Consider the following 56,719-nt stretch of genomic DNA (forward strand, 5'->3'; position numbering starts at 1 on the left):
GCGCCTGGCTTTTGTCTGATGGCAACCAGGATCGTGCCATATTTCTTTATGCCAAGGGCTTTTACCCCGAGGCCAAAGCGCGCGGATTGTTGGTGGAAACTGGGCTGAAACCCGCCAACTGACGGTGATTAGCGTCAGAAAGCCGCGTGAAATTAGCACTTTTTGCCGAATAGTGACAAAAATGTTCTATTGAATGTCTCATTATTTGGAATTGCGCAGACAATTAGTACCTCGCCTTGTCATGTTTAGGAAAGTATGGTGTTCTGGCTCGGTGAGGTAAACGGGTTCCACTCTGTGTTATATGCATGCTCGACGACACCATCGGGCTGTAAGATGGGCCGCAGCTGGTAGGCACCACATGGAAATTGTCGATCTGAGCACTCTGCCGGATTCAGAAGTTCGATACACCGAATTTCTAAGGCAAATCTGTGAGAAGCATGATATGGATCATGCTGCTTATGCTGGCATGAACCCTGCTGCCGGCACGGTTGCCGGCTTTGTTACCTATGACGACGCATGGAATGAGCACTACCAAAACCAGGGTCTGATCATGATTGATCCGACCATCCATATGGCCCGCCGCAGCATCGCGCCAGTGGATTGGAGCCGACTTGAGCGCAGCCCCGACTTCCAACGTGTATTCCGGGATGCCCATGATTTTGGATTGCCAAACCAAGGCGTTACAATTCCCGTGCGGGGTCCATACGGAGATATCGGCCTGCTGAGCGCAACGCGCAATTGCAGCAAAGAGGAATGGCGCAAGCTATACACGCATGTCATCAGTGACTTGCAATCGATGGCAGTGCACATCCATGACAATGTGGTTTCCTCAGACGAATTGACCAGCGCGCTGTATCATCCAACACTTTCCAGACGTGAGACAGAGATCTTGCAGTGGGTTGCGGCAGGGAAATCGCAGCAGGACATCGGCGATATTTTGTCCATTTCGCACCGAACCGTAGAAGTGCACTTGCGTTCCAGTCGAGAAAAGCTTAGTGCGCTGACCACCCCTCAGGCCGTTGGCCGGGCGATTGCAATTGGGCTTATTACCCCAAGTTAAACAAAAAAAACGCAAAATTTCGCCAAAATACGGGAAACCCCCAATAGAAAAATCCCCTGTGTCCGGTAACGTCTAAGTTACCGAACAACCACTCGAAGGGGGAAGAAATGATCATCGTGGTAGATGGCCTGAACAGACATATGTTCAGCGAAGTTCTTGATGAAATGTTCGAGTTGAGAGCAAGAGTTTTTGGCGAACGCCTGGGATGGGACGTCAACATTGAAGATGGCAAAGAGATCGACGAGTTCGATCACCTGGACCCGGCATATGTGATCGGACTCGACGATGAGGGGAATGTCGTCGCAGCCGTGCGTGCCCTCCAGACCACCGGACCACACATGTTGTCGGATGTCTTTTCGGCGATCCTTTGCGGCGAAGCACCACTTCGCAGTGCGACCATGTGGGAATCGACCCGGTTCTGCGTCGACACGCAACGGCTCACGCGTGGCAAAGAAAAGAACTCGGTCTCCTACGCGACTTGCGAGTTGATGATCGGATCTTTGGAATATGCGAAGAATGCAGGTATTCAGGACATCATCACCGTGATTGATCCGGTTATGGATAGGGTGTTGAAGCGTTCGAATTGCGCGCCTTACGACTATGTCGGTAAGACAGTTCCAATGGGTAAGGTTCACGCATTGGCCGCTCTGCTGGACTGCACCGAAGAACGCATCGCCGGCCTGCGTGAATTTGCGGGCATTCACAACGACGTCTTTATGGACGAAGAAGAAGCGTTAGCTCTGTTTGCCGCGAAGAAAGCCGCAGCACAGAACCCCGCGAACCAGGATCACAAACCACTCACCGATCTCGAGAAATATTTTGTGGAACAGATGAGCGCCGCAAAAACAGAAGCTGAACGGCAGGATGTCCTCAAGCTGATCGAAGCGCTCACGGATACGTTCACGCCAGAGCAAAGAACCGCTCTTTTGGAAACCCCCCGTGCTTTTGCTCATGAGGCCTGACCCCCTCACCTCATAGATACAAAAGCCACCCATGCGGAGCCGTCTGATTGCAGGCGGCTCCGTTTTTTGTCCCTTCTTTTGACGAAGGGAAGGAAGAGGATTACTCCTCTTCCAATGCGTCAACGGCTTTCTTAAGGTCATCTTTGCTGACTTCCTTGTCAGTGACCTGAGCCAGCTCCAACACGTAGTCCACAACCTTGTCTTCAAAGATCGGGGCACGCAGCTGCTGTTGCATCTGTGCGTTCTGTTGAACGAACTCGAAGAATTGACGTTCCTGACCCGGGTACTGACGTGCCTGGTTCATGATCGCCTGTGTCATCTCAGCGTCGGTAACTTCAACTTCGGCCTTCTGGCCCAGTTCAGCCAGCAACAGGCCCAGACGCACGCGACGCTCGGCCAGCTTGGTGTGCTCGTCCGTGGGCTCGATCGGGTCATGGTCGTGGCCTTCGACTTCTGGGTTTTCTTCGTGCCACAGTTGATGCGCAATCTGCTTGGCTTCGGCTTCAACCAGCGACGACGGCAGATCGAACGACACCTTCTCGTCCAGCGCATCCAGCAAAGCGCGCTTGATCACGGCGCGCGATGCACCTGCATATTCAGCTTCCAGGCGCTCTGCGATCTGGCTTTTCAGGGCTTCAAGATCTTCGGCACCGAATTTTTTAGCCAGTTCGTCGTTCACTTCCGCAGCAACCGGTTCTTTGACTTCCTTGATGGTGCAGGTGAAAATAGCGTCTTTGCCCGCCAGATGCTCGGCGCCGTACTCTTCAGGGAACGTGACGTTGACGTCTTTTACTTCTGCGGCTTTCACGCCAACCAGCTGCTCTTCAAAGCCGGGGATGAAGCTGTTCGAGCCCAGAACCAGCGGGTAATCCTCTGCCGAACCACCTTCGAATTCCTCGCCGTCAACCTTACCGACGAAATCGAACACGATCTGGTCGCCGTCCTTGGCTTTTGACCCCTTGCGGCGCGCTTTGAAATCCTGAGCGGTTTCCGCCAGATTGTTCAGCGCTTCCTCGACGGCTGCTTCATCAGCCTTGACGATCAGCTTTTCCAACTCGACCGATTTCAGATCAACTTCCGGGATCGCTGGCAGCGCCTCGTAAGACATGGCGACTTCTACGTCATCGCCTTCTTTCCAGTCCTCATTGGTCATCTTGACCTCGGGCTGAAGCGCGGGGCGATCACCACTGTCTTCGAAATGCTTGTTCATGGCGCCGTCGATGGTTTCCTGCATCGCCTCGCCCAACAGGCGCTGGCCGAACTGCTTTTTCAGCAGCGCCATCGGCACCTTGCCTTTGCGGAAACCTTTCATTTCGATTTCCGGCTGCGCTTCGGTCAGCTTTTCATTGACCTTCTCGTCCAGCTCGGCTGCTGACACAACGATGTTGTAGCCACGTTTCAGACCTTCGTTCAGCGTCTCGGTAACCTGCATTATGGTAGTCCCCATAGGATTCGGGGCGCGCAAAAAGGGCGCGCCGGGCAAATTTGAAGCCTTCTATTTGCCCTGCCGCCCGCGTGCAAGGGGCAAAGGCTGAATCCAGTGGTATTTGATCGCCAAAACCGCAAAAAAGAACGCCCCGGAAACCGGGGCGTTCGCGCTTGTTCCAGCCAGACAATCAGAACTTCCAGCGTGCGCCCAGAACCCATGCTTCGTTGTTGTCGAATGAAGAGCCGTCATCGAAATCGTGGTTGCGGTATTTCAGATAAACATCCGTGTTGATCGGCTCGACTTTCTGCACGACCGCGATACCCCAGGCTTTGGTGTCAGAACCGTTGCTCTGGAAATCCGAGCCATCATAATAGTCGATACCGACGCCGGTCTTGCCCCAGGACACCCAGTTGCCTTCGTACGAGATCTTACCGTACCAATAGTTCGGATCCGTGGCACCGGCCTGATCATCGTCGCGCGTACCGCCCGCAATCGTAAAGCCCAACCCGCTGGGAAGCAGGACGGAAGCGGAACCGATCGTATCTTTGCGATCCCCCGAATTGTCATCCCGGTCTCTTACCGAATAGGCCACGGCTGCTGCGAATTCCACACCACCGGCAAAGGTGTTTTCATAAAACAGACCGACATCGTAGTAATCGTCATCGTCGCTGCTGGACAAAATGTTCTGACCATAAGCGAAACCGGCGGAAAACCCGTTGAACGACGGCGTATCATACCGCACACGACCACGCCGCGCGCCGTCAAAGTTGCTGGAACTGTCACCAACCGTAATACCGCTCAGCATACCGGTCGTGTCCCGATAGAAGAACCCTGCATTTTCATCGTTGGTAAACGAATACAGCGCGGTTCCGACATATGACAGATCAACTTCTGCGGCGCCATCAGCGACCATGCTGCCCTGACCTGCCGAAAACTTGCCGTAGCCACCTTTCAGCGAAAAATCCACATGGCGAATGTCTTCGCGATTCCAACCATCTGCGTTGGTTCCGAATTGATCGGCAGACGCCGAACCCGGCAGGCCAAGGCCTGATTCAAACCAAAATTGGAATTCGTTGCTTCCATATGGCTGCACAAGACGCAGGCCAACACGGCTGTTCGACAGATCGTTGTCGAGAACACGGGTCTCGGTATCCTGTCCGTCATCCACCGAGATCAAGGCGGGGTGCAGTTGTCCATACAGCAGCACATATCCGCCACTATTGTTTTCGTATTTCATTTCCGCCACAGCCGGGATGGCGGTCGTCGCAGTCAGAACAGCGGCTACTGATATCGGTTTGATGTTAAGGGTCATTTCACTCACCATGAAAGGTTCGGGGTTCAGGTACTGTCCATTTGTTTACGAACTGCGAGCGTTCCAGTGGCCCGCATTCACTCCCTCGCAAGAATTGCAAATTCGCAACATGGCATATCGAAAAATTGGTTATTTTTTATTTTATTTCATACAGTTACGAATCCATTCGAAGATCCAAAGCACAGTGTGCAAATAAATTGTGACGTCCAGCCATGCATCTGGCAAACATTCGGTCTGCACTGATGTGAACCTTGACGGCGGATTTCCGCCGACTCGCCGTGAATTGAGCCGTTCCACGCCCAACAAACTCAAATATTCAACTTTCTGAAAACTGCCGGCACCTGTTCCGGCAAATCTTCCGCGATCAAACCCGGCCCGAACTGGCGCGCACACTCCACATGCAGCCACGCCGCAGTTTCCGCCGCTTGCATCGGTGCCAAACCTCGCGCCAACAAACCTGCGATGAACCCTGTCAGCACATCGCCAGACCCGGCCGTCGCCAACCAAGGGGCCGCTCTTTCGTATACGGCCAAGTTGACCACGCACCGTCCATTCGGCGCAGCGATCACCGTGTCCGGGCCCTTGAACAGAACCACGCACCCAGCCCGCTTTGCGGCAGTACGCGTCGCATCCACCTTGGAAAACGCCGGGCCGTTGGCCGGTTGCACGTTCATTTGCGCGGCAATGTCAGGGAACAACCTTGCAAATTCCCCGCCATGCGGTGTCAGTACGCATTTGTCGTGCAATCGCGCGATCAGGGCGCCGGGATCCTCGGCAAAAGCTGACAAAGCATCCGCATCCAACACGGTCGCCCGCCGTGCAGCTAGGACAATCGGCACCAGCGCCCGCGCCCGCTCGAATTCCAGCGCAGGCCCAAGGCAGAGTGCATTCAGGCGCGTATCCTCAAGAATTTCAGGCAATCCATTAGCCCCATCAACCCGCTGCAACATGAGAGCCGTGATCTGGCTGGCCACCTCCATCTGCGCAGACGGCGGCACGCCCAGCGTCACCAGCCCCGCTCCAACCCGCAAAGCCCCCCGCGCCGCCAAACGCGCGGCCCCTGTTTTGCCCGCCCCCCCAGACAGGATCAAAGCATGACCATGTGAGTATTTGTGGCCAACCGAAACTTTCGAAAGCTTCACCCCGTCAGCCTCGGTCGTGTGAACGATCTGACCGTCTTCCAGTGTTTCAAGCCCGATCGATTTGGTTCGTACCGTCCCGCAGGTCACCGGACCATCACCCAGTACATGCCCAAGCTTTTTGCTGTGAAACGTCACCGTCATGTCCGCAACAATCGCCTGACCAAGAATGCGACCACTGTCGGCGCACAAGCCGCTTGGCGCGTCAATTGAAACGACCTTTACGCCTCGCTCTCGCAGCAGGTCTCTGACCGGCGCATTGGCCAGCATGGAGAACGCCCCTGCAAATGGCCGGGTGAGACCCGTGCCAAAAACCCCGTCGACAACCAGATCAATGCTCTTTGGAAACCCAAGAACATCATCCGCCAACGGGGCGGAGTCGAAAGCGAAGACGCGAACCTCGTTCTTTGCCCCCCATTTCTCATAATTCACCCGCGCATCCGGAGGCAGCTTTTCCGGGTCTCCATAAAGGAACACCTCAACCGCCCACCCCTGCTTCTGCAAAAGCCGCGCCACGACAAACCCGTCACCCCCATTGTTGCCCGGTCCGCACAGCACCACTGCGCGCAGCGGGCCCTCTTCATCTGGCCCTAAATATCCCGGGGAGCGCGAGGGGCTGGCCCCTCGCCTGTCCAACACGGGCCATTCTTCGAAAATCGCGTCAACAACACCCCGCCCGGCCCGCTCCATCAGCTCCAGACCGGTCACGTCACCAGACTTGATGGCGGCCTGCTCAATGGCCCGCATCTGTGCCGCTGTCAGCAATTCCATCCTTTCACCCCTTGCTCGATTCAATTTTGATTACTTTTTATGCAAGTCGCTCAAAAAATAGCATACAGCCGTTTTTCAAAGCACCCCGACCCGCACGATATCGCAATCACATTGCCGCCCGATCTTAGACGTGATCACTGCCCCTGAGACAACCATTCAAGGTGAGCCGGGATGAAAAAGATCGAAGCGATCATCAAGCCGTTCAAACTGGACGAAGTGAAAGAGGCATTGCAGGATGTGGGCGTCCAGGGCCTCAGCGTCATCGAGGTCAAGGGTTTCGGTCGCCAGAAAGGCCATACCGAATTGTATCGCGGCGCGGAATATGTCGTCGATTTTCTGCCCAAGGTAAAGGTCGAGGTCGTATTGGACGACGACCAGGTCGACGCCGCGATCGAAGCCATCGTATCGGCCGCCAAAACCGACAAGATCGGAGACGGCAAGATTTTCGTCTCGCCCGTCGACCAAGCCATTCGCATCCGGACCGGCGAGACCGGCTCGGAAGCACTCTAACTCACAACATTACTGACACATCTATCAGAAGGACCAAGGGAATGAGCGCAGACGCAGTTCTCAATACAATCCGCGAAGAAGACGTCGCATATGTCGACATCCGCTTCACCGACGTGCGCGGCAAACTACAGCACGTCACGGTGGACGTCGATCTGGTCGACGAAGACTTCCTGGAAGAAGGCTTCATGTTTGACGGCTCGTCCATTGCAGGCTGGAAATCGATCGAAAACTCGGACATGAAACTGATCGCCGACACGACTTCGGCTTACATCGACCCGTTCTATGCGGAGAAGACACTGTGTCTGCACTGCTCGATCGTTGAGCCCGACACCGGTGAAGCCTATGGTCGCGACCCGCGCGGAACCGCGCAGAAAGCCGAAGCCTACCTGAAGTCCAGCGGTATCGGTGACGTTGCCTATATGGGTCCCGAAGCTGAATTCTTCCTGTTCGATGACGTTCGTTTTTCCAACAGCATCAATAAAGTATCTTTCGAAGTTGATGCAACGGATGCGTCGTGGAACACCGACACCGAATACGAGATGGGCAACATGGGCCACCGTCCGGGCGTCAAGGGCGGCTACTTCCCGGTCAACCCCATCGACGAAGCGCAGGACCTGCGTTCGGAAATGCTGTCGACCATGAAACGTCTGGGCATGAAGGTCGACAAGCACCACCACGAAGTGGCCTCGTGCCAGCACGAGCTGGGTCTTGTCTTTGACAGCCTGACCAAGCAGGCCGATGAGCTGCAAAAGTACAAGTACGTCATCCACAACGTGGCACACGCCTACGGCAAATCGGCCACTTTCATGCCCAAGCCTGTCGCAGGTGACAACGGCACCGGCATGCACGTGAACATGTCGATCTGGAAAGATGGCAAGCCGCTGTTCGCTGGCGACAAATATGCCGACCTGTCGGACGAGGCGCTGTACTTCATCGGCGGCATCCTGAAACACGCCAAGACCCTGAACGCTTTCACCAACCCGTCGACCAACAGCTACAAGCGCTTGATCCCCGGGTTTGAAGCCCCCGTTCTGCGGGCCTATTCGGCACGTAACCGTTCGGGTTGTGTGCGTATCCCATGGACTGAAAGCCCCAAAGCCAAACGTGTCGAGGCGCGGTTCCCCGATCCGTCATCCAACCCCTATCTGGCGTTTGCCGCCCTGCTTATGGCTGGCCTGGACGGTATCAAGAACAAGATCAACCCCGGCGAGGCGATGGACAAGAACCTGTACGACTTGCCCGCCGAGGAACTGGCCGACATCCCGACCGTCTGCGGCAGCCTGCGTGAGGCTCTGGAAGCTCTGGCATCCGATCACGACTTCCTGCTTCAGGGCGATGTGTTCACCAAAGACCAGATCGACGGTTACATCGCACTTAAGATGGAAGAGGTGGAAACCTACGAGCACACTCCGCACCCGGTGGAGTACGGCATGTACTACAGCTGCTAAGCTGAGTACGGAAACGAATTGCCAGGGCGCCCCTTCGGGCGCCCTTGTCATGTCTGCCCACACGGTTTGACGCGCCGCCGTTGATCCAACAGACTGGTGAAAACACGCCCGGCCGGAGATGACAGCATGCCTTGCGATACCTCACCTTTCTCGAAATTCACAAACCTTGTGACATCCGAACAGGAGCTGAGGAGGATCTCTGGCCATCCGCTGCCACAGATCACTGCCAAGGAGGTGTCCTCCCTCGATCAGATGTGTCGCGATTTCATAGCGACCTCGCCCTTTTGCCTTATCGCTTCGGCCAACACGGATGGGCATCTTGATGTTTCACCCCGTGGTGACCCGCCCGGCTTTGTTCAGGTGCTGTCCGATACCCTGATCGCGATCCCGGATCGGCCGGGAAACAAACGCGTGGATACGTTTCACAATGTTCTCAAGGATCCGCGCGTCAGCGTCCTGTTCTTTGTTCCGGGCAAGATGGAAACGCTCCGCATTCGCGGCACCGCCCGCATCTGTGCTGACCCCCGTTTGCTTGAAACCATGGCCATTGACGGGCACCCACCCAAACTGGCGCTGCTCATCCATGTCGAGACAGCATTTGCACACTGTCCCAAATGTGTAATCCGCGCACATCTGTGGCAACCCGAAGACTGGCCGGATTCGACCCATCTGCCAAATATGAATGCGATGATGGTGAAACACGCCCGCATCAATGCCACGCCTGAGGAATGGTTCGAAACGCTCAGGAAAAAGGGCGAGCTGGACCTTTATTAACCGCTTTGCCCAAGACGCAGCCCACGCTAGGCTAACCGCAGATTTCAATTCCATCGGATTACGCCCATGTTTCGCCTTGCCACCATTCTTGCCCTTTCCCTGACGTCCCCGGTTCTGGCCGCACCCTGTGGCAACACCAGCGCTGGATTTGAGGCGTGGAAGGCCGATTTTGCCAAACAGGCACGCAAGGCGGGAGTGAAAAAGAAAGGTCTGCAAGCGCTGTCTCAGACCCAATATGCCACGCGCACCATCGCCGCGGACCGCAATCAAAAAAGCTTCAAATACTCGCTGGACAAATTCATGCGTGTTCGAGGGGCCGATACAATCGTCGCACAGGGGCGCAAACGCAAAGCCGCCAACCCGAACTATTATGCCGCGCTTGAGCGGCAATATGGTGTTCCTGCGGGTGTTCTGATCGCCATTCACGGCATGGAAACCGGCTTTGGCAATTTCATGGGCGACAGTCAGGTTGTTTCCGCAATCACAACACTGGCCTATGATTGTCGCCGGTCAGAGTTCTTTATTCCCCACGCAATTGGGGCACTGAAACTGGTCGACATGGGCAGTATCACGATGGCGACAAAAGGGGCAAAACATGGCGAACTGGGCCACACGCAATTCCTGCCCGGCAACGCCCTGACCTATGGTGTCGATGCTACGGGCGACCGGCGCGTGGACTTCTACAACATGACGGATGCATTGGCCTCAACCGCCAATTTCCTTCGCCAGAAAGGGTGGAAACCGGGACGCGGCTATCAACCCGGAGAACCAAATTTTCGCGTCTTGCAGCAGTGGAATGCTGCCTCGGTCTATCAGCAATCCATCGCAATAATGGCTGCCCGAATCGACAATTAGCCCCGCCGCACCGTCAACACGCGCCGCACCTGATTTCGCCACATTTCCGCCACAGTGACAAACAAAAGCCTTTAGTTGCTTGGTTTCCAAAGCGTAACCAATCGCTGGGAAATTTCACTTTTTTGCATTTTTCGCCAAATTCTCTCCAAGATGGGGTGCTAGTCTTTGAATAACAGAACGCAGAAAAGGACGGGGCAGTGGCTCGGAAGCACAGCTACCATGGCGGCCTGCAATTTGATGGCGACGCAACCGGCGCAATAGAGCGCTTTGGATCCATCGTTGCCACGACGCTGGAAGACTACGGTCATCTGGTCGAGCGCAAGGCCCTGCTCAGCGCGACCGAGGCCAGCATCGTCTCGAGCCAGTATCTTGTGCGGATGACTCTGGATACAGGCGCCTCCGGGCAGCAGGACCGCTACGAGCGCATGGATCGCGCCGCAGGGTTGAAAACCATAACAAAGCCCCGCGTGTCGCATCCCCAAAACAGGTTGGTGCTGACAATTACGCCAGTCTCGCCACTTTTGGACGACGCCGAGATTTCGGAACTGATGCTGGTGGTCACTCTGTATCGCATGGTCGATATCTGTTCGACCCGACGGGTTGAATGGTTGTCGCCGCACACGGTTCTTACAGTCGAGCACTTCATGAGCGCCTTTGACACCCTGACACCAAGCCGAACAACGCGGGATCGAAAGCAGATCTTTCAATCACTGACCGGACAGTTCGCCGGGATGCAGCAGTCTGGACAGGATGACACGATCACTGCCCTACACTCTCCTGCCGCGCGTCCAATTCAACTGACCGACGAACAATTGCTCAGCATCGCGTTCCGAAGCGACGAGGCAGACCTGCCCGCCCAGATGGACGCACGCGGGGCCATCGCGGATGATGATGACAAGCCAAGCGACATCCTGCGCCTTAGTAGTTGGTGCATGACCGGAGTTTTGGCCAGCATTTCAGCGCCAATTGCCGTATCGATGGCCGCAGTCAACCTGATCCGGGGCGAGGATTTCCGCCTGAACACACAGGTGCTCGTGCTCACATTCGCCATTGTCGCGCTGAACGCCAGCAACGCGTTGGCTGATGTAGCGGGTGCCTTGGGCATGTAAAAGAATTATCGAAGACCCTCCTAGGAGGCCCCGCCATCAGGCGGGGTTTTCCGTTTTTGGGATCGCGTTTGCGGCCAGAACGTATGTGTGGATGGAAAACACGACCGCGTTGGTTTTCGGCAAACGCAACAACGTCTGCCGCTCGCTTCGCAGATAAGACGCCTGACGCCGGTCCCGTATTTCGCGCGGCTCACTGGCACTTCGAGGTTGGAACAACTCCGAGTCTTCGTACCACAGGGCGTTGAAGCGCCACAGCGGGCGACCGGGTTGAATACCGTCAAACAGCCTCTGTACCCGTTTCGCGACATTGGCGTCATAGCTTTCCACGGGCACGTGGATATCAATCAGCGGCCGCATGAATTTCTCGGACAAGCGCCAACTGGCAGGAAAACACAGAATGGCACCCGTCAGAACATGCTCATTTCCCCGTTTCTGAAGAATGCAGAAGTCCTCCTGCACCAGCCTGCACAGCGTATCAAGCGGACGGTCGCGGTCGATCGCGACGGATACGCCATCCGGCCTTGCGGCCTCTGCCACGGCCGTGGGATATGTCTGCATCAGCACCAGATCCAGCAACTCCACCGCGGCAGGTTTGGCCCCAGGATCAAGCGCAAGAACATCGTCGCGCCGCTCAGACAGAATTTCTTCGCGGCGCCGCATCTGGTCGGCAAAAGCCTCATCCTGATGCAGCCAGTTTTCCATGGTTGCCGGTTGAATACCCGGCAAAGCGCGTGGGTTTTCGACATCATACGGGATCTTGTTTTGCAGAATACGAGTCATGCCGGGGGCTTAGCATGCGCAGCATTTCTTGTCGGTCGAAAACGACAACCTCGCCGTCGCATTTTTCTCAGACGATTGGTCGTGGCGGATGAATTGTAATTGGAACAAGCAACGAGGCCAGCCATGAACCAGCACTACCGAGACGCGCGCAAGATTGACCCCAGCCGTGGCACGACATTGGGCGATGGTACGCCAAACGAAAATGACCGGATCGAGATTGGTCCGACGCAGCTTGCGTTTGACGAGTGGGCCGCCGCGGGGCTGGAACTTCCCAATCTGGCACGGATGCGGGAACACCGCTGGAAGCGGCTGACACAGGCCGTCGTGGATCGCGGCTATGGCGGTTTGCTGATTTTTGACCCGCTGAATATCCGCTATGCCACCGACAGCACGAATATGCAGCTGTGGAACACCCACAATCCGTTTCGGGCGGTTTTGCTGTGCGCGGATGGCTATATGGTGATCTGGGATTACAAGAACTCCCCCTTCCTCAGCACCTTCAACCCACTTGTGCGCGAGCAGCGCTCGGGCGCTGACCTGTTTTACTTCGACCGGGGCGACAAGGTTGACGTGGCCGCAGATGTGTTCTCGAACGAAGTACGCGTACTGATCGAAGAACACGGCGGCGGCAACATGCGCCTGGCCGTCGACAAGATCATGCTGCACGGATTGCGCGCGCTCGAGGCGCAGGGGTTCGACATCATGGAAGGCGAAGAGCTGACCGAGAAGACCCGCGCCGTCAAAGGGCCCGACGAAATCCTGGCCATGCGCTGCGCCAGCCATGCCTGCGAAACTGCGGTTGCCGAAATGGAACGGTTTGCCCGTGCCAATGTCGGCGACGGCAAGACCTCGGAAGATGATATCTGGGCTGTCCTTCACGCCGAAAACATCAGGCGTGGCGGTGAGTGGATCGAAACCCGCCTGCTGGCTTCGGGTCAGCGGACCAACCCATGGTTTCAGGAATGTGGCCCGCGGATTACCCAGCAGAACGAAATCATCTCGTTCGACACCGACCTGATTGGTTCTTACGGGATTTGCATCGATATTTCTCGCAGTTGGTGGATTGGCGATCAGAAGCCGCGCGAGGACATGATCTATGCCATGCAGCACGCCCATGAACACATTTTGACCAATATGGAGATGCTCAAGCCCGGCGTGATGATCCCCGAACTGACCGCAAATTCCCACAGGCTGGACGAGAAGTTCCAGGCGCAGAAATATGGCTGTCTGATGCACGGCGTCGGGCTTTGCGATGAATGGCCGCTGGTTGCTTATCCGGACAAGGCGGTTGAAGGGGCCTACGATTATCCGCTGGAACCCGGAATGGTCTTGTGTGTCGAAGCCTGCGTGGGCGAAGTGGGTGGCGATTTCAGCATCAAGCTGGAGGATCAGGTTCTCATAACCGAAGACGGATATGAAAACCTGACGAAATACCCCTTCGATGCCCGGTTGATGGGGCTCGAGTGAGGCCGGCGCCTCATTCTGACCAATGAGACCGGCGCACGTTGCCGTGCCAGTCTTCGACAGTTGGACTTACCTGAGCCTGCGGCCCGCTGAAAACTGCGGGCCGGGATTGCCCGACGGCAAAACCCACGAGGCCAGCCAGAACAATCGCCATGACTGTACCGGGAAGTATCTTTGGAAGGTGTGCGGCAGCGTCTGCATGTGCCATCTGCGTCTCCTTTATCAATTGCTGTAGGCCGTAGATGGGCCTGATTGCGACATAAGTGAAACGAATGTTTGTTCGGTTTTGCATCACACACATTGATGGAGCGCCAAACACCCCCAATTAGCGGCCACGCCTGTCACCGCCCGTGGCATCTTTCGGATTGCAAGACGCTCGCTTGGTTCTCACCTTCCCGTGACGCGTTTGACATAAGGGTTGTGACCCGGCGGGCTTGACCACAGTATTGGGGATGTTTCCCCGAACCGTTCAAGGAGCCGACATGCCCACGGAACGCATCACTTTTGCCGGACATGACGGCAGCCAATTGGCCGCGCGGCTGGATTTGCCGGATGGTCCGGTCCTTGCGACGGCCCTGTTTGCCCATTGCTTCACCTGTTCCAAGGACATACCTGCGGCCCGGCGCATTTCGGCCCGCCTGGCGGCCATGGGAATTGCAGTGCTTCGGTTCGACTTTACCGGCCTGGGTCATTCCGAAGGAGAATTCGCCAACACGACTTTCACGTCGAATGTCGAGGACCTGATCTCGGCCGCGCAATATCTGGCCGGACGAAACATGGCCCCTGCCCTTCTGATCGGTCACTCGCTTGGCGGTGCGGCGGTTTTGCGGGCGCGTGCCGGAATTCCGACGGTCAAGGCCGTGGTCACCTTGGGCGCACCGGCGGATCCCGGCCACGTGTCCCATCATTTCGAGGATGCCCTGCCCCAGATCGAACAGGAGGGCAGCGCCGAGGTCACCTTGGGCGGGCGCCCGTTTCGAATTGGCAAAGCGTTCGTGGATGACATTGCGGGATCGGCCCTGTCTGCCTCGATCGCTGATCTCAAGGCCGCTTTGCTGATCCTGCACGCTCCTCGGGACGAAACGGTCAGTATCGACAACGCAAGCACCATCTTTCTGGCTGCAAAGCACCCAAAAAGCTTCGTCACCCTCGACGATGCCGATCACCTGATCACACGGGCCTCTGATGCTGAATATGCCGCGGATGTCATCTCGGCTTGGGTCTCGCGCTACCTGAAACTTTGCCCCCCCGCGCCACCCCCGGGTGCGCCGGAAGGTGTCGTTCGCGTGACAGAGGCGGATCCGAATGGCTTCATGCAGGATATTCAGGCCGGCCCGCACCATCATGCGGTTGCAGATGAGCCTGCCTCTTATGGCGGCACGGATAAGGGCATGTCGCCTTATGGCTTTGTCTCATCCGGCCTCGGCGCCTGCACGTCCATGACGATAAGGATGTATGCGCGCCGCAAAAAATGGCCGCTGACCAGTGTCAGCGTCGATGTCTGCCATGACAAAGTTCATGCTCAGGATGCCGGTTTGGCAAATGAGGGCAAAGTGGATCAGTTCCGCCGCAAAATCCGCCTGAGCGGCCCGCTTGATCAGGAACAAAAACAGCGCCTGCTGGAAATCGCAGACAAATGCCCGGTTCACCGGACACTTGAAGGCTCGGCGCATATCACGACCGAACTTCTTACCTGAGAAAAGGCCGCCGGACAGGCGGCCTTTTGATTATCTGCGGCGAGGTGCCGGGCGATGGATCGGTGGCCGCGCGGCAGGTGGCCGGGCCACCGGGGGTCGCGGCCGTGCAGGCGGTTTGGCAACCGGTGGATTCGGACGCTCGGGACGCACGGGCCGATCAGGTCGATTTGGGCGGTCCGGGCGGTCGATATCAACATTCACATCGACATCGCGATAGTAATCGTTCCACAGCATCGAGTCATAGAACGGGTCATACCCGTATCCGACGCCGACCGTTACGCCGTCACAGGCCGACAACGTCAAAGTCGCGGCCCCCAGCCCCAATGCGAGGGAAATCCGTTTGATCAGTCCAATGCGCATCTTGCCCCCCTCACAGAAGCGACCGGAACGACGCGAAAACGGCGTTCAAATCTTCGGCGAAATCCGGGTCTGCCCCGTCCCGCAGGATGGCAACAGCTATGGCGACACGGTTGCGCGGCAAATCAATGACAGTGGCCGTGAAGTTCACCCCCTTGCCATCGCGGCGCCCCGTCCCCCGAAAGACACGGGCGGGCAACCCGCCGATGCGGGTGTCGCTGGTGCTGGTAAGGGTCGGGTCTTTGACCAGAAACTTGTCGATGTCCTGCAAGTAGCGGACCCCATCCTGAATGGTTGCAACCCCTGAAGGTGAAACAAACCCCATCCAGACGTTGTCGTCCGTTACGGGGCGCAGCCCCATGACCCGAGCCACCGCACGCGGATCATCCAACCCGGTGTCTTCGATCTCACGCGGGCCGCCAGTGCGCAGCACCCAGAAATCGGGCACGTCGAATCTAAACAGAGCGCGACCATCCTCGGTATATGTCACCGGAGTGTCGGCCAGTGCTGATCCTGCCCCACCCAGCCAGACAGCGGCGCAAGCGGCAAGAATTGGAGATGATAATAAACGCATATCTCAATAACCTGATGATTTCTTCGCCCTCAGCTTGACCGCTGAAAGCGCGACTTGTCCAGCACTGCGTTGCAAAGACCCAGGAAAACCGCGTTCAGGTATTTCCCTTCCCCTCACATGTCGCCAGACTCTTGCAAGCATCACGCCCCAGTTTTTCAGACAAATACATGAGTTCTATTTCGCATAGACCCCGACGGTCTGGCCGCCCGCATCATCAACGAAACGGATCGCGTCCCCGTTTTGCCAGACGTCATAGCAGGCCCACAAATCGGAAGGTGGCCATATCGAGCAGTATTGATCCCCTCTCACCGCCCAGCGCCCGACACTGGGCCCGCCCGAAAAATACTGCGTGGTCATGCTGGCTTCGAAAACCTGCCAAACACCCGAGCCGTATTCCAGCTTCTTGCCCGCCAAGGCTGACAGGATTTCCTCTCCGGGCAGTTTCTGGAAGTCTCCGGCCGTCAAAACACCCGGCCAAAGGGCGAAAATCAGGGCAAACCGTCTCATACCTGCTCTCACATCTTGTTCCCTTGCGCACAGGCGGCTAAACCCCGCGCCAACGCCTCATCCCAATCACATAAAGGTGCTGCCGCCAATGATTCCCCGTTATTCCCGTCCTGACATGGTTGCCATCTGGTCGCCCGAAACCAAGTTTCGCATCTGGTTCGAAATCGAGGCGCATGCCTGCGATGCCATGGCCGATCTGGGCGTGATCCCGCGCGAGAATGCAGAAGCCGTCTGGAAAGCCAAGGACGTGGAATTCGACGTCGCCCGCATCGACGAGATCGAAGCCGTCACCAAGCATGACGTCATCGCCTTTCTGACCCATCTCGCCGAACATGTCGGCAGTGAAGAGGCCCGGTTCGTGCACCAGGGCATGACCAGTTCGGACGTGTTGGACACCTGCTTCAACGTCCAGCTGACGCGTGCAGCGGACCTTCTGATCGCCGATCTCGAAGGGCTTTTGGCAGCGCTCAAGCGCCGTGCGTTTGAACACAAGGACACGGTTCGCATCGGCCGCAGCCACGGTATCCACGCAGAGCCCACGACAATGGGCCTGACCTTTGCCCGGTTCTATGCCGAGATGGACCGCAACCTGTCCCGTATGCGCGACGCCCGTGCGGAAATCGCAACTGGGGCCATCAGCGGCGCCGTCGGAACATTTGCCAATATCGATCCCGCCGTCGAGGAACATGTTTGTGACAAACTGGGCCTTGTGCCCGAACCGATCAGCACCCAAGTGATCCCGCGTGATCGCCATGCGGCCTTCTTTGCGACGCTTGGCGTCATCGCCAGCAGCATCGAAAACATCGCCATCGAAATCCGCCACATGCAGCGGACCGAGGTTTTGGAGGGCGCAGAATTCTTCTCGATGGGCCAGAAAGGCTCGTCCGCCATGCCACACAAGAAAAACCCGGTACTGACCGAGAACCTGACCGGGCTGGCCCGCATGGTACGCGCGGCAGTGATCCCGGCAATGGAGAATGTCGCGCTCTGGCATGAACGCGACATCTCGCATTCCTCGGTCGAGCGCATGATCGGTCCGGATGCCACGATTACACTGGATTTTGCGCTGGCCCGTCTGACCGGTGTGATCGACAAGATGCTGATCTTCCCCGAAAACATGCTGGAAAACATGAACAAATTCCCCGGTCTTGTCATGAGCCAGCGTGTTTTGCTGGCTCTGACCCAGGCAGGGGTCAGCCGTGAGGACGCCTATGCCATGGTCCAGCGCAACGCGCTGAAGGTTTGGGAACACCGCACCGATTTCAAACAGGAACTGCTGGCGGACGCCGATGTAACTGCCGCGCTCAGCCCCGAAGAAATCGAAGAGAAATTCGACCTCGGCTATCACACCAAACACATTGATACGATCTTCGCCCGGGTATTCGGCGAATAACGTAGGTCTCGACGCCGCCTTCCCACGGCCCGGTCTGCATTTCACAGGCCGGGCCTTGTTTTTTGCCAGACTGCCCGAAATCGGTTATTCTGTGGATGTTTTTTTGGGGAGAGGCACCATGATCCGTACCGTTCTTTGCTCGCTTGCACTTGTTTGCGTGGCATCTTCCGGCCTTGCATGCAGCGGGCATTCCAAACAGACGCAATCCTGCGCACCCGGCACAACCTGGGACACTGAAACGCAAAGCTGCGCGAAATCGGTCAACAGCTGACGAATTTCTGTCCGACTTGTGAATAAAAGCAACCGTTCCACTGTTAGCTTTTTTGTAGATCGCACTATGATTTTGTGAGCAGCCCCGAGAACGGAGTAAGAATATGCGCCTTTTGTTAGCTTCAGCCCTCGCTTTGCAGGCCTTCGCCTTTGCCCCGGTGGTCCACGCCGCAGGCGGCGACAGCAGCAGCCCGCCGAAACCGACGAATACGACCAAGAAATGTTTGTTCGGTCGGGTCTATGACGAAGCCAGAGGCCGGTGCGTCAAACCCAACAAAACCAACCTGTCGGAAGATCAGCTTTACGACGCCGTCCGCGAACTGGCCTATGACGGGCAATACGGGCACGCGCAGGATATCCTGCGGATCATGGATCAGGACGACGACCGTGTGCTGACCTATTGGGGCTTTACCTACCGCAAGATGGGCGAGCTGGAGCTGGCGAACGTCTTTTACCAGAATGCCATCAATTCCAATCCCGACAATCTTCTGGCGCGCAGCTACATGGCGCAAGGCTTTGTAACCGAAGGCAAAACCGATCTGGCAATCGAGCAATGGCGCGAGATCAAGGCCCGCGGCGGCGAAGGGACCTGGGCCGAGACGTCTCTGCGCGAGGCCATCCGGACAGGGTTGACCTACAGCTACTGAGGTTCAGGGTTATTTAACCCAACTCCCGCTAATCTGCCCGTGGTTCGGAAAATTTGGCATTACGGGCAGATGCAGGACACAAACGCTTTGATACAAATGGCAAATGGGGGGTCTGCCCCACTTGCCGCGGGGGATGAACACGCGCCGCAAGTCGTTCCGCGCACATTGACCGGTAGTCAAAAAGCGGCCGTTGTCGTGCGCCTTCTGTTGAACGAGGGCGCCGATATTCCACTTGAGGAATTGCCTGACGACCTGCAAGAGACATTGACCCATCAACTTGGGCAAATGGGCCTTGTGGATCGTGTAACCCTGGGCGCAGTGGCCCGGGAATTCAGCGACGCTCTGGACAATGTCGGGCTGGCTTTTCCACATGGGCTTGCAGGTGCATTGGATGCGGTGAACGGAAAGATCGCACCATCGACGGCCGCGCGCCTGCGCAAGCTTGCCGGGGTGCGCCAGATCGGCGATCCTTGGCAACGCCTGCGTGACGTATCCGTTGAGGATCTTGCCAAAATGGCCCAGTCGGAAAGCACCGAGGTGGCGGCCGTCATGCTTTCAAAGATGGATACCGCACAGGCGGCGCAGATGCTGGCCCATATGCCGGGCCCGGTTGCGCGGCGCATTACCTATGCCATCTCGAAAACAACAAATGTCACCCCCGAAGCGGTCGAACGTATTGGCTGGTCGCTGGCCGCGCAACTGGATCAGCGGCCTGCTCAGGCTTTCGACAATGGTCCCGACGCACGCGTGGGCGCGATCCTGAACCAGTCGGCGGCCGCAACACGCGACGACTTGTTGAACGCATTGGACGAAGACGACGCCGAATTTGCGGATCTGGTACGCCAATCGATCTTCACTTTTGCCCATATCCCAAGCCGTATCGCGGCCCGCGATGTTCCCGCCATCCTGCGTGAAGTGGAACAGCCGGTTCTTGTCACCGCATTGGCAGGTGCCGCCGCAAATGATGACAAGGCCTCCGTTGAATTCATTCTGTCAAACATTTCGTCCCGCATGGCCGATAATCTGCGCGAGGAAATGGCCGAACGTGGGCGCGTCAAACAATCGGAAGCCGAAGATGCCATGACACAGGTCGTGGCCGCCATTCGCGTTCTGGTCGATGCCGGTTCCATTGTTCTGATCGAAAGCGATGACGAGGAAGATGCAGCCTGACCCCGCGAACCCACGAGTATTGCGCGATCCGGCCACCTGCTGCGGGTTCAGGTTTTCCGCCCGTCTGGGCGCTTGAGCTTGCAGGCATCGGGCTGTATGTCTTTCTCAGCAATTCGCAACACGCGGTGAGACACCTCCATGCCCGTTGAAAAGTCGGAGCTCAGCCGGTTTGAGCTTGGGAAATACTATGTCGCCAACCTGTTTCTGCAGGGGGTCATCCGCGTTATGCGCATGCTTCCCTATGAGCGGCGTATTGCAACGATGGGGGCCATCGTGCGGTTTCTGGCACCTGTTGTCGGGTTTCGCAAACGTGTTCGTCGGAATCTGAAGCTTACTTGCCCGGACTTGCCTGAAGCCGAAGTCAGGCAGATCTGCCGCGATGTGCCGGACAATGCCGGTCGTGCGATCATGGAGCATTTTTCACCGGAAGACTTTATCGAACGACAGAGCAAGGCCAAGATTTCTGGGCCAGGTATCGCTGCATTTGACGCGGCTGTTGCCGATGGGCGTCCGGTCATGATGATTACGGCGCATTTCGGTCACTACCTGGCAGCGCGCATCGCCTTGCAGACATACAGCGGTCAGCCCATCGGCTGCCTGTATCGGCGGATGGCCAACCCGTATTTCAACGACGCTTATGTCGAATCCTTCTACAAGACAGGCGCCCCGATGTTCGAACAGGGGCGGCGCGGTATGGTCGAGATGGTACGCTCGTTGAAAAAGGGCGGGATCATTGCCATCGTTTCCGATCTTCACGCAATGGGCGGTGAAGAATTGATGTTCTTCGGTAAACCCGCCGTGACATCCGTTCTGAACGCCGAGTTGGCCATCAAATACAATGCCGAGCTGATTCCGTGTTACGCGGTGCGTCAGCCCAACGGTATCGATTTTGAGATCGTTCTGCACGAACCGGTTCCGCACACGGACCCAAAAACCATGACCCAGTTCACCAATGACGATCTGGAAAAGATGGTGCGGCAGCATATGGGGCAATGGTTCTGGATTCACCGTCGCTGGAAACACTGGAACGGGTTGGGCATCAAACCGGAAGAAATGCCCTGATCACTTGACCCGGGTGGCGGCAACAATCGGCCCTTCCCCGGCCCTTTGAACCAGAACGACTGCCGGCAGGTCCAAACCAAGCTGAACCGTGAATGATTGCGGTGCAGTTCCATCCCATTGCCCCGCAATCTGCCAGGCCTCAACGACATTGGCATAGTCCAGCTCGTGCCCGGCCAGCTCTCCACGACGGATCGAAGCGTGACGCATGGGAGAATACTGAACCACATGCACGTCATAGGTATCGCCTTTCGGCAACTCGACGGGCGTCACATCCACTGTCACTTCATCGGCTGAGCGCACGGACGTCACAAGCGCTTCGGGCGCTGCTTTCAGATGCGCTTCGATCAATCGATCAAGTTCACGGGATTGCGCCCCGACGATGTCGTGCTGCCCGTTGATCACCATCTGCGGGGTATAGATCATGGAACGCCCCCCCTCGCGGGCATAAGCCCGCTGCCGAAGCGTATGATCGGGGTTCGCATATTCGTCCTTCCACCCGATATAGTCCCAGTAGTCGACATGCAAAGCGAGCCCTATGACGTCGTCGCGCTTGGCCAAATCATGCATGATCCGATCCGCCGGCGGGCAGGATGAACACCCCTGAGACGTGAACAGCTCGACCACAACCGGGTCTTCCTCGGCCGCGACCTGTACCGCCACAAGGCAGGAAAACACGGTGGTCAAGGCAATGGATCTGAACATGAGAACTCTCGGGTTGAGTGGTTGGATCTCAGGGATAGCTGCTTTGACACGCAACAGCCAATCAAGGTTTCTTGAGGCTTTGATACATTCCCTCCGCGAAAAAGTGTACAATAGTATACAAAATTGCCTTTCATCGCGTGTTCAGCCTTGAACACGGGGGCTTGGTGATGCAGATAACACTCAGCAAATCCTAATATCCAAGTCATTTGAGAGGGAGGCCACAGATGCCCATCAAAGTCGGACAGGATACCGCCAAAACGCGCCGCAGTCTGAGCGTGAATGGTAAATCCATTTCCTATTATTCGATCCCCGCCGCGCAAGAGGCCGGTCTGGGCGATTTCTCGAAACTGCCTGCCGCACTCAAGGTGGTGCTGGAAAACATGTTGCGGTTCGAGGATGACGGGTTCTCGGTCTCGGTCGATGACATCAAGGCCTTTGCCGAATGGGGGGCCAACGGCGGCAAAAACCCCCGTGAAATCGCCTATCGCCCTGCCCGGGTACTGATGCAGGATTTCACCGGCGTTCCTGCCGTTGTGGATCTGGCCGCGATGCGGGACGGCATCAAGGCGCTGGGCGGCGACGCGCAAAAGATCAACCCGCTGAACCCGGTCGATCTGGTCATCGACCATTCGGTCATGATCGACGAATTCGGCAACCCGCGCGCGTTCCAGATGAATGTGGACCGTGAATATGAACGCAACATGGAACGGTACCAGTTCCTGAAATGGGGTCAGGGTGCATTCAACAACTTCCGCGTTGTTCCCCCCGGCACTGGTATCTGCCACCAGGTGAACCTTGAATATCTGGCCCAGACCGTCTGGACCGACACCGACCAGAACGGTGAAGAAGTCGCCTATCCCGACACGCTGGTCGGCACCGACAGCCACACCACCATGGTCAACGGCATGGCCGTGCTGGGCTGGGGTGTCGGCGGGATCGAGGCCGAGGCCGCGATGCTGGGTCAACCGATCTCGATGCTGATCCCCGAGGTCGTGGGCTTTGAGCTGACCGGTGATCTGGTCGAAGGCACCACCGGCACCGACCTGGTTCTGAAGGTCGTGGAAATGCTGCGCGAAAAAGGCGTTGTCGGCAAGTTCGTCGAGTTTTACGGCGAAGGCCTGGATCGTCTGCCGCTGGCCGACCGTGCGACCATCGCCAACATGGCCCCGGAATACGGCGCGACATGCGGCTTTTTCCCGATTGACGGCGAAACGCTGCGCTACATGCGCAACACCGGCCGCGACGAGGATCGCATCGCGCTGGTTGAAGCCTACGCCAAGGAAAATGGTTTCTGGCGCGATGAAAACTATGCGCCGATCTACACCGACACCCTGACCCTGGATATGGGCACGATTGTTCCAGCAATCTCGGGGCCCAAACGCCCGCAGGATTATGTTGCGCTGACTGACGCCAAGGCCGCTTTCGCCAAGGAAATGGCCGAGACCTTCAAGCGCCCGATGGGCAAACAGGTCGAGGTCAAAGGCGAAAACTATGGCATGGAATCGGGCAAGGTCGTGATCGCCTCGATCACGTCCTGCACCAACACGTCGAACCCTTACGTGATGATCGGAGCGGGCCTCGTGGCGCGCAAGGCAGCCGCGCTGGGGCTGGATCGCAAACCTTGGGTCAAAACCTCACTAGCACCGGGGTCGCAGGTTGTGTCCGCTTACCTCGAGGCCGCAGGCCTTCAAGAGGATCTGGACAAGATCGGCTTCAACCTCGTCGGATACGGCTGCACCACATGTATCGGCAACTCGGGGCCGATCCAGAAAGAAATCTCGGAGGCCATTGCGGAAGGCGATCTGGTCGCCACTTCGGTCTTGTCCGGCAACCGCAACTTCGAAGGCCGCATTTCGCCTGACGTGCGCGCAAACTATCTGGCTTCGCCGCCTCTGGTCGTCGTGTACGCCCTGGCAGGCACCATGGACATTGACCTGACGTCCGAACCGATCGGTCAGGACAAGGACGGCAACGACGTCTATATGAAAGACCTCTGGCCAACCCAGCAGGAGGTCGCGGAACTGGTCGAACAGACCGTCACGCGCGAAGCGTTCCAGTCGAAATACGCCGACGTCTTCAAAGGGGACGAGAAATGGCAATCGGTCGAAACCACCGATGCGGAAACCTATGACTGGCCGCCGACATCGACCTATATCCAAAACCCGCCCTATTTCCAGGGCATGGGCCCCGAACCGGGCACGATTTCCAACATCGAAGGCGCCAAGGTTCTGGCCATTCTGGGTGACATGGTCACGACCGACCACATCTCGCCCGCGGGGTCATTCGCGACGACCTCGCCCGCAGGCCAGTACCTGATCGAACGTCAGGTTCAGCCGCGTGAATTCAATTCATATGGTTCACGCCGCGGCAACCACGAGGTGATGATGCGCGGCACTTTCGCCAACATCCGCATCAAGAACGAAATGCTGGACGGCGTCGAAGGCGGTTACACCAAAGGCCCGGACGGTGAACAGACGTCAATTTATGACGCCTCGATGGCCTATCAGGCGAACGGCACCCCGCTTGTGGTATTTGGTGGCGAGCAATATGGCGCAGGCTCAAGCCGCGACTGGGCGGCCAAGGGCACGGCGCTGCTGGGCGTCAAGGCCGTAATCGCCGAGAGCTTTGAGCGTATCCACCGTTCGAACCTTGTTGGCATGGGAGTCATTCCATTCGAGTTCACAGGTGGCGACACCCGCAAAACCCTGGGGCTGAAAGGGGATGAAACCGTTTCGATTCACGGGCTGGATACGATCGAGCCGCTACAGGAAGTCCCCTGCACGATCGTTTATGGCGATGGAACCGAAAAGACCATCACCCTGAAATGCCGCATCGATACCGCCCCCGAGATTGAATACATCGAAAACGGTGGCGTGTTGCATTACGTCCTGCGCAATCTTGCGAAGGCATCATAACCGATAGCAAAGCGTGCAATTCAAACCCCCGGCCACCCGCCGGGGGTTTTTTGTATTCTGGTCATTTATTCGAAAACCTGAAACTGTTGGGCAAGGTCATCAACGGAAAACCATTCGCCATGAAGAAACCCAACGCCCTGCTGGTATGTTCGCTCAGCGTAATTGCCGTGGTCGGGATATGGGGTGTCGTGGACATTCAAAGCCTGGTGACCTGGGCAAGCGGCATCGTCCAGCAAACCTTCCACAGCCGCGGCTGGTTCGTGATGCTCGCCGCTTCGGGTATGTTGATCGGATGCCTGTTTCTGGCATTTTCACCCTATGGAAACATTCGCCTTGGCCGGGATGACGAGGAGCCAGAGTTTTCCACCGCCACATGGATTTCAATGTTGTTCTCCGCCGGTATGGGCGTCGGCCTGCTGTTTTGGGCTGTGGCGGAACCGCTGACCCATTTCAACTTCATCTCCGGCATGGCGCCGGATTTCATCGCGGCGCAGCAGGCGATGCTGGCGACAAATTTCCATTGGGGGCTGCATGCCTGGGCGATTTATGGCTCCACCGCGCTGACAATTGCCTATTTCAGCTTCCGGCGCGGTACCGGGATGATGGTCAGTGCGCCGATCAAAAACCTGTTTCCCGGTGAACGCTGGGCTGAACGCGTCGGGTGGCTTTCGGACTTCATGGCGATCATCGCCATTGCCATTGGTGTCGGTGGCTCCATGGCCATGGGCGTGTTTCAGGTGGCAGACGGCATCGCAGTGCTGGGCGGTCGGGAAACGGTCGGCGCCCTTTTGATTGGTGTCGTGTTTCTGGCAATGGTTGCTGCGTATATCCCGGCACTCATGATCGATCTGGGCCAGGGCATGGCGCGCCTGTCCAATGCCGCCATGCTGATCGCAATCGGCCTTGTTGCCTACACGGTGGTCCTTGGCCCCACCGAATACCTTCTGAATACCATCGTTCAGGGGTTCGGCGACTATGTCACCAATGTCATTCCCAGGGGATTTCAGACCTTTACGTTCTTCGGCGATGACGTCACCAGATGGTTCAGCGACTGGACCCTGACCTACATGGTCTGGTGGATTGCCTGGGGCCCGTTCGTGGGCGTCTTTGTCGCCCGCATCTCTCGCGGTCGCACGATACGGGAATTCGTGATCGGCGTCCTGTTCGCCCCCACGCTGTTTTCAATCCTCTGGTTCGGTGCCTTTGGTGGCATTGGCTTGTTCGAGGCGCTCAGTGGTGCGGGCGAACTGCTGGCCTATACGCAGACAAATATCGAACGCGTGACTTTCGCCCTGCTCGACCGACTTCCGCTGTCGGTGATCACCACGCTTGCAACGGTACTGGCCGCCTTTCTATTCATCGTGACCAGCGTCGTAAGCGCGGCATTTGTTCTGGGCACCTTCTCGACGGGCGGGGACGAGAACCCCCCGCCGCGTGTGCGTCTGATCTGGGGGGGATTGCTGGGGCTTTTGAGCGTTGCAATGATCCTTTCGGGATCCGTGGACTCGGTTAAGATCCTCATCTCGCTTGGCGCTTTGCCCTTTGTCTTCATTTCGGTCCTGCTGATGGTTTGCTTGTTCCGCGGGCTTAGAGAGGAGGGGCAACACAATGCTGATCGGTGATCTCACGGACACATTTATGAACCTTGTCACCTTCGCGTTCATCGCGGCAATGCTCTGGATATTACTGCGCAAGTGACAGCATTCCTGCAGCGCAAAAAATCAACGTTGAATCCTGGGCGCTTTGCCGGTCATCTGAGTTCATGGAAAAAGTTGCACTCATAACCGGCGGTGCCCGTGGAATTGGGCGGGCAATAGTCGAAGACCTGCGCGGTGATCACCATGTCGCCTTCACCTGGTTGGCCAGCCACCCCGATTCAGAATTGCTGAAAGGCGACGTTCTGGCGATTCAATCGGACCTTACAAAAGACAACCAACCCACCCGGGTGGTCGAAAAGGTCATCGATCACTTCGGGCGACTGGACGTGATCGTGAACAACGCCGGTCTTGTTCGCTCCACTCCGAAACAAGAGTTTCAGGCCGAGGACCATCGCGCCATTCTTGACCTCAACGTGCTGGCCCCCGCCGCGTTGCTTGCCGCCGCGTTGCCGCATCTGAAACGCGGCGCTTCGATCGTCAGCATCTCGTCGATGAACGCAACACTGCCGCCGCGCGACGCCGCGACCTATGGGGCAAGCAAGGCCGCGCTGAACCTCTGGACGCGCGCCATGGCGAAAGAACTTGGCCCGGACGGAATCCGCGTCAACGCGGTTGCGCCGGGTGCCATCAACATCCTCGAAGACCCCCGTCCTGACGATCTGACATCGCTTTTCGTCAAGGAAACGGCGCTGGGCCGGATCGGAACTCCGGAAGACATCGCCAGGGTCGTTCGGTTTCTGACCTCGGACGCGGCGGGATTCGTAACCGGAGAGGTTCTGGGCGTGACCGGAGGCTATCGCTTGTAAGGTGGCTCAAACCTCGTTTTCCAAATTGCTCAACCGCCCACAGCCTTTTCCAACGCCGGACGCAGAGTGTTTTCAATCACACGCTGCGTAATCGGGCCAGCAAAGCGCAGAATGATCGTGCCGTCGCCATCAACCACATAGGTTTCGGGAACGCCGTAAAGGCCCCAATCCAATGCCATGCGCCCCTTTTCATCACGTCCAATCGCAGCGTAAGGATCGCCAAGCTCGGTCAAAAAGGCTTGGGCGTTGTCCAGCTGGTCTTTGTAGTTGATGCCATAGACCGGGATGCCTTCGGCGGCCAGAGCCTCCAGATTGGGATGCTCGGCACGGCATGGCGCGCACCAGCTGGCCCAGTAGTTGACCAGCTTGACCTCTCCATCCCGCAGCGTGGCATCATCAAACAGCTTCTTTTCCGGGAACTCGCTCAGAACCACGGGCGGAGCCGGTTGGCCTTCGCGGGCAGAGGGCAACGCGTTGGGGTCTTCACGGAACATACCGATCCCGGCCAACACGGCGAACGCGCCAAAAATCAAAGGCGGCGCGATCATCAGGGGCGATATCTTAGCCATTTCGCGAAATCCTTTGTTCGATCTTTTCCATTTCAGTGCGTACCTTGCGCCCTCGCATCACGCTGAACACGATCAATGCCACCAGCAGCACGATGGACACGGCATAAGACGACAAAACCGCGTCAGCATATTTTCCAAGATCGGGGATCATCCGCCCACCCTTTCCCGCGCCTGCAACGCCTTGATGCGCCGCGCGCGGATTTCAGTTCCGGTGCGGTACAGCACCAAAGCGATGAACAGCAGCACAAATCCGATGATGCACAGCAACAGCGGATAGAAGTATATATTGCTGACTTTTTCTTCCGTATCGGCCCCGGTCACGGCTGCCGCGCGCATGACCGATGCGCCCTGATGCAGGCCCTGGTTCCAGAAGTTGACCGCATATCGGCTGAGCAGCGCAAACACGGATCCGACCAGACACAGAACCGAAGTCAGGTCCGCCGCAGTGTCCGGGTCCTCGATGGCTTCCCACAATGCGACATAGCCAAGATAGAACAGGAACAGGATCAGGAACGACGTCAGGCGCGGATCCCACGCCCACCAGGTGCCCCACATGGGCTGTCCCCAGATCGCCCCGGTCAGCAACGCAATAAGGGTCATCACGATCCCGATCGGCGCAGCCGCCCGTGCCGCCAGCGCGCTGACATGATGACGCCGCACCAGCCAGACCAGAGAAGTTGCCAGCATCATCAGCCAGCAATTGATCGCCATAAGTGCCGCCGGGACGTGCAGATAGATGATCTTGACCGTCGACCCTTGTTTGTAGTCGTCCGGCGTGAAGAAGAACCCCCAGACCAGCCCGACGACGATGCAGAAGATCGAGACGATCCAGAAAAACGGCAGGACACGTTCACTGGTCGCAAGAAACTTGCGCGGGTTGGCGTATTCCCAGAGGGCATTGGCTTTGGCTGCTATCGACATGGGCCCTATCTAGTCCGAGTTGGGGGTTTTCTCAATTGACATCAGTCAAAGTTGGGACGGTTCACCGCAGATTGATACGCAACACAGCCGCGCTGGCGAAGGGCAACAACGCGATGGTGGCCGCCGTGATCCCCGCCAGCATCAACAACGGCGTCTGCACGTCCATCCCCGTTGCCCCACGCCGGGCGACCTCGGCCCCGAAAATCAGGGTGGGGACGTAAAGCGGCAACACCAGAAGCGACAACAGCAACCCGCCGCGCTTGAGACCGACGGTCAAGGCAGCGCCGAATGTTCCGATCACGCTCATGGCCGGGGTGCCGATCAGCAGCGAGATGACAAGCCAGAAGAACCCTTGCGCAGGCAGGTTCAGCAAGACCCCCAGAAAAGGTGCGGCCAGAACCAAAGGCAGGCCTGTGGTCAGCCAGTGGGCCAGCGCCTTGATGGTCACGACTGATTCCAGTGGCAGCGGCGCCGTGGCCAGCAGGTCCAGTGACCCGTCCTCCCAGTCCAGCGCCAGAAGACGGTCAAGAGACAGCAGGCAAGCCAGCAACGCCCCCAGCCAGAGCACACCGGGCGCAATGGTGGACAGCAGTGACGATTGTGGCCCAACTGCAAACGGCACCATCACGGTCACGATCAGGAAAAAGGCCAATCCCAAACCAAACCCGCCGCCCGCACGGAAGGCCAGTTTCAGGTCGCGCAGCAGAAGGGCGATCACAGGAAGCCTCCGTCGAAATCGTCAATGGGTTTGGGTTTGGCCTTGTTCGGGCCGACGTCCAGAACCTCACCATCGAGGCCAAGGTCGATATGGGTCGCGATCAGGGCTGACCCACCCTGCCCCAGATGCGCGCGGACTGCATCGGCGAACATCTGCACCGCATTTCTGTCCAGAGAAACGGTCGGCTCGTCCAGCATCCAGATCGGCCGCCCGGTGACCAGCATGCGTGCCAGCCCCAGCCGCCGTTTCTGACCTGCCGACAGGTTCCCTGCATGGCGATCCGCCAGCTCGTTCAACTGGAACGCGTCCAGCGCCGTCTGGATGCCGTTGGTGCCAAAGACAGAAGCCCAGAACGTCAGGTTCTCGGATACAGTCAGCGTCGGTTTCAGCCCGTCCGAATGGGACGCATATGCAATCTGATCTTCCGCGCCCTGAATCTGACCCTTCAGCGGCGGCTGCAACCCGGCCAATGTGCGCAGAAGGGTCGTTTTGCCGATCCCGTTCGGCCCACGCAGAATCAGCGCTTTGCCAGGAGGCAGCTGAAAGCTGAGATGCTCCAGGACGGGAATGCCACCACGGGTGATCGACAGGTCGGTTACAATCAGAGTCATGAGACCCGCTTATCGGAATGTCATCAGAGGCAAAAGGTGGGATTTGCCGCAGTTCGGTTGTGGGAGCTCTGAGCAGAGAGGTCCGAGTGAGGGGCCAGCCTCTCACACACCCCGGGATATTTTCAGCCAGATGAAGGGATCCCGTCAGACCGGGATCAGAGCAAGCGCTATTCGGCGACCTTCAGAGAGCAAGACATTGTAGGTGCGGCACGCAGCCGGAGAATTCATGATTTCGACGCCGACACCGGCACTCTCCAGCTGGGTGCGCAAAGACTGGGGAATGTGGGCCATGTCTTTGCCCGTACCGACAAGCAGAACGTCAATTCCATCGGCCAGCTCCAGAAGTGGCTGCGCATCTTCATAACCGCCCCAGGTGGCAGGTCCTGCGGGGCCCGTCAGAACGGCGCCTTCGAACACATCACCGCCGATGCGGAAAAACCCGGGGCCATAGCCATCAACCGGCTTGGCATCCGAAAACGTAACTTGGTTCAGGCGCATTCCTTCCCTCCTTCAATCCAGGATCGGCAAGCCGGACACGACTGCTATCAGAATGACCGAATAAGCCGCAGCGCGATAGATCCGTTCGAGCTTTGGATCGAACAGAGCCTTGCCGATCAGTGTCGTGCTCAGATAGGGCAAGCCCAGCAGCAGGACAATCCAAAGGATCGACAGATCCGCAGCGCCTCCGATCAGGATGCTGAAGACGATGGCCACGTCCAGCAAAGCCAGAAAGATGATCGTGTTGGCACGAATCTTGCGTACGTCTGAAGAGCTGGCCAGATAGAATACGATAACGACCGGGCCGGTCAGTCCGGTCATGCCGCCGATCACGCCTGCGCTGCCTCCGATGGCCAGCCGTCCCGGCACACCCAGCCGCCCCTGCCAGCGCCAGCCAGTGACGATCGCCAACAGGGTCACGCCGGTGATACCGCAGGCAATCCAGCGCAGAACGACCGTGTCGGCCTGTGCCATGACCCAAAGGCCAAGCGGCACGGTTAATGCCGCTGCAACGCCCAAAGTGCTGATTTCAGTCTTGTCGCATTCACGCCATGCCTGCGGCGCCAGCGCAAAGGTCGATACGATCCCGGTAGCCGCCATCAGAAAGACGACATCGGCAATCGGCAGAAATTGAGTGGCCACCGGAACAAAGATCATCGCGGTGCCAAAACCAGTGAAGCCGCGGACAAGTCCCGCGGCTCCGATGGTAAGAACCAACCAACCCAGCCCCGGCAGGGACAAGGCCTGTTGCAACGCCTCAGGCATCGATATTAGCAAACTGGTTGCCCGCCGTGTTCGACGGCTTGGACCAGTCGCGCTTGACCCCCAGCCACAACAGGATGGTCGAGGCGACGAAGACCGATGAATAGGTGCCCACGATCACGCCCCAGATCATCGCGAATACAAAGCCGCGGATCACATCGCCACCCAGAACATAAAGTGAGATCAACGCCAGCAACGTGGTGACCGAGGTCATCACCGTCCGGCTGAGCGTCTCGTTGATCGAAATGTTCAGCACCTCTTTGAGGTCTTTCTTTTTGTACTTCCGCAGATTCTCACGCACCCGGTCGAAAACGACCACGGTATCGTTCAGCGAATAACCGACGATGGTCAGAAGGGCCGCGATAATGGCCAGGTCAAACCGGATTTGCAGTTCCGAGAAGATGCCGATAGTCAGGATCACATCGTGAACCAGTGCCGCCACGGCCCCCAGCGCGAACTGCCATTCGAACCGTAGCCAGATATAGACAAGCACCGCGCCAATCGCCAAAGCCACCGCGATGACGGCGGTCTGGATCAACTCGCCCGAGACCTTGGGGCCGACGGATTCCACGGACACGAACTGTATGTCCGGAACAACTTGCTGCAACGCGTCCTCTACGGCGGTGATGGTCGCTGCTTCGACAGCCTCGGCATCTTCCTGCGCCTGGATGCGGATCATCGCAACGTTTTCGTCATCCGCAAAGGTTGGATCGAAAATCTCGGTGATGGTCACATCGCCCAGTTCCAGCGGGGCGATGGCATCTCGGTATGTGCCCACATCGATCTCGACCGCGCTTTGCGTCCGGATCGTCGTGCCACCCCGGAAATCAATACCGAAATTCAGCCCTTGCAGCATGAACGAGGTGAAGGCAATCACCATCATCAGGCCGGAAATGCCCAACCAGACCTTCCAGCGGTTGAAGAAATCGAACGAGGTGTTCTGGGGTACGAGTTTCAGTCTCATGTCAAACCTCGATCGTTTTCGGACGGCGGCGTTCGAACCACATCACGACCATCAGGCGCGTCACGAAGATCGCGGTGAAGACCGAAGTCAGAATGCCGAGGCCCAGAGTGATTGCAAAGCCGCGTACCGGGCCACTGCCCATGGCAAACAGGATCACGGCGGTGATGAATGTGGTCACGTTCGCATCCAGAATGGCAGACAGCGCCTTTTCATAGCCCAGTTCGATTGCGCGCGCCGGACCTTTGGCGGATTTCAATTCCTCGCGGATACGTTCAAAGATCAGCACGTTGGCGTCCACCGCCATACCGACAGTCAATACGATCCCCGCGATACCCGGCAGGGTCAAGGTTGCTCCGATCATGGACAGCAGACCGAACAACAGGCCCACATTGATGATCAGCGCGATGTTGGCGAAGATCCCGAACAGACCATAGCCGAGCGCCATGAAAACCAGTACTGCCACAAAGGCCACGATTGTGGCGACTTTGCCCGCGTCGATACTGTCCTGCCCCAACTCGGGTCCGATGGTACGTTCTTCGAGGAATTCCAAACCGGCTGGCAGTGCGCCCGCTCGCAGCAGGACGGCCAGGTTAGTGCTTTCCTCAACCGTAAAGTTGCCGGTGATGATGCCCGAGCCGCCCGGAATATGACTTTGGATCACGGGGGCCGAAATTACCTCGTCGTCCAGAACGATGGCAAAGGGGGCTCCGATATTGTCGCGGGTGTAATCCCCGAATTTGCGCGCACCAGACGTGTTGAACCGGAAGTTGACCGCAGGGCGACCGTTTTGGTCGAATGCGGGCTGCGCATCGACCAGTTCCTCTCCGGTAACGACTGGAGCGGACTCAATTGTGTAGTAAACACCGCTTTCGTCAATCGACGGCACGATTTCTTCGCCGATGCCTGCAACGGCATCCGGATCGGTGCCGCGTCCGGCAACCGGATTAAAGGTCAGTTGCGCCGTCGTGCCGATGATCTCTTTCAACTCACCCGCGCTGCCGATGCCAGGCACCTGAATCAGGATACGATCGGCACCCTGACGCTGAATGGTCGGCTCTCGGGTGCCCACTTCGTCGATCCGGCGGCGGATGATTTCCAACGATTGACGCACTGTGCGGTCGTCTGAGGCCAGTTTTTCTGCCTCGGACAACTGAACGACAATCGTGTCGCCTTCGGCACGTGCCTCGATATCCGTTGCCCCGACACCGGTCAGGGTCTGCACTTGACGGGCAAGACCGCGCACGACCTCCAGTGCCCGCGCCATGCCCTCAGGCTGGCTGATGCGCACGCGAATCTCATCTGGGGCCGATTCCTGACGGCGGACCGTCCCAACGGTCGAACGCTCGTCGCGCAGGGCGTCACGGATATCTGGCCACATCGCCTCCATCCGGGATTCGTAGACGTCCTGCACCTGAACTTCGGCCAACAGATGTGCACCGCCGCGCAGGTCAAGGCCCAGATTAACCAGTGACGAGGGCAGCCAGTTCGGCCATTGCCCCGCCTCGGCCTGCAACTCGGGCGTGTCCACGCCCAGCTCGATCGCGGCTTTGGCGTCGTTTGATTGCTCGACCCGTGTATAAAACGCATTTGGCAGGGCCATGATCAGGCCAGTCACGCAGACCAGCCAGATCAGAACCCGCTTCCAGGTATCAATGTGCAGCATTACCCTGCCTTTTCAAGGATTTGTAAGGTGATGTTATTTCGCAGGTTCGGTTTTGTTCAGAACCTGAGCGATGGTCGATTTGACCACACGCACTTTGACACCTTCGGCGATCTCGACTTCGATCTCGTTTTCGCCTTCCTTGACCTTCGACACTTTGCCGATCAGCCCGCCCTGGGTGACAACCTGATCCCCCCGACGCACGGCATCGACCATGGCCTGATGTTCCTTCATTTTCTTCTGCTGCGGACGGATCAGCAGGAAATACATGATCGCAAAGATCAGGATAAGCGGGAGAAACTGGGCGATTGCGCCACCTTCCATGGGATATTCCTTTGTTCAGATCTTGCGGCACCGTTCCGCAAATTTTGCCGGAACCTATGCTTTGAAATGCGCGTTTGCAAGCAAAGGTGGTCATGTGATCGGCCGCAACCTGACAAAGGTGCCACATGAACCGGTCAATCGTTGCAGATATGTCCTATGCAGATATCTCAATTTGGCTATAGTCGAACATCAGGGGGGGCAATGAGAGCTAGATACAAACCATTCCAATCGTTGACGCTTTTGCTGTCTCTGCTGAGCTTGATCTTGTGTCTGGCCGCATCGGTGAAGGCCCAGGAATTGCCTGCCGAAGCCACCGAACCCGAGGCAGAAGAAACCGAAAGTTTCAAGGCGCCCGTCATCGTGGACGGCGACATGTTGTTCTTCCTGCGCGGCTCCAGCGCCCTGCCCGCGCCGGAACGTGCCGAAAGCGTGCAGAACAAGATCATTGAGGTGGCCGAAGCCTCGGAAAGCCCCACGGTCGACATCACCTTTGAAGAAACCGACCTGGGTATACGCATTCGCGCCGACGGTGAAATCGTATCGATCGTAACGGTTGCAGACGCCGAACTGGACCAGATGGAGCTGGATGTCCTCGGCTTCTTGCATGGTCAGGCCATCGAAGAGGCCGTCCTTGCCTACCGCTCCAACCGTACAGATCAAGCCCGGGTATCCGGAGCGATTGAAGCCGCTGGATGGACCTTAGGCTTTGTCGTCTTCGTGCTGGTTATCCTTTGGCTGCACCGGCGGATCAGGCGGCGCACTCTGAAATTGGTAAAGCGTTATTTGAAGGATGTCGAAACGGCGACGGCCAAAAGCGTTCAGGCCGAAGCAATCGCCGCCCTGATCCGATACGGGCTGAATTTTGCCCTGTTGGTCATCTTCTTTCTCGGCTTCTACTACTACCTGTCCTTCGTTCTACTGGCCTTTGCGGAAACACGCTATTTCGCGCAACTGCTGCTGACCTATCTGACAGAACCGGTACTGCTGATATTCAAGGGAATACTCAGCTATATCCCAAACCTGATTATGCTCAGCCTGATCGCATGGGTCACGTTGTACATAATCAAGGGCATGCGCGTGTTCTTCGACGCGGTCGAAGCCGGTTCGTTCGAAATGGGCGATTTTGAAAAACACTGGGTCAATCCGACGTTCAACATCGCTCGGGTTATCGTGATTCTGATCGCGCTCGTCTTTGCCGTTCCCTACATTCCCGGTTCGGATTCGGCCGCCTTCCAGGGTCTGACCATTCTGGTCGGCGCCATGCTGTCGCTGGGTGCCAACTCGGTCGTGTCCAACATGCTGGCGGGGCTTTTCGTGATCTATCGCCGTTCCACGTCAATTGGCGACCGTATTCAGATCGGAGAGCATATCGGCGACGTGGTTCAGATCAAACTGATGGAGACGCATCTGAAATCCATCAAGAACGAGCTGATTTCGATCCCGAACGCCCAATTGATGAATTCGGACGTCGTGAATTTCTCGAAGAAAACCGATGGCAGTGGGTTGCTGCTGCACACGACGGTTGGCATCGGATATGAAGAACCGCCCGAAAAGGTCGAAGCTATGCTGATCGAGGCGGCCAACCGCACCAAAGGCATCAAGGCCAAACCTGAACCTTTCGTGTTGTGGACGGCGCTGGCCGACTACGCCATCAATTATCAGATCAACGGTTACACCACCCGCGGCAGCATCATTCCGAAAATCCGCTCGGACCTGCATCGCAATATTGTCGCCGTTTTCAACGAGAACAAAGTGCAGATCATGACGCCATCTTACATGGCTGATCCGCCAGAACCAAAAATCCCGGCGGATGAATGGGATGGTCATCTGGCACATGAATCGCACGAGGAAGCGGATAAGTCGTAACCGGCGCTACACCCTGCCCCACAGATGGTGCATAAGCGGTTTCAGTGATTCACGCATTCAAGGATCTGAGACATGCACGACATCCGCGCCATTCGCGAAAACCCTGCCGCTTTCGACGCCGCTTTAGCGCGCCGTGGGGACGCGCCGGTGTCGTCAGATTTGCTCAGGCTGGACGAAAGCCGCCGCGCCAAGATTCTGGCGGCCGAAACAGCGCAAGCCGAACAGAACAAAGCGTCCAAGGAAGTCGGGGCTGCCAAAGCTCGAGGCGACGAAGCCGAATTCGAACGCCTGCGCGCGCTGGTCGCCGAGAAAAAGGCCGAAATCGCGCGTATGCAGACCGAGGCCAAGGATCTGGATGCCCTGCTGACGGATCAGTTGATCCGGATCGCTAATTTGCCCGCTGAGGATGTGCCGGATGGCGTGGATGAAAACGACAATGTCGAGATCAGCCGCTGGGGCACACCGCGTGAACTGGATTTTGCGCCCAAGGAACATTTCGAGATCGAAGCCGTTCAGCAAGGCATGGATTTCGAGACCGCGGCCAAACTCTCGGGTTCGCGATTTGTGCTGTTGTCCGGTGGCGTCGCCCGTATTCATCGCGCTTTGGCGCAGTTCATGCTGGATACGCATATCACCGAAAACGGGCTGACCGAGGTGAATGGCCCGGTTCTGGTTCTGTCCGAGATGATGCATGGCACCGGCCAATTGCCGAAATTTGGCGAAGACAGCTATCAGACCCGCGAAGGCTGGTGGCTTATCCCGACCTCCGAAGTGTCGCTGACCAATATCGTAAACGACAGTTTGATCGAGGAAAGCTATCTGCCCCGTCGCTACACCGCGCATTCCCTGTGCTTCCGGTCCGAGGCCGGATCCGCGGGCAAAGACACCCGCGGGATGTTGCGGCAGCACCAGTTCGAAAAGGTCGAGATGGTTTCGATCACGCATCCGGACAAATCGGATGAAGAACAAAAGCGCATGCTGCGCTGCGCCGAGGGCATTCTGGAAAAGCTGGGCATTCCTTACCGCACTGTCATCCTGTGTACCGGTGACATGGGCTTTGGCGCCCGCCGCACCTATGATATCGAAGCCTGGTTGCCCGGTCAGGACACCTATCGCGAGATCAGCTCGGTTTCGACCTGTGGTGATTTTCAGGCCCGCCGCATGAACGCAAGGTTCCGCCCCGAAGGTGGCGGCAAGCCGGAATACGTCCATACGCTGAACGGTTCGGGTTTGGCTGTTGGGCGTTGCCTGATTGCAGTGCTGGAAAATGGCCAGAACGCAGACGGCACCGTGACCCTGCCCGAAGTCCTGAGCCCCTATCTGGGCGGCAAACTGACCCTGCAACTGGACGGCACACTGGCCTGAAAAACGAAACCGGCACCACCGGGCGCCGGTTCACAATGCAAGACGGGGCGAAGGAATTTATTTCTTCGCCTTTTTCTTGTCCTTCTTGCTATCTTTCTTCTTGTCACTTTTTTTCTTGCCCTTCTCGGCGTCCTTTTTGCCCTTCTTGGCGTCTTTTTTCTTTTCGTCCTTTTTCGATTTTTTGTCCTTCTTGGACTTTGCTTTCACCTTATCCTTGGCCTTGGAAAACGCTGCTTCCATTTCTTTGCGTTTCTTGGCGGCTTTTTCAGCTTTCGCCTTGGCCTTGGCCTTTTTCTTGGCGGCGGCTTCGGCTTTTTCGGCCGCCGCTTGTTCTTCTGCCGCTTTGCGTGCAGCTTCTTCCGCCCGTTTTTCTGCCGCTACAGCGGCCACGGTCTTGCGCGGGGCGGCTTTTCGTGTCGCCGGCTTTCGGACGGCTGGTTTTGCGGCTGCTGGCTTCCGTGCCGCTGACTTTCGTGCCGGCGCCTTGCGCGCGCCAAGTTTACCGGCAGTGGGTGTTGCGGCTATTGCGGCTTTTGCGGCTTCGATCAATACGGCGGCTCGGCTCTCACCGACCCGAGGAACCTTGACCAGATCTGCGGGTGACGCCTTCGCTATCGCTTCTGCGGTCTTAAAGCCATTGGCTGCAAGGGCTTTTTCCAGCGCCTCTCCCACACCTTTTACGTCGGTCACTGCAGTCATCTAAGGGTCCTTTCTCTATCGCCCTGCCTCATCGCGTATACATTGGAAATGCATGTCCGCCAGTTCAGCGCTTGCCTTCTCAGAGCCAATGGATCAGCTATGCGCCAACCCAGCGGTTCGGTCATTTTTCGGGAATGGCACGAGGCGTTTCGCATCCTCATCCCAAAGCTTGAGGTTCAAAGCCGCTACTGCCTCGGGGAACTTGATCCGACGAGGCGTGAATTCAGGCGGCAGGTTATAGTGGCAGGCCCGCAACCGGTACGACGGGATACGTGCGTTGTAATGATGGATGTCATGTAGCGTGATGCAGGCGACGGCAGCATCGAACCACCATCCGAAGTCCAGTGCAGAAGATCCATGCAACGCTGCAGTCTGCGGGTTCAGATCAGGACGGCGATCCCAATAGGTATCTTCAAAATTGTGTTGCAGATACACGAGAAACACACCCAGCATTCCGCCCAGAAAAGAAAACACCAGCCAGACCAGAATACCGGTCATGCCCGCCACCAGGTACAACAGGCCCAAAAATACGATGATCGAGGCATTGTGCAGCAAGACGCCTTTGACACCGAAACGAACAGTGTTCTTGGGCCAGCGATAGCGAATGAAATATGTGAACAGCGCACCGACCGGCACCAGGATGAAAGGGTTTCGATACAGCCTGTAAAACAAACGAGTTTTCCAGTCCGCGTCCTGCCATTCCCGCAATGTCATGGTGTGAATTTCGCCGGTCTCACGATGCTCAAGGTTTCCGATCCCCGCGTGGTGCAGATTGTGGTTCTGTTTCATCACCTCGAACGGTGCAAAGGTGAATGGCGAAAGACCATGCCCTGCCCATTCGTTCTGCATTCGCGTTTCAAACAGCGAATGGTGCCCGCAATCATGTTGCAGCACATAAAGGCGTACCGCCGAAAAGGCGAAGACGATCCCGGCCGGGATCATGATGTACCAGCGATCCACGAATACGATCGCCAGAGACAGCGATGCGAAATACACCGCAAACGTGCCGAAATAGCTCAGTGCAGCCAATCTGTTGTCCTGAACTGCGTAGTGTCTTGTGTATTCCCTCAGATCCATCCAGTCCGCTCCCCACGATGGCCCTGTTTTAATCTGTTAAAAATCCAGGCGCGGCTTGACCGCGTGCAGGCAATGCATGTGCTGACAGATGCACACACATGAATGCTAACGCGCAGAACAGGGACTGTCACGCCCTCAGAGCGAAAACGCTGAAAATTGGCGCAGTTACGCGCTGGCGTCAGGATCACCGGCACTGAAAAACGCGAGCCTCTCAAAAGAAAGAAGCGCCCGAGAAATACTGCCCTGAAGTGTCTCGAAAAGCTTCAACCGCATTCGCATGCCCCTCTGAGTTGACGCGTGGAGGCTACCGATCAGAAAAACAAACAGTTTTTTCAGGCCTGTTGATTGACTTTATCGAGAATATTTTTTGCCATTCGCGCCATTCATCTGCGTCTCGCTTGCGGGGTGCTCTTTTAACGGCTTCGGCACCTCATCCTCTGCCGCCATCTTGACTGGCAATGCAGTCCTGCACGAGTTGCGCGGTCGCGGGCTGCACCTCAATTCAGGATCGCAGTTTGGTCTATGGGGAACGCAGCGGCGTGAACATCGCCTTGCGCTCTGATCCTGCCAAGGCGCTACCTGTCGAGGTCAACGCAGGAATACAGCGCCGCGTGACAACGCTGGTTCCGACCATATCGCGCAATCAAAACAAACGACCCAATGATGAGGCGGTCAGTTTGGTTTCGACATTTGACCTGACCTATGACAATGCCGACGCTTCCAAAGGTCTTTTCGGAGGTCGAACGCGAATTGCATCGATCTTCGCGCCAGGTTCAGCCGCGACCGAGCTGGCGACGGCCATAGAACAGGGCAATGGGACGTCAGAGGGTATCGCCAATGCCGCAGAAGCGGACCGCGCATTCGTCCTTGGGAACGATTGAGTCAGTCTGTCTGTGTCAACAAAGCCCTGATTCTGGTGCGCAGCTTATCCGCGCCCCTTCAGATGCTTGGCCAATGCGCCCGCGTTTTTCTTGCGCCGACCCTTGTAAGGGTTCTTGTCCCCCTGCCCGCGCAGCGTCAGGCGGATCGGTGTTCCGGGCATGTCGAAATCCTGCCGTAATCCGTTCACCAAGTAACGGGTATAGCTTTCAGGCATTTTGTCGGGATGCGAACACATCACCACAAACCCCGGAGGACGGGTCTTAGCCTGCGTCATGTAGCGCAGTTTGATCCGGCGTCCCTGTGGTGCTGGCGGCGGGTGTTGTTCCAGCATCGCGGTCAGCCACCGGTTCAGAGCGGCAGTCGGCACCCGGCGGTTCCAGACGTCATGGGCGCGCAGAATCGCGGCGCGCAAACGCTCCAGTCCCCGGCCCGTCTTGGCGGAAACCGTGATCAGCGGCGCGCCGCGAAGTTGCGGCAGCAGACGGTCAAACGACTCTTTCAACTCGCGCAGCTTTTCCTGCTTGTTGTCTTCGATGTCCCACTTGTTGACGGCGACGACAACGGCCCGGCCTTCGCGCTCGGCCAAATCGGCAATCCGCAGATCCTGCTGTTCAAACGGGATCGCGGCGTCCAGTAACACAACGACGACCTCGGCAAATTTTACCGCGCGCAGACCGTCCGACACCGAAAGCTTTTCCAGCTTTTCCTGTACTTTTGCTTTCTTGCGCATCCCTGCGGTGTCAAAGATCCGCATCGGCGTGCTTTGGCCGTCCGGGTCAGCCCAGTCGATTCGCAAACTGATTGCGTCGCGCGTGATCCCGGCTTCTGGCCCGGTCAACAGACGGTCTTCGCCGATGATCTTGTTGATCAAGGTGGATTTGCCCGCATTCGGACGCCCCACCACCGCAACCTGCAAGGGCTTGGCAGCAGTGATCAGCGGCGTCTCGCCCTCACCGTCTTCGTCCAGTTCAATGTCGGTTTGCGGGGCGTCCTCGACCTGTTTTTCCTCTGCCGCATCCGCCAGAGGCATCAGCTGCGCATAGAGGTCCGTCATCCCTTCACCGTGTTCGCCCGACAAGCGGACCGGTTCACCCAGACCAAGGTTGTAAGCTTCCAGAACACCCGCATCCGCAGCATTGCCTTCGGCCTTGTTGGCCGCAAGGATCACGTGCTTGGACCGTTTGCGCAGGATCTCTGCGAACATTTCATCCGTTGGTGTCACACCGACGCGCGCGTCGATCATGAACAGGCAGACATCAGCCATGTCCACGGCACGTTCCGTCAGACGGCGCATCCGCCCCTGAAGGCTGTCATCCGTCGCGTCCTCAAGACCCGCCGTATCAATCACTGTAAAGCGCAGATCGCCCAGACGCCCTTCGCCTTCGCGCAGGTCACGCGTCACGCCGGGCTGGTCGTCGACCAGGGCCAGACGTTTGCCCACAAGGCGGTTGAACAGGGTGGATTTGCCCACATTCGGGCGCCCCACGATGGCGAGGGTCAGCGACATGATACTCAACTTTCAAGACTTAAGAAGCGCCCTTTAGCGCATCTTGCCGTCAACGGAAAGCGTGTAGATCCCCCTTGGAGGAAACGACATACAGCGTTTGCCCGGCGACAACCGGAGCTGTAGTTGCACCTCCGGGAACTTCGACCTGGTGAACCAGTGCCCCGTTAACCGGATTGAAGAAGCGCAGATAACCATCATTGGATGCAATCACAATACGGCCTCCGGCCAGGATCGGACCGTAATGTGCAAAGATCGGACCGCGGCGGCCTCGCTTGTCCTTGACAAAGCTTGGCAGATCCTGCGCCCAGATGACCGAGCCATCGGCCGCATTCAAGCGCACCAGCTGACTGCGGTCACTGATCAGGAAGATGCTGTTGCCTGCGGGCCAGACAGTATCAACCGCTCCTTCATCGGCGGTCCAGCGGCGTTCACCGGTGGCAGCGTCAAAGGCAACGGTCCGGCCAGAATGGTTGCCGATATAGATTGTGTTTCCGACAACCATCGGACTGCCGGTCACGTCAACGATCTGCGCAGCGGCCCGTCCCCGCCGCCCGCCTGCGACGGACGCATTCCAGCGACGGATGCCCCCACGGCGGAAGGTGGCCGCAACATCGCCGGACCCGAATGCAAACACAGCCAGGTCCGAGGCAATCACCGGTGCCGGTGCGCCCAGAACGTTGCCGACGCTGGGCGTGCCTTCGATTTGCCAGGCGATACGCCCATCCTTGGTGTTGATGGTCCACCCGGTTTCGTCCCCCGCAACCAGGTACAACAACCCGTCATTGACCATCGGAGAGCCGCTTCCGGTTGCGTCCAATCGCTTCTGCCACCGCACGGCGCCCGTTTTTGCATCCAATGCGGTCAGTCGCCCGAACCCGGAGGACACATAGAGAACGCCGTTCGAATAGGCCATGCCGCCACCGGTGGCGTCTGCATCACCGTCGCTTGGCGGAACCAGATCGGTATCCCAGGCCAACTGGCCCTGCGGCGTAACCGCTGACACCGTCGCCCCTGCATCCAGTGTATAGATCAACCCGCCCGCAACCACCGGTTCGGCAGTAATACGTTGCTTGCGCGAGTCGCCCTGCCCGATCGAAACAGACCAGATCCGCTGTGGCGTGGCACGCAGTGCCGCGTTCGTGGTTCGGTAAGCAGCCGTACCAGGGCTTTGCGGCCAGCTGGCATTCGCTTTTTGAGCTGGCAGGCTGATGGGCTGAGAGCCGCTTTTTTCCACTGTTTCCAGATCAGACGCCGGACGGATGTCTTCACGTTCTCCGGGCAAAATCGCTTCGGGAGGTTCACAGGCGGTCAATGCGGTCAAAGCCAGTGCCGCAACCGGCAATCCCGCGCGGGAAATTAGTCTTGTTACCATGGTGTTCCGAACTCGCCTGTCATTAAGTCTTTTGTCCCGCCTGGTCAGCCCTGTTGCGCCACCAATGGCTCGGGTTCGCCGCCCAACGCAACTATCAGCTGGGCCGCACGCTGTTGCAGATCAATACCGACCTCGGCGTCCTGACGCAGCGCCTGCAAGCGGTCCAGTGCCGCATCGACATTGCCCTCGGACACGTCGATCAGGGCCAGTTGCTCTTCGGCCAGCAGTCGAAGGGGCGCACCCGGCGCTGCCAGCGCTTCGAACTGCTGTCGACGGTCGGCGGCGGGCAAGGTGTCGTTTTGCAACAAAAGCGCCTTGAAGCTTGCGATCGCACGATAGATCTCGGGCAAATCCCCCTGCACGGCAACCGCGTTCAGACTGTTGACCGCCTCTTCGCGCGATCCCGCTTCAAGCTGAGACGCAGACAGCAGCATGTTCAGAACAGCATTCACGCCCGGCGACTGCGCCTCGATTTCCCGCAAACCGGCTGCCCGTGCATCAGAATCGTTTTCCGACAGGGCCGCAAGAATCGAGTCACCCAGATCCTGCGCCTGGGCCGTATCGCGGGATTTGCGGTATTCATTGAACGCCGCACCGCCAACAATCAGCGCGACCGCCGCCACACCAACCCAGCCCCAGCGGCGCAGCAGCAGATACATCCGGTCACGGCGTACCTCTTCCGTGACCTCATCAATGAAACTGTCGGTGTCGCTCATTCCTGCCCCCTGGGCTTTGTGTCTTGCATAAGTGCGCCATGTCATACCCCGGCACCAACGCCAAGCCAAGGGTCCGATTTTGTGCATTTTCACCGCTTGGCTTCTCTCTTGCGAAAAAAACTAAACCGAACTATTCAGTTTAGTGTAGAAATTACACAGCCGACGCCCCATTTCATACCAAGACGGCCCCACTTTTGTTGGCACCGAATTCTAGGAGAAACACTGAATGCGTTTGATTTCTTTCATCAACGCCCTTCTGGTTATTATTGCGTTGTATTTTCTTGTTTTTGAGCGCGACTCTTTGTTTGCTTTCGCCGGGCGTGGCGAAGCGGAAGAAGCGGCGCAGACCGAAGCCGCCGAATCCGACGAGACCGATATTGATGCCGTTGGCGTGGTCGCTCTGCGTTCGCAGGCGCGCGAAATTGACAGTGCGGTTCTGCTGCGAGGACAAACCAAGGCGAACCGGCAGGTCGAGGTTCTGTCTGAAACCACATCCACGGTCATCTCGGAACCCAAGCGCAAAGGTGCCTTTGTCGAGGCCGGGGATGTTCTGTGTGAACTCGACCCCGGCACGCGTCCGGCGCAACTGGCCGAGGCGCTGGCCGGAAAACTCGAAGCCGAAAGCCGCATTCCCGAGGCTGAAGCCCGCTTGCAAGAGGCGCATGCCCGTGTGGCCGAGGCCGAAATCAATCTGACGGCTTCGCGCAAACTGGCGGAAACCGGGTTTGCTTCGGAAACCCGCCGGATTTCCAGCGAGGCTGCGATGAGCGCCGCCAAAGCAGGTGTAAAATCCGCCGAAGCCGAGTTGGAGGCGACCCGGGCCGGAATCGAAGCAGCCACAGCCGCAGTTGAAGCCGCGCAACGAGAGGTCGGACGCCTGACCATCAAAGCCCCGTTCAAGGGCCTGCTGGAAAGCGACACCGCAGAACTGGGCAGCCTGATGCAGCCCGGATCGCTGTGCGCAACCGTCATTCAGCTTGATCCAATCAAACTGGTCGGGTTCGTGCCGGAAACCGAAGTCAACCGTGTTCAGGTGGGGTCCGAGGCATCGGCAACGCTGGTCACCGGTCGGCAGCTTGGCGGCCGCGTCACGTTCCTCAGCCGGTCGGCTGATGAAACAACGCGTACGTTCGAAGTTGAAATCACGGTTCCGAACCCGGATCTGACCATTCGCGACGGTCAGACCGCGACCATCCGCATCGCAGCCGAAGGCACAAAGGCACATCTGCTGCCGCAATCCGCCCTGACCCTAAGCAACGAGGGTCAATTGGGTGTGCGTACGGTCGGCACCGGCAATGTGGTGGATTTCCTGCCTGTCCGCATTCTGCGTGACACGGCAGAGGGTGTCTGGGTCGACGGTCTCCCCGAAACAGCCGACATAATCATTGTCGGACAAGAGTTCGTGACACGCGGTGTGACCGTAGCGCCGACCTATCGGGAAGCGTCACAATGACCGGTATCGTCGCATGGGCCGCTGATCGGGCCCGCATGGTGTTGGCATTTATCGCCATCTCGCTGGTTATCGGCGGATTTGCTTATGTCTCGCTTCCGAAAGAAGGCGAGCCGGATATCGAAATCCCTGCCCTGTTTGTATCAGTGCAGTTTCCCGGGATTTCCGCAGAGGATTCTGAAAACCTGCTGATCAAGCCGATGGAGACCGAACTGGCGGATCTCGACGGGCTCAAGGAAATGACATCGACCGCTGCCGAAAATTATGCGGGGGTCGCGCTGGAATTTGACTTCGGTTGGGACAAGACAGCGATTATGGCCGATGTGCGTGACGCAATGAACACAGCTCAGGCGGACTTTCCCGAAGGCGCAGAACAATATTCCCTGACCGAGATCAACTTTTCCGAATTCCCGATCGTCATCGTGAACCTGACCGGTCCCGTTCCCGAACGCACGATGGCCCGTGTCGCCAAGGATCTACAGGACGATCTTGAGGCTCTGGATTCCGTTCTCGAAGCCGGTATCGCAGGCAATCGCGACGAGATGCTCGAGGTCGTGATCGACCCGCTTCGGCTCGAGGCGTACAACGTGACGGCGGACGAGCTGATCAACGTGGTACGGAACAACAACCAGTTGATTGCAGCCGGTGAAGTTGAAACCGCGCAGGGCACCTTCTCGGTCAAGATACCGTCGTCGTTCAAAACCGCACAGGATGTTTACGGCCTGCCCATCAAGGTCAACGGTGATCGGGTCGTCACCTTGGGGGAACTGGCACAGATCAACTACACTTTCGAAGACCGCGAAGGGACGGCCCGTTTCAACGGTGAACCGACCGTCGCGTTGCAGGTGGTCAAGCGCAAGGGCTATAACCTGATCGACACCGTCGCGCAGGTGAAGGAAACCATTGCGCATGCAAAGACCAAGTGGCCGCCCGAGCTTCAGGCGGCGGTTGATCTGGGTACATCGAACGACCAGAGCCGCATCGTCGGCTCGATGGTCAGCCAGCTTGAAGGCTCGGTTCTGACCGCGATTGCGCTGGTGATGATCGTGGTTCTTGCCTCGCTGGGTACGCGGGCCGCCCTGCTGGTCGGTTTTGCGATCCCAACCTCGTTCCTGCTGTGTTTCGCGTTTCTGGCGGTCATGGGTGTCAGCATCTCTAACATCGTGATGTTCGGCCTCATCCTGGCGGTGGGGATGCTGGTGGATGGCGCCATCGTCGTGGTGGAATACGCAGACAAACGTATCAAGGAAGGCGTGGGCCCGATGCACGCCTATGTCGAGGCCGCCCAGCGCATGTTCTGGCCCATCGTGTCCTCGACCGCAACGACACTCTGCGCGTTCCTGCCCATGCTGTTCTGGCCCGGTATTCCCGGCGAGTTCATGGGAATGCTGCCGGTCACGCTGATCTTCGTTCTGTCGGCTTCACTGATCGTGGCGCTGATCTATCTGCCGGTCATGGGCGGTGTATCCGGCCGCCTGAGCCGCCTCTTCGATCGGTCTTCGACGTGGTTGCGGGCGCGCACGCCTTGGTGGGTCCGGGTGCTGATGGTGCCGCCGTCGCTGTACATGATCTTTCTGGGCGCGATGCAGGTTCTGAACCCCAACTACCTGCTGCCCGGGGGCTCGATCGCCGGCGCCCTGCTGTTCCTGTTCGGGGCGTTTGCCGGGTCCGTAACCCTGAGCGCGGCCAAAATTGAACGCGCCGAAGAGGACCACGTTCATACAGCGGACGAACACACGTTTTTTGGCCACGTCGTTCGGTTCCTTGTCGGCAATCCGATCATGCCGATCGTTTCCCTGCTGACGGTTTTCACGGCGGTGTATTTCGTGGCCTTCGTCTGGTTTCCTCAGGAATCCCGCGGGGTTGAATTCTTCGTGGAAAGCGAACCTGAACAGGCCACCGCATATGTGCGTGCCCGCGGGAACCTTTCCCTGGCGGAAAAAGACGCGATGGTTCTTGCCGCCGAAGAGATCATCGGATCTCATCCCGCGGTCATCAATGTCTTTGCCTTTGCGGGCGAAGGTGGCCTGAACCAGAATAACGGTGGCGCTCAGGCGCCGGCCGATACAGTGGGCCGGGTTCAGTTCGAAATCATCCCGTGGGAAGATCGCCCCAACATCTCGGAATCCGCCCTGTGGGGCCTGTTCGAGCGGCACTTCGTAGCGCCCGAATATGACGGCGACTTCGTGATTGATGAGCTGAATGCCCAACTTGCAACGATCCCCGGTATCATCGTCGAGATTCTGCCCTTGGAGCAAGGCCCTGCTTCAGCCAAGCCTGTGCATCTGCGCATCAAGGGTGACGGGTGGGAAGACCTGACCTCGGCAGCGATCACCGCCCGCGAGGTTTTCGACACCACGCCGGGCCTGATCAAGACCGAAGACACCCTGCCCCTGCCCGGCATCGACTGGCAGATTGACGTGGATGTCGCCAAGGCCGGTCGGTTCGGAGCCGACGTGGCAACCGTCGGCGCCATGGTCCAGTTGGTCACGCGCGGCATATTGCTGGGCGAGATGCGCCCGGACAGCAATGATGAAGAGATCGAAATCCGCGTTCGCCTGCCCGAAGAAGACCGCGTTTTGTCGACACTGGATACACTCAAGGTTCGTACCCCGGACGGTTTGGTGCCGTTGTCGAACTTCGTAACGCGCAAACCCGTGGCCAAGCTGGCCGAAATCAACCGCGTCGACCAGCAGCGATACTACGACGTCAAAGCGGATGTCGAACCGGGGCTGAGCAAGGTCGTGACCGAAGGCCCCGATGGAAATCAGGTGCGGATGGCCGTCATGCGTGAAGTGACGGAAGGCTACACACCGACCGGCACCGTTCTGAATGGTACGGGTGGAAAGTCATATGAACTGGTGCAACTGACCGGCGCAGAAAGTGTCGACCAGCTGCGCAGCGCAATCGAAGACGGGGACGCGCAGTTTGCGCTGATCAACCCGAACGAGCGAATTGCGGTGCTGACGGAATGGCTGGAAACCGGCCCGTTCGCCAACGCGATCAGCTGGGAATGGACCGGTGATCAGGAAGAACAGGAAGAATCCGGCGCCTTCCTGGTGAACGCGTTCATGGGCGCCCTGGGGCTGATGTTCGTGATCCTGCTGGCGCAGTTCAACTCGTTCTACAATTCGGTGCTCGTGCTGCTGGCAGTGGTTCTGTCCACCACCGGGGTTCTGATCGGCATGATCGTGATGGAACAGCCCTTCTCGATCATCATGACCGGGACCGGCATCGTGGCCCTGGCCGGTATCGTGGTGAACAACAATATCGTTCTGATCGACACCTATCAGGAATACAGCAGCTATATGCCGAGGATCGAGGCGATCATCCGCACTGCGGAGTCCCGTATCCGCCCTGTGCTGCTGACCACGCTGACAACGATGGCCGGTCTGACGCCGATGATGTTCGGCCTATCGCTGGACTTCATCAATGGCGGCTATTCCATCGACAGCCCCACCGCACTGTGGTGGAAACAGCTGGCCACGGCGGTGGTGTTTGGCCTGGGCATTGCAACTGTCCTGACGCTGATCGTGACGCCATCGCTTCTGGCCTTGCGGGTCTGGGTGACAACCTATGCGATTTGGCTCAGCCGAGTTCTGGCCCGTGTAACGGCAGGCCGGTCCAGCCAGATCGCGCAGGACATGGCGATAGGGCGCTCTGCCCGGCAGATGCAGGCCACTGAAATTGTGTGGGAGGACGACTCGCGTTTTGAAGGATCAGAACAGGACAGTCGATCAGATCAGTCTGGTCGCCCCTCTGGCCCGCCGCTGAAAGCTGCTGAATAAAGGAAGAGGACCGGTTTTCCCGGTCCTTTTTCATTTGGCCATCATCACAACCGGGACCACGTCTGATGCGCGCAAATCGCATGTTCGCATCCTTTGACCAGCAGCTTATCCCCCTGCAACGTCATCTGTGGCACCGCATCCACGTTGATCAGCGGGACCCAGAATTCGCCGCCGCCGTATTTTCCACCGCCTTCACCGACCACGTCCCAGAACAGTTTTTTGCCGATATTCGGTGTTTGGACTTCCTTGCCTGAAGCGTCATAGGCCGAAAGGATCCGACCGCAGAACTTATCTCCACACGCCGTGATTTTGATGTGCGAAATCAGGTTCTTGCGGTCAGGTTCAGTCTTCCAGACACCCACGATGGGATCTGCCACCACAATGACGGGCAGACAAATCGCGATCACAATAGACGATAGTCGTGATTTCAGTCGCTTCATCATGACAGGCACCCTCCCGGTTTGGTGCATTCTACTCTGTTTCGCCCCATGATTGGATCTTCAGGCCGCTTCCCCGTCCGATTGCTGCCGGTTCCACAATTGGGCATACCGCCCCGACCGCGCCAGCAACTCGTCATGCGTGCCCTGTTCGATGACCTCGCCCGCTTCCAGAACCACGATCCGGTCCGCTTCGGCAATGGTGCTGAGGCGATGGGCAATAGTGATAACCGTACGACCCTCTCCTGCGCGCGCCAGCGCATCCTTGATGTCCTGCTCGGTATCCGTGTCCAGGGCCGAGGTCGCCTCGTCCAGCAACAGGATCGGCGGGTTCTTGAGCAAAGTCCGCGCGATGCCGACTCTTTGTTTTTCACCACCTGACAGTTTGAGCCCCCGTTCGCCGACCATAGTGTCATAGCCTTCGGGCAGCGAGGTGATGAAATCGTGAATTTGCGCAGCTCGGGCGGCGGCCTCGACCTCCTCCGGGGTGGCGTCGTCACGGCCATAGGCAATGTTGTACCGGATGCTGTCGTTGAACAGTACCGTGTCCTGCGGCACAACGCCGATGGCCGCGTGCAGGCTGGTCTGCGTCACATCCCGCACATCCTGCCCGTCGATCTTCAAGGATCCTTTGGTCACATCGTAGAACCGGAACAGCAGCCGCCCGATGGTTGATTTTCCAGACCCGGTTGCCCCGACGATGGCCACGGTCTGCCCGGCAGGAACGGTCAACGAAACACCTTTGAGGATCTCCCTTTCAGGGTCATAGCCGAAATGCACGTCTTCCAGCGTGACTTCGCCGCCATTCACCTTGAGGTTGGGCGCACAGGGTTTGTCGGTGACTTCGGCGGGTTGTTCAAGAAGATCGAACATCTGGCCCATATCGACCAACGACTGCCGGATTTCCCGATAGACCGTCCCCAGAAAGTTCAGCGGTACGGTGATCTGGATCATGTAGGCGTTGACCATGACGAAATCGCCCACTGTCAGGTTCCCGCTCTGAACCCCGATTGCAGCCAGAACCATCACACCGATCAGACCACAGGTGATCAGGAATGACTGGCCAAAATTCAGAAATGCCAGCGAATAAGCCGTTTTCAACGCCGCCCCGGCATAGGCTTTCATCGACACATCATATCGTTCAGCTTCGCGGGCTTCGGCATTGAAATACTTGACGGTTTCGAAATTCAGCAGGCTGTCGATGGCGCGCTGATTGGCTTCGGTGTCCTGATCGTTCATCTCGCGCCGAAGCTTCACCCGCCATTCGGTTACGGCAAATGTGAACCAGATATACAGGCCGATTGTGACGGCGACGACCACCAGATACCAGACATCGAACAGCCACATCAGGATGATCGCCACCAGCAGCAGTTCCAGGATCAGCGGCCCGATCGAGAACAGCAGAAAGCGCAACAGGAACTCGACGCCCTTGACACCCCGTTCGATGATGCGGCTCAGCCCTCCGGTACGGCGGGACACGTGGTAACGCATCGAGAGGTTGTGAATATGCCGAAAGGTCTCGAGCGCCAACGCCCGCAGGGCCCTTTGCCCTACGGGCGCAAAGGCCGCATCCCGCAGTTGTTGGAAACCCACGGTCAGCATCCGCGCCACGCCATAGGCAACCGTCAGCCCGACCGCGCCCAGCGCCACCGGCGGCACGCCTTCACCTGCCAGGGCGTCAACTGCACCTTTGTAAAGGATCGGCGTATAGACCGCGATCAGCTTGGCCAGAACCAGCATGACCATAGCAATCACCACGCGGCGCTTTACCCATGGCTCATCCTGTGGCCAAAGATAGGGTGCCACTTTGCGGATCGTGCGCCAGCCCGAGCTTCGCTCGTCGCGTGGCACCGTATCGTCCGGGGTCATTGTAGGTGTTCGTCTCATCACGTACCTTAACTGCGGTCAGAGATTGACCCCGGCCCGATTGGGCCAAAGGCGATGCTTATTCAGGTATGGTGAAGACCTGCCCCGGATAGATCAGATCCGGATCGCGGATCAGGTCGCGATTGGCCTCGAACAGCCGTACATACAGGACCCCGTCGCCAAACCGGTCGCGCGAGATGGCCCACAGCGTGTCGCCCCGTTGAACAGTAACCGAACGGATGGCAGGTGCTTCGCCCTGCGCGTTGGCCTGGCTGGCCGCGACGGCGGCATCCAGTACTTCAACCGGCTCTCGCTTGAACGGCGTTTCGACCCGGCTCAGCACTGTCCCGTCCGTATTCACCGCGTCCACGCGCAGCGTGTAGACACCCGGATCAATCCCCTCCAGATCGCTGCGCCAGGATCCATCCTCTTTCGGGTCGAGATCGGCGATCAGACGATTGTTCAGGTACAGTCGAACGGCTGCACCGTCCTGCACACGTCCTGTCAACTGAACATTGCCGGTATCAGAATATCCGATTGTATCCAGTGCGATCTGATCGGGGGGCGTATCCCGCACCACAGGCGGCTGCACCAGCTCAACCCCTTCTTCGCCGGACCGCAGCACCGCAATATGCTGATCCGGTTCGGGTGTCTGCGGCGGCAAGTCGGCGGTTTGCGTTTCATTGGCCTCCGGCACGGTGGTTTCGGTTCCGGTCACGTCAGTTTCTGGCGCCGGAACTTCGGTCGTCGTTTCGGGCTCGACATCTGCATCGGCTGTCGCGATCGTGGCGTCTTCGGCATCGGCCGTCGTGTCCGGATCGGATGCCGGCGATTCTTCAGTTACAGGCGCTTCTTCGACCGGCTTTGGCAATGCCGCAATCAGATAGTCGTCGGACTGTGTGATCCGTTCGCCATCCTTGCTTTGCAGGACCAACCCCTGAGCCGCGTCGCTGAACGGGATCGAAACGAATTCGGCAAACTGGCCGCTGCCGTCCACGGTAAAGCTGTGCAGGGGTTCGCCGTTCAGCAGCACCTCGATCCGGCTGCCGGGCTCGGCATCGCCGGACAACAGCGCCGTGCCATCTGGCTCAACAAAAATCTGATCCAGCGCCGGAGGGGCCGCTGGCTGGGGCTCGGCATCATCCGTCTTGGCAACGGCAGTATCCGCGTCAGAGGCGTCGGCCGTTTCACTGGTGTCCTCGGCAGGCTCGGTCGTGGGCCCTTCATCCGCAGGAGCCGCCTTTTCAGCCACTTCCGGTTCCGAAACCTGCGCATCCTGCCCTACAGGTTCCGGGGCCACGGCAGAGGCGGTTTCCTGCGGGGCGCTCGGCTCGGGCGTTTTGGTGAAGACGCCGGACAGATACAATCCACCCGCGCCCAATATCGCAACAAGACCTGCAATCACCCCCCAGATGAAATTGCCCGAGCTTCCGTTTCCCGATTTGGCGTCCATTATTTTCCTTTCACTCCACCGGGCAAAAGCTATGCGTTGAAAAGCTTTCCGACGGACAGTTGAGCCAATCTATCAATCCCGCTATCACGGGTCAAAACCCCTGACACAACCCCGGAGCCCCTCTTTGATGTCTCAGAAATCAGTCTGTGTGTACTGCGGGTCACGCAATGGAGCCGAGAAAGCTTATTCTGAAACTGCACGGCAGTTCGGCAGCCTGCTGGCGCAGGAAGGCTGGCGGCTGGTCTACGGAGCCGGCGATGTCGGTTTGATGGGTGAAGTGGCCCGCGCCGCGCAGAATGCCGGTGGTGAAACTTTCGGCGTCATTCCGGTGCATCTGGTCAAGCGCGAGGTCGGAAAAACGGATCTGACCCATTTCGTGATCACCGAGACAATGCACGAGCGCAAGAAGGTCATGATCATGAACGCCGACGCCGTCGTGGTTCTACCGGGCGGTCCGGGGTCGCTGGACGAGCTGTTCGAAGCGCTGACATGGCGCCAGCTTGGCCTGCATGACAAGCCAATCGTCGTGGTCAATGTGAACGGCTATTGGGACGCGTTGCACACATTGTTGGATCAGGTGATCGGGCAAGGCTTTGCCGACACGTCTTTGGCGGATTTCATCACCTGGGTTGAAGACGCCGATACAGCCATGATCGCCCTGCGGAACAAGCTGACTTGAGGATGGGAAACCGTACGGGCGGTTGAACCGCCCGCCGTATTGATCAGGCCAGTCTGGCTTTGGGTTGCAGACTGTGGCGCACCACCTGTTCGACCTTGTGCAAAGGATGATTGGTCAGGGTCTTGTTAACCTCGGCCACGACCTTTCCCAGCACCTCGCTGTGCAACCGACGCCGCAACAGGCCCAAAACATGAGGGCTGGCCACCAGAACCAGCCTGTCATAGGCGCCTTTCAGCCCCTTGCGATTCAACAGGTTCGCCAGATCCTGCACAAACAGAGATTTTGCGTGCGCCTTCCACGTGGGTTCTTCAATTGCCGATTTCTGTTTTGGTCCGCCGTCGTTGCGACGACCTGCGCGGTCCGTCGGTTTTCCGGTCGGGCCGTCTTGTTCTTCGACAGCGACGACGACAAGGTTGGGATCGTCGGCATCGGTGATATTCTCCATCACCAGCGCTTTCTCTCCATCTGCAACAATAACCCAAGTTCCCTGTGTAAGTGCGACCATTGCGATCTCCTGATTAGGTTGTGTTCTGGGTATCCCTCGATCTGCCGGACATGCGGGGTTGTTGACGCACGAACAGTGCGCAGCCCGATCATTGTTTGACGTGATATGCAGTTTCTCCCTCTGCCCTACAGAGATGTGTACTGGAAAACAGCAAACAAGATACCGTCATGCAGAAAGGGCACGTATCGGCGGGTTTTCACCGGCTGGTCATCAACCCTTTAGGCGGACATCTCGACAACGGTGATTTCGGGCGTCACGCCCAGACGAACCGGCAGGATCGAGCAGCCGATACCGCCCGAAACGACCAGATCGCGCCCATCTTCGCGTACATGGCCATAGGCATAGCGATTGCCGAATTTCGATGGCACCACAGGCGACCAGCCGAACAGGCGAACCTGGCCACCATGTGTGTGCCCTGAAAGGGTCAAGGCCACCCGACTGGGCACAGTGGGAAACACATCGGGCTCATGCGCCATCATCACAACCGGAGCGTCATCGGTGATCTGCGCCAGAGTACCTTCCAGGTCGTCCAATCCTTGCGGCTTGCCATTGCGCCAGATCGCCAGCTGATCCTCGAGCCCGGCCAGCCAGATGCCCAGAGCTTCGAGTTTGATCGCGGCATTGGACAACACCGAAATGCCGTTCTGTTCCAGAGTTTCGGCATAGCGATTGGGCCCGGACCCGCGCCGCTGAGCCGACCTGTCATCCCACCAGTCGTGATTGCCCAGAACGGCAAAGACACCATTTTTTGCCTCAAGCCCGGCAAGCACAGGGGCCAGGTCCTGCATCTTGACCGTGTCCGAGACACCTTTGTGGCTTGCAAAGAAATCACCCAACAGCAGGATCACGTCCGGAGCCAGCGCATTGGTTCGACGGACCACCTGCTTTACGCGGTTCAGGCCGACATAGGGCTCGCCCACATGCATATCGGACAGTACGGCGATTCTGAGCGGCGGCGCTGTCCAGTCGTCCCGCTGAATGCGCCATTTGCGCACGCGCAACCGAACCGCGGGTTCAATGATGAACCCGTAGGCGGCCGTGACAAGGCCTGCCAGCGTCACCGCCAGCAGGCCCCTTATAAACCGACGTCGGTTCAATACGTTACATCCGCGATGCGACGTTTTCCCAGTTCACCAGATTGTCGAGGAAGTTCGACAGGTAGGCTGGACGCTTGTTGCGAAAATCGATGTAGTAGGAGTGCTCCCAAACATCGCAACCCAGCAGCGCGGTTTGACCAAAGCACAGTGGGTTCACGCCATTCTCGGTCTTTGTGACGGCCAGCGAGCCATCGGCGTTCTTGACCAGCCACGCCCAGCCTGAACCGAACTGACCCGCACCGGCGGCACTGAATTGCGACTTGAATTCATCTACCGAACCGAAGTTCTCGACCAGAGCCTTTTCCAGCTCGCCCGGCATGGCGCTGTCGCCCGGCCCCATCATTTCCCAGAACTGGTTGTGGTTCCACAACTGGCTGATGTTGTTGAAGATACCGTTTTGTGCCACGGCGTTTGCGTCGTAAGTACCAACGATGATCTCTTCCAGCGACTTGCCGTCCCATTCGGTGCCGGCGATCAGCTTGTTGCCGTTATCGACATAGGCCTTGTGGTGCAGGTCGTGGTGATATTCCAACGTTTCCGCGGACATACCCTTGGCTGCCAGCGCGTCATGTGCATAAGGAAGATCAGGAAGTTCAAAAGCCATGTCGGCCCCCTGTTTAAATGTAAGTTGCGGTTCCCAAGGTTAAATGCTTTGGCAACCGCCGCAGGTCAAGGGGCGTGGCAAGAAAACCCGGAGGCAGGCGATGCTGACACAGGCGCGCAAGGTGTTCTATCGCGCCCGCGGATATTATGCGGGCAATCTGAACGGCGAGCCGTTTCGTCTGGATCCGTACCATTCGAAATTCTGGCGCAAAGCCACTGCGGGCGCTTGGGAACCTGAAACATTTGCGGTTCTTGACAGGTTCCTGTCCCCGCAAAGCGACTATCTGGACATCGGCGCGTGGATTGGCCCGACGGTGCTGTACGGTGCGCGAAGGGCACGGCATGTCTGGTGTTTTGAGCCTGACCCGACCGCGTTTCGGCATCTGGCATGGAATCTTGATCTGAACGACGTTCAGAACGTTTCGGCATTCGGGGTCGCCCTGTCAGATCGATTTGGTGTGGCACGCATGGCCTCTGTGCGCGGTGAACCCGGGGATTCTACCAGTTCGCTTCTGCACGACGGGGCGCATGGGTCTGACGCGCTGACGATCGCCTGGGACCAATTCGAAAAAACAAACGACCTGTCTCGGGTTTCGCTGGTCAAAATGGACATCGAGGGCGCGGAATTCATTGTTGCCCCCACTTTGTCCGCATGGCTGAAGAAACGCCGCCCCGCCCTTCTTCTGTCTCTTCATGCGCCTCTGCTTCCGGAAGACCAGAGGCACGAACGTGTCACCGCGTTGATGGATGAACTGGGTTATTACGCAAAGCTGTCGGATGACAAGGCGCAGCCTCTAAAGGTTTCGGACTTGCTGACCGAAGACGGCCTGAGCCGTTTTCACACCGTTCTCTTGCATGAGTAGAACGTCTGGCGCTTTTTTCTTCGTTCACGTGAGGTCCCGCTTGCGGCATTGAGGTGTATCAGTTTGAGTGCACTTACAAAGAATCATACCCAAGTG

At 57.8% G+C, this 56,719-nt stretch carries 54 protein-coding genes and 1 pseudogene (1 of these 55 running past the window's edge); 24 read left to right on the forward strand and 31 right to left on the reverse strand.

What is annotated here, in order from left to right:
• The 3 genes from FIU92_RS09505 to FIU92_RS09515 form a co-directional block, all read left to right on the forward strand.
• Positions 1-122, forward strand: partial view of a lytic transglycosylase domain-containing protein gene (locus tag FIU92_RS09505; protein WP_171167611.1) — the 3' end only. Its footprint begins 364 nt before the window's first position; 122 of the gene's 486 nt are visible here — the last part of the coding sequence; the start codon falls outside the window, past its left edge; it ends in the stop codon at positions 120-122.
• Positions 123-358: 236 nt separating this feature from the next.
• Complete coding sequence (locus FIU92_RS09510) at positions 359-1,060, forward strand: autoinducer binding domain-containing protein (protein ID WP_152458337.1); 702 nt, start codon at positions 359-361, stop codon at positions 1,058-1,060.
• A 107-nt stretch (positions 1,061-1,167) separates the two neighbouring features.
• A complete protein-coding gene (locus FIU92_RS09515) occupies positions 1,168-2,022 on the forward strand; it encodes an acyl-homoserine-lactone synthase (RefSeq protein ID WP_152458338.1) in 855 nt (284 codons plus the stop codon).
• 100 nt (positions 2,023-2,122) lie between these two features.
• Here the strand turns inward: FIU92_RS09515 and tig are convergent, their stop codons facing one another.
• From tig to FIU92_RS09530, 3 genes are all read right to left on the reverse strand, one after another.
• Entirely contained in the window at positions 2,123-3,454 is a 1,332-nt protein-coding gene (gene tig / locus FIU92_RS09520; protein WP_152458339.1) for a trigger factor, read from the reverse strand.
• Between the two features lie 184 nt (positions 3,455-3,638).
• On the reverse strand, positions 3,639-4,763 hold the full coding sequence (locus FIU92_RS09525; RefSeq protein WP_152458340.1) for a porin: 1,125 nt from the start codon (positions 4,761-4,763) through the stop codon (positions 3,639-3,641).
• Positions 4,764-5,071: 308 nt separating this feature from the next.
• Positions 5,072-6,673: an NAD(P)H-hydrate dehydratase gene (locus tag FIU92_RS09530; RefSeq protein WP_152458341.1), complete on the reverse strand. Its 1,602-nt coding sequence runs from the start codon at positions 6,671-6,673 to the stop codon at positions 5,072-5,074.
• A 171-nt stretch (positions 6,674-6,844) separates the two neighbouring features.
• On the opposite strand from FIU92_RS09530, the gene FIU92_RS09535 reads away from it, so the two are divergent.
• From FIU92_RS09535 to FIU92_RS09555, 5 genes are all read left to right on the forward strand, one after another.
• Positions 6,845-7,183: a P-II family nitrogen regulator gene (locus tag FIU92_RS09535; protein WP_152458342.1), complete on the forward strand. Its 339-nt coding sequence runs from the start codon at positions 6,845-6,847 to the stop codon at positions 7,181-7,183.
• 41 nt (positions 7,184-7,224) lie between these two features.
• Positions 7,225-8,631, forward strand: coding sequence for a type I glutamate--ammonia ligase (glnA, locus tag FIU92_RS09540; protein ID WP_152458343.1), 1,407 nt, complete (start codon positions 7,225-7,227; stop codon positions 8,629-8,631).
• Positions 8,632-8,757: 126 nt separating this feature from the next.
• Entirely contained in the window at positions 8,758-9,405 is a 648-nt protein-coding gene (locus FIU92_RS09545; protein WP_152458344.1) for an MSMEG_1061 family FMN-dependent PPOX-type flavoprotein, read from the forward strand.
• Between the two features lie 66 nt (positions 9,406-9,471).
• Positions 9,472-10,260, forward strand: coding sequence for a lytic transglycosylase domain-containing protein (locus tag FIU92_RS09550; RefSeq protein ID WP_152458345.1), 789 nt, complete (start codon positions 9,472-9,474; stop codon positions 10,258-10,260).
• 197 nt (positions 10,261-10,457) lie between these two features.
• Complete coding sequence (locus FIU92_RS09555) at positions 10,458-11,369, forward strand: hypothetical protein (RefSeq protein ID WP_152458346.1); 912 nt, start codon at positions 10,458-10,460, stop codon at positions 11,367-11,369.
• A gap of 36 nt (positions 11,370-11,405) precedes the next feature.
• Here the strand turns inward: FIU92_RS09555 and FIU92_RS09560 are convergent, their stop codons facing one another.
• Positions 11,406-12,149, reverse strand: a complete 744-nt coding sequence (locus tag FIU92_RS09560; RefSeq protein ID WP_152458347.1) for a DUF3445 domain-containing protein — start codon at positions 12,147-12,149, stop codon at positions 11,406-11,408.
• Between the two features lie 123 nt (positions 12,150-12,272).
• On the opposite strand from FIU92_RS09560, the gene dddP reads away from it, so the two are divergent.
• Positions 12,273-13,616 (forward strand): dimethylsulfonioproprionate lyase DddP, encoded by a 1,344-nt coding sequence (gene dddP, locus FIU92_RS09565; RefSeq protein WP_152458348.1) that lies wholly within the window; start codon positions 12,273-12,275, stop codon positions 13,614-13,616.
• 10 nt (positions 13,617-13,626) lie between these two features.
• Here dddP and FIU92_RS09570 read toward each other — a convergent pair whose 3' ends face one another.
• Positions 13,627-13,821 carry a hypothetical protein gene (locus FIU92_RS09570; protein WP_152458349.1) on the reverse strand — a complete coding sequence of 65 codons (195 nt, stop codon included), beginning with the start codon at positions 13,819-13,821 and terminating at the stop codon, positions 13,627-13,629.
• 274 nt (positions 13,822-14,095) lie between these two features.
• On the opposite strand from FIU92_RS09570, the gene FIU92_RS09575 reads away from it, so the two are divergent.
• Positions 14,096-15,310 carry a bifunctional alpha/beta hydrolase/OsmC family protein gene (locus FIU92_RS09575; protein WP_152458350.1) on the forward strand — a complete coding sequence of 405 codons (1,215 nt, stop codon included), beginning with the start codon at positions 14,096-14,098 and terminating at the stop codon, positions 15,308-15,310.
• A gap of 30 nt (positions 15,311-15,340) precedes the next feature.
• On the opposite strand, the gene FIU92_RS09580 is transcribed toward FIU92_RS09575, so the two are convergent.
• The 3 genes from FIU92_RS09580 to FIU92_RS09590 all read right to left on the reverse strand — a co-directional run bounded on the left by FIU92_RS09580 (position 15,341) and on the right by FIU92_RS09590 (position 16,748).
• Positions 15,341-15,670 carry a hypothetical protein gene (locus tag FIU92_RS09580; protein WP_152458351.1) on the reverse strand — a complete coding sequence of 110 codons (330 nt, stop codon included), beginning with the start codon at positions 15,668-15,670 and terminating at the stop codon, positions 15,341-15,343.
• A gap of 10 nt (positions 15,671-15,680) precedes the next feature.
• Complete coding sequence (locus FIU92_RS09585; protein WP_152458352.1) at positions 15,681-16,241, reverse strand: hypothetical protein; 561 nt, start codon at positions 16,239-16,241, stop codon at positions 15,681-15,683.
• A gap of 174 nt (positions 16,242-16,415) precedes the next feature.
• Positions 16,416-16,748 carry a hypothetical protein gene (locus tag FIU92_RS09590; RefSeq protein ID WP_152458353.1) on the reverse strand — a complete coding sequence of 111 codons (333 nt, stop codon included), beginning with the start codon at positions 16,746-16,748 and terminating at the stop codon, positions 16,416-16,418.
• Between the two features lie 88 nt (positions 16,749-16,836).
• Between FIU92_RS09590 and purB the strand changes: the two genes are divergently transcribed.
• The 4 genes from purB (at position 16,837) to FIU92_RS09610 (ending at position 21,290) form a co-directional block, all read left to right on the forward strand.
• The gene (gene purB, locus FIU92_RS09595; RefSeq protein WP_152458354.1) at positions 16,837-18,141 is read left to right on the forward strand and encodes an adenylosuccinate lyase; all 1,305 of its coding nucleotides are present in this window, start codon (positions 16,837-16,839) and stop codon (positions 18,139-18,141) included.
• A gap of 374 nt (positions 18,142-18,515) precedes the next feature.
• The gene (locus tag FIU92_RS09600) at positions 18,516-19,058 is read left to right on the forward strand and encodes a tetratricopeptide repeat protein (protein WP_152458355.1); all 543 of its coding nucleotides are present in this window, start codon (positions 18,516-18,518) and stop codon (positions 19,056-19,058) included.
• Between the two features lie 96 nt (positions 19,059-19,154).
• Positions 19,155-20,228 (forward strand): flagellar motor switch protein FliG, encoded by a 1,074-nt coding sequence (locus tag FIU92_RS09605; protein ID WP_371419748.1) that lies wholly within the window; start codon positions 19,155-19,157, stop codon positions 20,226-20,228.
• 138 nt (positions 20,229-20,366) lie between these two features.
• Complete coding sequence (locus tag FIU92_RS09610; protein WP_152458356.1) at positions 20,367-21,290, forward strand: lysophospholipid acyltransferase family protein; 924 nt, start codon at positions 20,367-20,369, stop codon at positions 21,288-21,290.
• Here FIU92_RS09610 and FIU92_RS09615 read toward each other — a convergent pair whose 3' ends face one another.
• Entirely contained in the window at positions 21,291-21,992 is a 702-nt protein-coding gene (locus tag FIU92_RS09615) for a thioredoxin family protein (protein ID WP_172978480.1), read from the reverse strand. It abuts the gene before it with no gap.
• Between the two features lie 224 nt (positions 21,993-22,216).
• Between FIU92_RS09615 and acnA the strand changes: the two genes are divergently transcribed.
• From acnA to FIU92_RS09630, 3 genes are all read left to right on the forward strand, one after another.
• Positions 22,217-24,907 (forward strand): aconitate hydratase AcnA, encoded by a 2,691-nt coding sequence (acnA, locus tag FIU92_RS09620; protein ID WP_152458357.1) that lies wholly within the window; start codon positions 22,217-22,219, stop codon positions 24,905-24,907.
• Between the two features lie 119 nt (positions 24,908-25,026).
• A complete protein-coding gene (locus FIU92_RS09625; protein ID WP_152458358.1) occupies positions 25,027-26,529 on the forward strand; it encodes a BCCT family transporter in 1,503 nt (500 codons plus the stop codon).
• 140 nt (positions 26,530-26,669) lie between these two features.
• Entirely contained in the window at positions 26,670-27,371 is a 702-nt protein-coding gene (locus FIU92_RS09630) for an SDR family NAD(P)-dependent oxidoreductase (protein ID WP_152458359.1), read from the forward strand.
• A 29-nt stretch (positions 27,372-27,400) separates the two neighbouring features.
• Here FIU92_RS09630 and FIU92_RS09635 read toward each other — a convergent pair whose 3' ends face one another.
• The 10 genes from FIU92_RS09635 to yajC form a co-directional block, all read right to left on the reverse strand.
• Complete coding sequence (locus tag FIU92_RS09635) at positions 27,401-27,940, reverse strand: DsbE family thiol:disulfide interchange protein (RefSeq protein ID WP_152458360.1); 540 nt, start codon at positions 27,938-27,940, stop codon at positions 27,401-27,403.
• Positions 27,933-28,091, reverse strand: a complete 159-nt coding sequence (gene ccmD, locus FIU92_RS09640) for a heme exporter protein CcmD (RefSeq protein WP_171115312.1) — start codon at positions 28,089-28,091, stop codon at positions 27,933-27,935. The genes FIU92_RS09635 and ccmD overlap by 8 nt, the downstream gene beginning before the upstream one ends.
• Positions 28,088-28,861 (reverse strand): heme ABC transporter permease, encoded by a 774-nt coding sequence (locus FIU92_RS09645; RefSeq protein ID WP_152458361.1) that lies wholly within the window; start codon positions 28,859-28,861, stop codon positions 28,088-28,090. Before FIU92_RS09645 ends, ccmD begins: the two co-directional genes overlap by 4 nt.
• 61 nt (positions 28,862-28,922) lie before the next feature.
• Positions 28,923-29,579, reverse strand: a complete 657-nt coding sequence (ccmB, locus tag FIU92_RS09650) for a heme exporter protein CcmB (RefSeq protein ID WP_152458362.1) — start codon at positions 29,577-29,579, stop codon at positions 28,923-28,925.
• Positions 29,576-30,190, reverse strand: coding sequence for a heme ABC exporter ATP-binding protein CcmA (gene ccmA / locus FIU92_RS09655; protein WP_152458363.1), 615 nt, complete (start codon positions 30,188-30,190; stop codon positions 29,576-29,578). Before ccmA ends, ccmB begins: the two co-directional genes overlap by 4 nt.
• Positions 30,191-30,334: 144 nt before the next feature.
• The gene (locus tag FIU92_RS09660; RefSeq protein ID WP_152458364.1) at positions 30,335-30,688 is read right to left on the reverse strand and encodes an Mth938-like domain-containing protein; all 354 of its coding nucleotides are present in this window, start codon (positions 30,686-30,688) and stop codon (positions 30,335-30,337) included.
• Between the two features lie 12 nt (positions 30,689-30,700).
• The gene (locus FIU92_RS09665) at positions 30,701-31,453 is read right to left on the reverse strand and encodes a sulfite exporter TauE/SafE family protein (protein WP_152458365.1); all 753 of its coding nucleotides are present in this window, start codon (positions 31,451-31,453) and stop codon (positions 30,701-30,703) included.
• Positions 31,446-32,414, reverse strand: coding sequence for a protein translocase subunit SecF (gene secF, locus FIU92_RS09670; protein WP_152458366.1), 969 nt, complete (start codon positions 32,412-32,414; stop codon positions 31,446-31,448). The genes FIU92_RS09665 and secF overlap by 8 nt, the downstream gene beginning before the upstream one ends.
• A 1-nt stretch (position 32,415) precedes the next feature.
• Positions 32,416-34,077, reverse strand: coding sequence for a protein translocase subunit SecD (gene secD, locus FIU92_RS09675; RefSeq protein ID WP_152458367.1), 1,662 nt, complete (start codon positions 34,075-34,077; stop codon positions 32,416-32,418).
• Positions 34,078-34,110: 33 nt separating this feature from the next.
• A complete protein-coding gene (yajC, locus tag FIU92_RS09680) occupies positions 34,111-34,398 on the reverse strand; it encodes a preprotein translocase subunit YajC (protein WP_152458368.1) in 288 nt (95 codons plus the stop codon).
• A 201-nt stretch (positions 34,399-34,599) separates the two neighbouring features.
• Here yajC and FIU92_RS09685 point away from each other — a divergent pair, with 201 nt between their 5' ends.
• Together FIU92_RS09685 and serS are read left to right on the forward strand one after the other, a co-directional pair.
• Positions 34,600-36,264, forward strand: coding sequence for a mechanosensitive ion channel family protein (locus FIU92_RS09685; protein ID WP_152458369.1), 1,665 nt, complete (start codon positions 34,600-34,602; stop codon positions 36,262-36,264).
• 72 nt (positions 36,265-36,336) lie between these two features.
• Complete coding sequence (gene serS / locus FIU92_RS09690; RefSeq protein ID WP_152458370.1) at positions 36,337-37,629, forward strand: serine--tRNA ligase; 1,293 nt, start codon at positions 36,337-36,339, stop codon at positions 37,627-37,629.
• A gap of 57 nt (positions 37,630-37,686) precedes the next feature.
• Here the strand turns inward: serS and FIU92_RS23000 are convergent, their stop codons facing one another.
• From FIU92_RS23000 to FIU92_RS09700, 3 genes and pseudogenes are all read right to left on the reverse strand, one after another.
• Entirely contained in the window at positions 37,687-38,019 is a 333-nt protein-coding gene (locus FIU92_RS23000) for a hypothetical protein (RefSeq protein ID WP_254705383.1), read from the reverse strand.
• 201 nt (positions 38,020-38,220) lie between these two features.
• Positions 38,221-38,328 (reverse strand): annotated as a pseudogene (locus FIU92_RS23005) (helix-hairpin-helix domain-containing protein); the annotation flags it as partial.
• A gap of 93 nt (positions 38,329-38,421) precedes the next feature.
• Positions 38,422-39,405 (reverse strand): fatty acid desaturase, encoded by a 984-nt coding sequence (locus FIU92_RS09700; protein ID WP_152458372.1) that lies wholly within the window; start codon positions 39,403-39,405, stop codon positions 38,422-38,424.
• Between the two features lie 458 nt (positions 39,406-39,863).
• On the opposite strand from FIU92_RS09700, the gene FIU92_RS09705 reads away from it, so the two are divergent.
• On the forward strand, positions 39,864-40,286 hold the full coding sequence (locus FIU92_RS09705) for a hypothetical protein (protein ID WP_172978481.1): 423 nt from the start codon (positions 39,864-39,866) through the stop codon (positions 40,284-40,286).
• A gap of 44 nt (positions 40,287-40,330) precedes the next feature.
• Here FIU92_RS09705 and der read toward each other — a convergent pair whose 3' ends face one another.
• The 3 genes from der to FIU92_RS09720 are packed head-to-tail and all read right to left on the reverse strand — an operon-like array spanning position 40,331 to position 43,882.
• Complete coding sequence (der, locus tag FIU92_RS09710; RefSeq protein ID WP_152458374.1) at positions 40,331-41,794, reverse strand: ribosome biogenesis GTPase Der; 1,464 nt, start codon at positions 41,792-41,794, stop codon at positions 40,331-40,333.
• A 49-nt stretch (positions 41,795-41,843) separates the two neighbouring features.
• A complete protein-coding gene (locus FIU92_RS09715; RefSeq protein ID WP_152458375.1) occupies positions 41,844-43,166 on the reverse strand; it encodes a PQQ-like beta-propeller repeat protein in 1,323 nt (440 codons plus the stop codon).
• Positions 43,167-43,210: 44 nt separating this feature from the next.
• Complete coding sequence (locus tag FIU92_RS09720; protein WP_152458376.1) at positions 43,211-43,882, reverse strand: hypothetical protein; 672 nt, start codon at positions 43,880-43,882, stop codon at positions 43,211-43,213.
• 226 nt (positions 43,883-44,108) lie between these two features.
• Between FIU92_RS09720 and FIU92_RS09725 the strand changes: the two genes are divergently transcribed.
• Both FIU92_RS09725 and FIU92_RS09730 read left to right on the forward strand, forming a co-directional pair.
• The gene (locus FIU92_RS09725) at positions 44,109-45,335 is read left to right on the forward strand and encodes an efflux RND transporter periplasmic adaptor subunit (RefSeq protein ID WP_152458377.1); all 1,227 of its coding nucleotides are present in this window, start codon (positions 44,109-44,111) and stop codon (positions 45,333-45,335) included.
• Entirely contained in the window at positions 45,332-49,120 is a 3,789-nt protein-coding gene (locus tag FIU92_RS09730) for an efflux RND transporter permease subunit (protein WP_152458378.1), read from the forward strand. Before FIU92_RS09725 ends, FIU92_RS09730 begins: the two co-directional genes overlap by 4 nt.
• Before the next feature lie 44 nt (positions 49,121-49,164).
• Here FIU92_RS09730 and FIU92_RS09735 read toward each other — a convergent pair whose 3' ends face one another.
• The 3 genes from FIU92_RS09735 to FIU92_RS09745 form a co-directional block, all read right to left on the reverse strand.
• Positions 49,165-49,563, reverse strand: coding sequence for a DUF2147 domain-containing protein (locus tag FIU92_RS09735; protein ID WP_152458379.1), 399 nt, complete (start codon positions 49,561-49,563; stop codon positions 49,165-49,167).
• A gap of 57 nt (positions 49,564-49,620) precedes the next feature.
• Positions 49,621-51,426 (reverse strand): ABC transporter ATP-binding protein/permease, encoded by a 1,806-nt coding sequence (locus FIU92_RS09740; RefSeq protein WP_152458380.1) that lies wholly within the window; start codon positions 51,424-51,426, stop codon positions 49,621-49,623.
• Between the two features lie 76 nt (positions 51,427-51,502).
• On the reverse strand, positions 51,503-52,876 hold the full coding sequence (locus FIU92_RS09745; RefSeq protein WP_152458381.1) for a LysM peptidoglycan-binding domain-containing protein: 1,374 nt from the start codon (positions 52,874-52,876) through the stop codon (positions 51,503-51,505).
• Positions 52,877-53,003: 127 nt separating this feature from the next.
• Here FIU92_RS09745 and FIU92_RS09750 point away from each other — a divergent pair, with 127 nt between their 5' ends.
• Positions 53,004-53,555, forward strand: a complete 552-nt coding sequence (locus FIU92_RS09750; RefSeq protein WP_152458382.1) for a TIGR00730 family Rossman fold protein — start codon at positions 53,004-53,006, stop codon at positions 53,553-53,555.
• Positions 53,556-53,598: 43 nt separating this feature from the next.
• On the opposite strand, the gene FIU92_RS09755 is transcribed toward FIU92_RS09750, so the two are convergent.
• From FIU92_RS09755 to FIU92_RS09765, 3 genes are all read right to left on the reverse strand, one after another.
• Positions 53,599-54,060 carry a host attachment protein gene (locus tag FIU92_RS09755; protein WP_152458383.1) on the reverse strand — a complete coding sequence of 154 codons (462 nt, stop codon included), beginning with the start codon at positions 54,058-54,060 and terminating at the stop codon, positions 53,599-53,601.
• Between the two features lie 218 nt (positions 54,061-54,278).
• Positions 54,279-55,121 carry a metallophosphoesterase gene (locus FIU92_RS09760; RefSeq protein ID WP_254705285.1) on the reverse strand — a complete coding sequence of 281 codons (843 nt, stop codon included), beginning with the start codon at positions 55,119-55,121 and terminating at the stop codon, positions 54,279-54,281.
• Positions 55,122-55,161: 40 nt separating this feature from the next.
• Positions 55,162-55,761, reverse strand: a complete 600-nt coding sequence (locus FIU92_RS09765; RefSeq protein ID WP_152458385.1) for a superoxide dismutase — start codon at positions 55,759-55,761, stop codon at positions 55,162-55,164.
• A 43-nt stretch (positions 55,762-55,804) separates the two neighbouring features.
• Between FIU92_RS09765 and FIU92_RS09770 the strand changes: the two genes are divergently transcribed.
• Positions 55,805-56,623, forward strand: coding sequence for an FkbM family methyltransferase (locus FIU92_RS09770; RefSeq protein WP_254705286.1), 819 nt, complete (start codon positions 55,805-55,807; stop codon positions 56,621-56,623).
• Positions 56,624-56,719 lie beyond the last annotated feature (96 nt).

The organism is Ruegeria sp. THAF33 (assembly GCF_009363615.1).
Lineage (GTDB): Bacteria > Pseudomonadota > Alphaproteobacteria > Rhodobacterales > Rhodobacteraceae > Ruegeria.

Coding starts and splice junctions, on each gene's coding strand:
- FIU92_RS09510 (WP_152458337.1), top strand. CDS start 359: ATGGAAATTGTCGATCTGAGCACTCTGCCGGATTCAGAAGTTCGATAC.
- FIU92_RS09515 (WP_152458338.1), top strand. CDS start 1,168: ATGATCATCGTGGTAGATGGCCTGAACAGACATATGTTCAGCGAAGTT.
- tig (WP_152458339.1), bottom strand. CDS start 3,454: ATGCAGGTTACCGAGACGCTGAACGAAGGTCTGAAACGTGGCTACAAC.
- FIU92_RS09525 (WP_152458340.1), bottom strand. CDS start 4,763: ATGACCCTTAACATCAAACCGATATCAGTAGCCGCTGTTCTGACTGCG.
- FIU92_RS09530 (WP_152458341.1), bottom strand. CDS start 6,673: ATGGAATTGCTGACAGCGGCACAGATGCGGGCCATTGAGCAGGCCGCC.
- FIU92_RS09535 (WP_152458342.1), top strand. CDS start 6,845: ATGAAAAAGATCGAAGCGATCATCAAGCCGTTCAAACTGGACGAAGTG.
- glnA (WP_152458343.1), top strand. CDS start 7,225: ATGAGCGCAGACGCAGTTCTCAATACAATCCGCGAAGAAGACGTCGCA.
- FIU92_RS09545 (WP_152458344.1), top strand. CDS start 8,758: ATGCCTTGCGATACCTCACCTTTCTCGAAATTCACAAACCTTGTGACA.
- FIU92_RS09550 (WP_152458345.1), top strand. CDS start 9,472: ATGTTTCGCCTTGCCACCATTCTTGCCCTTTCCCTGACGTCCCCGGTT.
- FIU92_RS09560 (WP_152458347.1), bottom strand. CDS start 12,149: ATGACTCGTATTCTGCAAAACAAGATCCCGTATGATGTCGAAAACCCA.
- dddP (WP_152458348.1), top strand. CDS start 12,273: ATGAACCAGCACTACCGAGACGCGCGCAAGATTGACCCCAGCCGTGGC.
- FIU92_RS09570 (WP_152458349.1), bottom strand. CDS start 13,821: ATGGCACATGCAGACGCTGCCGCACACCTTCCAAAGATACTTCCCGGT.
- FIU92_RS09575 (WP_152458350.1), top strand. CDS start 14,096: ATGCCCACGGAACGCATCACTTTTGCCGGACATGACGGCAGCCAATTG.
- FIU92_RS09580 (WP_152458351.1), bottom strand. CDS start 15,670: ATGCGCATTGGACTGATCAAACGGATTTCCCTCGCATTGGGGCTGGGG.
- FIU92_RS09585 (WP_152458352.1), bottom strand. CDS start 16,241: ATGCGTTTATTATCATCTCCAATTCTTGCCGCTTGCGCCGCTGTCTGG.
- FIU92_RS09590 (WP_152458353.1), bottom strand. CDS start 16,748: ATGAGACGGTTTGCCCTGATTTTCGCCCTTTGGCCGGGTGTTTTGACG.
- purB (WP_152458354.1), top strand. CDS start 16,837: ATGATTCCCCGTTATTCCCGTCCTGACATGGTTGCCATCTGGTCGCCC.
- FIU92_RS09600 (WP_152458355.1), top strand. CDS start 18,516: ATGCGCCTTTTGTTAGCTTCAGCCCTCGCTTTGCAGGCCTTCGCCTTT.
- FIU92_RS09605 (WP_371419748.1), top strand. CDS start 19,155: ATGGCAAATGGGGGGTCTGCCCCACTTGCCGCGGGGGATGAACACGCG.
- FIU92_RS09610 (WP_152458356.1), top strand. CDS start 20,367: ATGCCCGTTGAAAAGTCGGAGCTCAGCCGGTTTGAGCTTGGGAAATAC.
- FIU92_RS09615 (WP_172978480.1), bottom strand. CDS start 21,992: ATGTTCAGATCCATTGCCTTGACCACCGTGTTTTCCTGCCTTGTGGCG.
- acnA (WP_152458357.1), top strand. CDS start 22,217: ATGCCCATCAAAGTCGGACAGGATACCGCCAAAACGCGCCGCAGTCTG.
- FIU92_RS09625 (WP_152458358.1), top strand. CDS start 25,027: ATGAAGAAACCCAACGCCCTGCTGGTATGTTCGCTCAGCGTAATTGCC.
- FIU92_RS09630 (WP_152458359.1), top strand. CDS start 26,670: ATGGAAAAAGTTGCACTCATAACCGGCGGTGCCCGTGGAATTGGGCGG.
- FIU92_RS09635 (WP_152458360.1), bottom strand. CDS start 27,940: ATGGCTAAGATATCGCCCCTGATGATCGCGCCGCCTTTGATTTTTGGC.
- ccmD (WP_171115312.1), bottom strand. CDS start 28,091: ATGATCCCCGATCTTGGAAAATATGCTGACGCGGTTTTGTCGTCTTAT.
- FIU92_RS09645 (WP_152458361.1), bottom strand. CDS start 28,861: ATGTCGATAGCAGCCAAAGCCAATGCCCTCTGGGAATACGCCAACCCG.
- ccmA (WP_152458363.1), bottom strand. CDS start 30,190: ATGACTCTGATTGTAACCGACCTGTCGATCACCCGTGGTGGCATTCCC.
- FIU92_RS09660 (WP_152458364.1), bottom strand. CDS start 30,688: ATGCGCCTGAACCAAGTTACGTTTTCGGATGCCAAGCCGGTTGATGGC.
- FIU92_RS09665 (WP_152458365.1), bottom strand. CDS start 31,453: ATGCCTGAGGCGTTGCAACAGGCCTTGTCCCTGCCGGGGCTGGGTTGG.
- secF (WP_152458366.1), bottom strand. CDS start 32,414: ATGAGACTGAAACTCGTACCCCAGAACACCTCGTTCGATTTCTTCAAC.
- secD (WP_152458367.1), bottom strand. CDS start 34,077: ATGCTGCACATTGATACCTGGAAGCGGGTTCTGATCTGGCTGGTCTGC.
- yajC (WP_152458368.1), bottom strand. CDS start 34,398: ATGGAAGGTGGCGCAATCGCCCAGTTTCTCCCGCTTATCCTGATCTTT.
- FIU92_RS09685 (WP_152458369.1), top strand. CDS start 34,600: ATGAGAGCTAGATACAAACCATTCCAATCGTTGACGCTTTTGCTGTCT.
- serS (WP_152458370.1), top strand. CDS start 36,337: ATGCACGACATCCGCGCCATTCGCGAAAACCCTGCCGCTTTCGACGCC.
- FIU92_RS09700 (WP_152458372.1), bottom strand. CDS start 39,405: ATGGATCTGAGGGAATACACAAGACACTACGCAGTTCAGGACAACAGA.
- FIU92_RS09705 (WP_172978481.1), top strand. CDS start 39,864: ATGCAGTCCTGCACGAGTTGCGCGGTCGCGGGCTGCACCTCAATTCAG.
- der (WP_152458374.1), bottom strand. CDS start 41,794: ATGTCGCTGACCCTCGCCATCGTGGGGCGCCCGAATGTGGGCAAATCC.
- FIU92_RS09715 (WP_152458375.1), bottom strand. CDS start 43,166: ATGGTAACAAGACTAATTTCCCGCGCGGGATTGCCGGTTGCGGCACTG.
- FIU92_RS09720 (WP_152458376.1), bottom strand. CDS start 43,882: ATGAGCGACACCGACAGTTTCATTGATGAGGTCACGGAAGAGGTACGC.
- FIU92_RS09725 (WP_152458377.1), top strand. CDS start 44,109: ATGCGTTTGATTTCTTTCATCAACGCCCTTCTGGTTATTATTGCGTTG.
- FIU92_RS09730 (WP_152458378.1), top strand. CDS start 45,332: ATGACCGGTATCGTCGCATGGGCCGCTGATCGGGCCCGCATGGTGTTG.
- FIU92_RS09735 (WP_152458379.1), bottom strand. CDS start 49,563: ATGATGAAGCGACTGAAATCACGACTATCGTCTATTGTGATCGCGATT.
- FIU92_RS09740 (WP_152458380.1), bottom strand. CDS start 51,426: ATGACCCCGGACGATACGGTGCCACGCGACGAGCGAAGCTCGGGCTGG.
- FIU92_RS09745 (WP_152458381.1), bottom strand. CDS start 52,876: ATGGACGCCAAATCGGGAAACGGAAGCTCGGGCAATTTCATCTGGGGG.
- FIU92_RS09750 (WP_152458382.1), top strand. CDS start 53,004: ATGTCTCAGAAATCAGTCTGTGTGTACTGCGGGTCACGCAATGGAGCC.
- FIU92_RS09755 (WP_152458383.1), bottom strand. CDS start 54,060: ATGGTCGCACTTACACAGGGAACTTGGGTTATTGTTGCAGATGGAGAG.
- FIU92_RS09765 (WP_152458385.1), bottom strand. CDS start 55,761: ATGGCTTTTGAACTTCCTGATCTTCCTTATGCACATGACGCGCTGGCA.
- FIU92_RS09770 (WP_254705286.1), top strand. CDS start 55,805: ATGCTTTGGCAACCGCCGCAGGTCAAGGGGCGTGGCAAGAAAACCCGG.